The 57,671-nt window shown below is 35.6% G+C and carries 54 protein-coding genes (2 of these 54 cut by a window edge); 20 read left to right on the top strand and 34 right to left on the bottom strand.

Going from position 1 to position 57,671, the window contains the following annotated elements; genetic code table 11:
* From dnaX to tamL, 6 genes are all read right to left on the bottom strand, one after another.
* Positions 1-775 carry the 5' portion of a DNA polymerase III subunit gamma/tau gene (gene dnaX / locus QOL71_RS00725; protein WP_283415099.1) on the bottom strand. 308 nt of this gene lie to the left of the window's left edge, so the window shows 775 of its 1,083 coding nt (coding positions 1-775); it begins with the start codon at positions 773-775; the stop codon falls past the left edge of the window.
* Between the two features lie 140 nt (positions 776-915).
* Positions 916-1,242, bottom strand: a complete 327-nt coding sequence (locus QOL71_RS00720) for a hypothetical protein (protein ID WP_283415098.1) — start codon at positions 1,240-1,242, stop codon at positions 916-918.
* A 206-nt stretch (positions 1,243-1,448) separates the two neighbouring features.
* On the bottom strand, positions 1,449-2,690 hold the full coding sequence (gene odhB / locus QOL71_RS00715) for a 2-oxoglutarate dehydrogenase complex dihydrolipoyllysine-residue succinyltransferase (RefSeq protein WP_283415097.1): 1,242 nt from the start codon (positions 2,688-2,690) through the stop codon (positions 1,449-1,451).
* A 65-nt stretch (positions 2,691-2,755) separates the two neighbouring features.
* Entirely contained in the window at positions 2,756-5,566 is a 2,811-nt protein-coding gene (locus tag QOL71_RS00710; RefSeq protein ID WP_283415096.1) for a 2-oxoglutarate dehydrogenase E1 component, read from the bottom strand.
* Positions 5,567-5,692: 126 nt separating this feature from the next.
* Positions 5,693-6,727, bottom strand: coding sequence for an SRPBCC family protein (locus QOL71_RS00705; RefSeq protein ID WP_283415095.1), 1,035 nt, complete (start codon positions 6,725-6,727; stop codon positions 5,693-5,695).
* A gap of 17 nt (positions 6,728-6,744) precedes the next feature.
* Positions 6,745-9,339, bottom strand: a complete 2,595-nt coding sequence (gene tamL, locus QOL71_RS00700; protein WP_283415094.1) for a translocation and assembly module lipoprotein TamL — start codon at positions 9,337-9,339, stop codon at positions 6,745-6,747.
* On the opposite strand from tamL, the gene QOL71_RS00695 reads away from it, so the two are divergent.
* Positions 9,325-10,053, top strand: a complete 729-nt coding sequence (locus tag QOL71_RS00695; RefSeq protein WP_283415093.1) for a TrmH family RNA methyltransferase — start codon at positions 9,325-9,327, stop codon at positions 10,051-10,053. The genes tamL and QOL71_RS00695 overlap by 15 nt on opposite strands.
* A 37-nt stretch (positions 10,054-10,090) precedes the next feature.
* Here QOL71_RS00695 and QOL71_RS00690 read toward each other — a convergent pair whose 3' ends face one another.
* The 5 genes from QOL71_RS00690 to porQ form a co-directional block, all read right to left on the bottom strand.
* Complete coding sequence (locus QOL71_RS00690) at positions 10,091-10,585, bottom strand: phosphoribosyl-ATP pyrophosphatase (RefSeq protein WP_283415092.1); 495 nt, start codon at positions 10,583-10,585, stop codon at positions 10,091-10,093.
* Positions 10,586-10,589: 4 nt separating this feature from the next.
* Positions 10,590-10,898, bottom strand: a complete 309-nt coding sequence (locus QOL71_RS00685) for a hypothetical protein (RefSeq protein WP_283415091.1) — start codon at positions 10,896-10,898, stop codon at positions 10,590-10,592.
* Positions 10,899-10,988: 90 nt separating this feature from the next.
* Complete coding sequence (locus QOL71_RS00680) at positions 10,989-11,366, bottom strand: YtxH domain-containing protein (protein ID WP_283415090.1); 378 nt, start codon at positions 11,364-11,366, stop codon at positions 10,989-10,991.
* A gap of 94 nt (positions 11,367-11,460) precedes the next feature.
* Complete coding sequence (cmk, locus tag QOL71_RS00675) at positions 11,461-12,138, bottom strand: (d)CMP kinase (RefSeq protein WP_283415089.1); 678 nt, start codon at positions 12,136-12,138, stop codon at positions 11,461-11,463.
* Between the two features lie 103 nt (positions 12,139-12,241).
* Positions 12,242-13,240 carry a type IX secretion system protein PorQ gene (porQ, locus tag QOL71_RS00670; protein ID WP_283415088.1) on the bottom strand — a complete coding sequence of 333 codons (999 nt, stop codon included), beginning with the start codon at positions 13,238-13,240 and terminating at the stop codon, positions 12,242-12,244.
* A gap of 137 nt (positions 13,241-13,377) precedes the next feature.
* On the opposite strand from porQ, the gene pyrH reads away from it, so the two are divergent.
* From pyrH to QOL71_RS00650, 4 genes are all read left to right on the top strand, one after another.
* Positions 13,378-14,085, top strand: coding sequence for a UMP kinase (gene pyrH, locus QOL71_RS00665; RefSeq protein WP_283415087.1), 708 nt, complete (start codon positions 13,378-13,380; stop codon positions 14,083-14,085).
* A 97-nt stretch (positions 14,086-14,182) separates the two neighbouring features.
* A complete protein-coding gene (gene frr / locus QOL71_RS00660; RefSeq protein WP_283415086.1) occupies positions 14,183-14,737 on the top strand; it encodes a ribosome recycling factor in 555 nt (184 codons plus the stop codon).
* A gap of 121 nt (positions 14,738-14,858) precedes the next feature.
* Positions 14,859-15,626 carry an alpha/beta hydrolase family protein gene (locus QOL71_RS00655; protein WP_283415085.1) on the top strand — a complete coding sequence of 256 codons (768 nt, stop codon included), beginning with the start codon at positions 14,859-14,861 and terminating at the stop codon, positions 15,624-15,626.
* Positions 15,627-15,729: 103 nt separating this feature from the next.
* A complete protein-coding gene (locus QOL71_RS00650) occupies positions 15,730-16,254 on the top strand; it encodes a hypothetical protein (RefSeq protein ID WP_283415084.1) in 525 nt (174 codons plus the stop codon).
* A gap of 104 nt (positions 16,255-16,358) precedes the next feature.
* Here the strand turns inward: QOL71_RS00650 and QOL71_RS00645 are convergent, their stop codons facing one another.
* The 8 genes from QOL71_RS00645 to QOL71_RS00610 all read right to left on the bottom strand — a co-directional run bounded on the left by QOL71_RS00645 (position 16,359) and on the right by QOL71_RS00610 (position 26,132).
* The gene (locus tag QOL71_RS00645) at positions 16,359-17,774 is read right to left on the bottom strand and encodes an OmpA family protein (protein ID WP_283415083.1); all 1,416 of its coding nucleotides are present in this window, start codon (positions 17,772-17,774) and stop codon (positions 16,359-16,361) included.
* 289 nt (positions 17,775-18,063) lie between these two features.
* The gene (gene gcvP / locus QOL71_RS00640; RefSeq protein ID WP_283415082.1) at positions 18,064-20,922 is read right to left on the bottom strand and encodes an aminomethyl-transferring glycine dehydrogenase; all 2,859 of its coding nucleotides are present in this window, start codon (positions 20,920-20,922) and stop codon (positions 18,064-18,066) included.
* Positions 20,923-21,015: 93 nt separating this feature from the next.
* On the bottom strand, positions 21,016-22,014 hold the full coding sequence (locus QOL71_RS00635) for an NAD-dependent epimerase/dehydratase family protein (RefSeq protein WP_283415081.1): 999 nt from the start codon (positions 22,012-22,014) through the stop codon (positions 21,016-21,018).
* Entirely contained in the window at positions 22,011-22,244 is a 234-nt protein-coding gene (locus QOL71_RS00630) for a hypothetical protein (protein WP_283415080.1), read from the bottom strand. Before QOL71_RS00630 ends, QOL71_RS00635 begins: the two co-directional genes overlap by 4 nt.
* Before the next feature lie 64 nt (positions 22,245-22,308).
* Positions 22,309-23,259 carry an alpha/beta hydrolase gene (locus tag QOL71_RS00625; protein ID WP_283415079.1) on the bottom strand — a complete coding sequence of 317 codons (951 nt, stop codon included), beginning with the start codon at positions 23,257-23,259 and terminating at the stop codon, positions 22,309-22,311.
* Positions 23,260-23,334: 75 nt separating this feature from the next.
* Positions 23,335-24,108 carry an alpha/beta fold hydrolase gene (locus QOL71_RS00620; RefSeq protein ID WP_283415078.1) on the bottom strand — a complete coding sequence of 258 codons (774 nt, stop codon included), beginning with the start codon at positions 24,106-24,108 and terminating at the stop codon, positions 23,335-23,337.
* Between the two features lie 16 nt (positions 24,109-24,124).
* Positions 24,125-24,844, bottom strand: a complete 720-nt coding sequence (locus QOL71_RS00615; protein ID WP_283415077.1) for a pyridoxine 5'-phosphate synthase — start codon at positions 24,842-24,844, stop codon at positions 24,125-24,127.
* Between the two features lie 28 nt (positions 24,845-24,872).
* Positions 24,873-26,132 carry a mechanosensitive ion channel family protein gene (locus QOL71_RS00610; RefSeq protein WP_283415076.1) on the bottom strand — a complete coding sequence of 420 codons (1,260 nt, stop codon included), beginning with the start codon at positions 26,130-26,132 and terminating at the stop codon, positions 24,873-24,875.
* Positions 26,133-26,218: 86 nt separating this feature from the next.
* Here QOL71_RS00610 and QOL71_RS00605 point away from each other — a divergent pair, with 86 nt between their 5' ends.
* Both QOL71_RS00605 and QOL71_RS00600 read left to right on the top strand, forming a co-directional pair.
* The gene (locus QOL71_RS00605; RefSeq protein WP_283415075.1) at positions 26,219-26,707 is read left to right on the top strand and encodes a DUF456 domain-containing protein; all 489 of its coding nucleotides are present in this window, start codon (positions 26,219-26,221) and stop codon (positions 26,705-26,707) included.
* A gap of 9 nt (positions 26,708-26,716) precedes the next feature.
* Positions 26,717-27,136 (top strand): hypothetical protein, encoded by a 420-nt coding sequence (locus tag QOL71_RS00600; protein WP_283415074.1) that lies wholly within the window; start codon positions 26,717-26,719, stop codon positions 27,134-27,136.
* On the opposite strand, the gene QOL71_RS00595 is transcribed toward QOL71_RS00600, so the two are convergent.
* Complete coding sequence (locus tag QOL71_RS00595; RefSeq protein ID WP_283415073.1) at positions 27,137-27,781, bottom strand: uracil-DNA glycosylase; 645 nt, start codon at positions 27,779-27,781, stop codon at positions 27,137-27,139.
* 208 nt (positions 27,782-27,989) lie between these two features.
* Between QOL71_RS00595 and QOL71_RS00590 the strand changes: the two genes are divergently transcribed.
* From QOL71_RS00590 to QOL71_RS00565, 6 genes are all read left to right on the top strand, one after another.
* Positions 27,990-29,063, top strand: coding sequence for a lactonase family protein (locus QOL71_RS00590; RefSeq protein ID WP_283415072.1), 1,074 nt, complete (start codon positions 27,990-27,992; stop codon positions 29,061-29,063).
* Positions 29,064-29,120: 57 nt separating this feature from the next.
* Positions 29,121-31,442: a DUF5686 family protein gene (locus QOL71_RS00585; RefSeq protein WP_283415071.1), complete on the top strand. Its 2,322-nt coding sequence runs from the start codon at positions 29,121-29,123 to the stop codon at positions 31,440-31,442.
* Between the two features lie 62 nt (positions 31,443-31,504).
* Positions 31,505-32,632: a lactonase family protein gene (locus QOL71_RS00580; protein ID WP_283415070.1), complete on the top strand. Its 1,128-nt coding sequence runs from the start codon at positions 31,505-31,507 to the stop codon at positions 32,630-32,632.
* A gap of 163 nt (positions 32,633-32,795) precedes the next feature.
* Positions 32,796-33,566: a 16S rRNA (adenine(1518)-N(6)/adenine(1519)-N(6))-dimethyltransferase RsmA gene (rsmA, locus tag QOL71_RS00575; RefSeq protein WP_283415069.1), complete on the top strand. Its 771-nt coding sequence runs from the start codon at positions 32,796-32,798 to the stop codon at positions 33,564-33,566.
* Positions 33,567-33,732: 166 nt separating this feature from the next.
* Positions 33,733-34,242 carry an isopentenyl-diphosphate Delta-isomerase gene (gene idi, locus QOL71_RS00570; protein ID WP_283415068.1) on the top strand — a complete coding sequence of 170 codons (510 nt, stop codon included), beginning with the start codon at positions 33,733-33,735 and terminating at the stop codon, positions 34,240-34,242.
* A 128-nt stretch (positions 34,243-34,370) separates the two neighbouring features.
* Entirely contained in the window at positions 34,371-35,024 is a 654-nt protein-coding gene (locus tag QOL71_RS00565; RefSeq protein WP_283415067.1) for an NAD(P)H-binding protein, read from the top strand.
* 32 nt (positions 35,025-35,056) lie between these two features.
* On the opposite strand, the gene galE is transcribed toward QOL71_RS00565, so the two are convergent.
* Together galE and QOL71_RS00555 are read right to left on the bottom strand one after the other, a co-directional pair.
* Positions 35,057-36,076: a UDP-glucose 4-epimerase GalE gene (gene galE / locus QOL71_RS00560; protein WP_283415066.1), complete on the bottom strand. Its 1,020-nt coding sequence runs from the start codon at positions 36,074-36,076 to the stop codon at positions 35,057-35,059.
* 25 nt (positions 36,077-36,101) lie between these two features.
* The gene (locus QOL71_RS00555) at positions 36,102-37,232 is read right to left on the bottom strand and encodes a DegT/DnrJ/EryC1/StrS family aminotransferase (RefSeq protein WP_283415065.1); all 1,131 of its coding nucleotides are present in this window, start codon (positions 37,230-37,232) and stop codon (positions 36,102-36,104) included.
* A 151-nt stretch (positions 37,233-37,383) separates the two neighbouring features.
* Here QOL71_RS00555 and QOL71_RS00550 point away from each other — a divergent pair, with 151 nt between their 5' ends.
* The gene (locus QOL71_RS00550; RefSeq protein WP_283415064.1) at positions 37,384-38,994 is read left to right on the top strand and encodes a S8/S53 family peptidase; all 1,611 of its coding nucleotides are present in this window, start codon (positions 37,384-37,386) and stop codon (positions 38,992-38,994) included.
* Between the two features lie 46 nt (positions 38,995-39,040).
* Here the strand turns inward: QOL71_RS00550 and QOL71_RS00545 are convergent, their stop codons facing one another.
* From QOL71_RS00545 to QOL71_RS00535, 3 genes are all read right to left on the bottom strand, one after another.
* Complete coding sequence (locus QOL71_RS00545) at positions 39,041-41,587, bottom strand: phosphoenolpyruvate carboxylase (protein ID WP_283415063.1); 2,547 nt, start codon at positions 41,585-41,587, stop codon at positions 39,041-39,043.
* A 69-nt stretch (positions 41,588-41,656) separates the two neighbouring features.
* Complete coding sequence (locus tag QOL71_RS00540; protein WP_283415062.1) at positions 41,657-42,112, bottom strand: HRDC domain-containing protein; 456 nt, start codon at positions 42,110-42,112, stop codon at positions 41,657-41,659.
* 62 nt (positions 42,113-42,174) lie between these two features.
* Positions 42,175-42,507 (bottom strand): single-stranded DNA-binding protein, encoded by a 333-nt coding sequence (locus QOL71_RS00535; protein WP_283415061.1) that lies wholly within the window; start codon positions 42,505-42,507, stop codon positions 42,175-42,177.
* A gap of 288 nt (positions 42,508-42,795) precedes the next feature.
* On the opposite strand from QOL71_RS00535, the gene QOL71_RS00530 reads away from it, so the two are divergent.
* Positions 42,796-43,152, top strand: a complete 357-nt coding sequence (locus QOL71_RS00530) for a DUF2116 family Zn-ribbon domain-containing protein (RefSeq protein ID WP_283415060.1) — start codon at positions 42,796-42,798, stop codon at positions 43,150-43,152.
* 1 nt (position 43,153) lies between these two features.
* A complete protein-coding gene (locus QOL71_RS00525; protein WP_283415059.1) occupies positions 43,154-44,239 on the top strand; it encodes an MBL fold metallo-hydrolase in 1,086 nt (361 codons plus the stop codon).
* 55 nt (positions 44,240-44,294) lie between these two features.
* On the opposite strand, the gene QOL71_RS00520 is transcribed toward QOL71_RS00525, so the two are convergent.
* The 4 genes from QOL71_RS00520 to gldD all read right to left on the bottom strand — a co-directional run bounded on the left by QOL71_RS00520 (position 44,295) and on the right by gldD (position 49,194).
* The gene (locus QOL71_RS00520; protein ID WP_283415058.1) at positions 44,295-45,671 is read right to left on the bottom strand and encodes a peptidylprolyl isomerase; all 1,377 of its coding nucleotides are present in this window, start codon (positions 45,669-45,671) and stop codon (positions 44,295-44,297) included.
* 66 nt (positions 45,672-45,737) lie between these two features.
* The gene (locus tag QOL71_RS00515; protein ID WP_283415057.1) at positions 45,738-47,573 is read right to left on the bottom strand and encodes a hypothetical protein; all 1,836 of its coding nucleotides are present in this window, start codon (positions 47,571-47,573) and stop codon (positions 45,738-45,740) included.
* 56 nt (positions 47,574-47,629) lie between these two features.
* Positions 47,630-48,550 carry a PfkB family carbohydrate kinase gene (locus tag QOL71_RS00510; RefSeq protein ID WP_283415056.1) on the bottom strand — a complete coding sequence of 307 codons (921 nt, stop codon included), beginning with the start codon at positions 48,548-48,550 and terminating at the stop codon, positions 47,630-47,632.
* Between the two features lie 86 nt (positions 48,551-48,636).
* Positions 48,637-49,194, bottom strand: a complete 558-nt coding sequence (gldD, locus tag QOL71_RS00505) for a gliding motility lipoprotein GldD (RefSeq protein WP_283415055.1) — start codon at positions 49,192-49,194, stop codon at positions 48,637-48,639.
* 465 nt (positions 49,195-49,659) lie between these two features.
* Here gldD and QOL71_RS00500 point away from each other — a divergent pair, with 465 nt between their 5' ends.
* The 3 genes from QOL71_RS00500 to QOL71_RS00490 all read left to right on the top strand — a co-directional run bounded on the left by QOL71_RS00500 (position 49,660) and on the right by QOL71_RS00490 (position 52,295).
* On the top strand, positions 49,660-50,526 hold the full coding sequence (locus QOL71_RS00500; protein WP_072998255.1) for a sigma-70 family RNA polymerase sigma factor: 867 nt from the start codon (positions 49,660-49,662) through the stop codon (positions 50,524-50,526).
* 79 nt (positions 50,527-50,605) lie between these two features.
* Positions 50,606-51,178, top strand: a complete 573-nt coding sequence (locus QOL71_RS00495) for a hypothetical protein (RefSeq protein WP_283415054.1) — start codon at positions 50,606-50,608, stop codon at positions 51,176-51,178.
* Positions 51,179-51,182: 4 nt separating this feature from the next.
* Positions 51,183-52,295 (top strand): FAD-dependent monooxygenase, encoded by a 1,113-nt coding sequence (locus QOL71_RS00490; RefSeq protein WP_283415053.1) that lies wholly within the window; start codon positions 51,183-51,185, stop codon positions 52,293-52,295.
* Between the two features lie 58 nt (positions 52,296-52,353).
* Here QOL71_RS00490 and QOL71_RS00485 read toward each other — a convergent pair whose 3' ends face one another.
* From QOL71_RS00485 to QOL71_RS00470, 4 genes are all read right to left on the bottom strand, one after another.
* Positions 52,354-52,899 carry a DUF1003 domain-containing protein gene (locus QOL71_RS00485; RefSeq protein ID WP_283415052.1) on the bottom strand — a complete coding sequence of 182 codons (546 nt, stop codon included), beginning with the start codon at positions 52,897-52,899 and terminating at the stop codon, positions 52,354-52,356.
* A gap of 57 nt (positions 52,900-52,956) precedes the next feature.
* Entirely contained in the window at positions 52,957-53,856 is a 900-nt protein-coding gene (locus QOL71_RS00480) for a TIGR01777 family oxidoreductase (RefSeq protein ID WP_283415051.1), read from the bottom strand.
* 91 nt (positions 53,857-53,947) lie between these two features.
* Entirely contained in the window at positions 53,948-54,772 is an 825-nt protein-coding gene (locus QOL71_RS00475) for a CvfB family protein (protein ID WP_283415050.1), read from the bottom strand.
* 276 nt (positions 54,773-55,048) lie between these two features.
* Positions 55,049-55,264: a hypothetical protein gene (locus QOL71_RS00470; RefSeq protein WP_283415049.1), complete on the bottom strand. Its 216-nt coding sequence runs from the start codon at positions 55,262-55,264 to the stop codon at positions 55,049-55,051.
* A gap of 282 nt (positions 55,265-55,546) precedes the next feature.
* Here QOL71_RS00470 and QOL71_RS00465 point away from each other — a divergent pair, with 282 nt between their 5' ends.
* Positions 55,547-57,301 (top strand): helix-turn-helix domain-containing protein, encoded by a 1,755-nt coding sequence (locus tag QOL71_RS00465; protein ID WP_283415048.1) that lies wholly within the window; start codon positions 55,547-55,549, stop codon positions 57,299-57,301.
* A 6-nt stretch (positions 57,302-57,307) separates the two neighbouring features.
* Here QOL71_RS00465 and hisS read toward each other — a convergent pair whose 3' ends face one another.
* Positions 57,308-57,671: the end of a histidine--tRNA ligase gene (hisS, locus tag QOL71_RS00460; protein WP_283415047.1), read on the bottom strand. The gene runs 1,265 nt beyond the window's last position; the window shows 364 of its 1,629 coding nt (coding positions 1,266-1,629); the start codon falls outside the window, past its right edge; it ends in the stop codon at positions 57,308-57,310.

Raw genomic sequence — 57,671 nt, 5'->3', positions numbered from 1 at the left:
CATCAAAAGCTGTCAACACACTCGGGATATCATTCTCTTTTGCCAGGTCAACAATCCTAAGGTATTGATCATAATCCAGGATATTGAGAACTTCTGCAGCTTTCTCAAGCGTAATATTTTTCTGAGAAAATGTACTTAGTCTGTCAAAAATGGACAAAGCATCTCTCAAAGCACCATCCGCTTTCTGAGCGATAAGGTAAAGTGCATCATCTTCATAAGTGATATTTTCTTTTTCCGCAATTTTTCTAAGATGATCCTGGATATCTTCAATTGTGATTCTTTTGAAATCATAGATTTGACATCTTGAAAGAATCGTTGGAATAATCTTGTGTTTCTCAGTCGTTGCAAGAATAAAGATTGCATGTGCAGGCGGTTCTTCCAAAGTTTTCAGAAACGCATTGAAAGCAGCCTGAGACAACATGTGAACCTCATCGATGATATAAACTTTGTATTTTCCAACCTGAGGTGCAAATCTTACCTGGTCAATCAGTTCACGAATGTCGTCAACAGAGTTATTGGAAGCCGCATCTAACTCATAAATATTAAATGCAAATCCTTCATCATCTGCAGCGCCGGATTTTTCATTGATTTTTCTGGCTAAGATTCTGGCACAGGTTGTTTTACCGACGCCTCTTGGTCCACAAAAAAGCAATGCCTGAGCCAACTGACTTTCATCTATGGCGTGTTCTAAAGTATCGGTAACGTGAGATTGTCCAACAACAGTATCAAACTCTTGCGGACGGTACTTGCGTGCGGATACGATAAAATTTTCCATTGCTCAAAAGTAAGGATTAATTGTGAATTTTGGAAATGGTTTTTACTTAATTATTTCTTTTTTGAACGCAAAGATTTTATTAATTATAGAAAATATTTTAAAGTTTGCAAAGGCGTAAAACTTAGCAAAGAATGTAAAAATTATTCATCTTCATCTAAAAAATCAAGTTCGTCATCAGTCTGAATATAATCAGAAGAAATTCCCGGCGGATTGAACAAACCCCAGCTATCGACAATATAATGTTTTGGATTGAAACCAGAAATCCAATCGATGAATAAAAGTCTGAATTCTTCAACTAAGTTTCTCACTAAATTATAGTATTTAGAATCAGAAAAACCAAAATGCTCCAAAGTGTTTCCTCCAACAAAAATATCTCTCGCCACTTTTCTAATAATTGTAGCATTCTCCATTTTAATATCATAAAGCTTCACTGCTTCAGCACTACAAATTTTAGCTTGAATCGTCATTATATCGCCAATTAAATTACATTTGATACTTTGTAAATATTCAATCTGGAAATAAATCTGTTATAGTTTCAAGCACATCAAAAATTTCTTGAGATTTTTTGTAAAGTGGTAATTCAAAACATTCCATTAAAATAAAATTTCATCAATAAATATAACAAAAAAGAGAGCAAAACCTGCTCTCTTAATTTTATGCTGAATATAATTTCTTATAATTCCAATGCTTTTCTTTCGTCGCCATCCATCAGGAACTCAACCGGATTGTCAAGCGCTTCTTTCACGGCTACCAAAAATCCTACAGATTCTCTTCCGTCAATAATTCTATGGTCATAAGACATCGCTACATACATCATTGGTCTGATCACTACTTGTCCTTTTACAGCAACAGGTCTCTCGATAATGTTATGCATCCCAAGAATTGCAGATTGCGGTGGATTAATAATTGGTGTTGATAACATTGACCCAAAAACACCACCATTGGTAATTGTGAATGTTCCTCCTGTCATTTCATCAACGGTGATTTTTCCGTCTCTTACTTTTGTTGCCAGATCTTTGATGTTAGCTTCAACACCTCTCAAAGTCATATTTTCAGCATTTCTAAGAACAGGAACCATTAATCCTTTAGGACCTGAAACTGCGATAGAAATATCAGCAAAGTCATAATTGATTTTGAAATCGCCGTCGATAGATGCATTCACATCCGGGAATAATTTTAAGGCTCTTGTTACCGCTTTTGTAAAGAATGACATAAATCCAAGACCTACACCATGTTTTGCAGCGAATTCTTCTTTATACTGTTTTCTGATTCTGAAAATCTCCGACATATCCACCTCGTTGAAGGTCGTCAGCATTGCTGTTTCATTCTTAACGGAAACCAATCTTGCCGCCAATTTTCTTCTTAGAACTGAAAGTTTTGTAGTGGTCTGAGCTCTGTTTCCACCCGCAGGAGCACTTCCCATTGCAGGGACAGAAGCTGTTACCGCATCATCTTTGGTGATTCTGCCGTCTCTACCTGTACCAGTTACCTGAGATGCATTGATTCCTTTTTCATCAAGGATTTTTTTGGCTGCCGGTGAAGGTGATTGAGAAGCATAAGATTCAGTTTTAGCAGCTTCTACTTTTGCTGGAGCTGGTTCTTCTTTTTTAACTTCTGCTTTTGGTTCTTCTTTAGGTTGCTCAGCAGCAGGAACAGCAGCACCTTCCGGTTTTGCAGCATCCATATCGATAAGACAAACCACTTGCCCCACTTGCACCACTTCTCCTTCTTCAGCTTTCAAAGTGATGATTCCGCTTTGCTCAGCAGGAAGTTCCAAAGTTGCCTTGTCAGAATCAACTTCTGCAATCGGCTGGTCTTTTTCTACGTAATCACCGTCTTGTACTAGCCACATTGCAATTTCAACTTCTGTGATAGATTCTCCTGGTGAAGGAACTTTCATTTCTAATATTGACATACTAATAATTGTTTTTAATTTCAGAACAATCCGGAGATTGTTATTCTTATAGTTTATTAATTTTGTTAGGCTGTTACAGGTCTTTTTGCAGGTTCATCATTGGTTTGAAAAACATCATTGATAATTTTGGTCTGATTTTTCTCAAACATTTTATGACTTCCAGGCGCAGGCGTTCCACTTGGAACAGGAGAAATCACCTGTATTCCTGTATCTCTGAAGTTTCTTAAGATATAACTCCAAGCACCCATATTTTCGGGTTCTTCCTGAGCCCAGATCAATTCTTTCCTGTTCTTATATTTATCAAAGATCGCATTGATATTATCCATGTTCAAAGGATAGATTTGCTCCAATCTTACCAAAGCTACTTTGTCATCATTAAGCTCTTCTTTCTTAGCTAATAGATCATAATACAACTTGCCTGTACAAAGAACCAATCTCTCTACTTTTGCCGGATCTGCTGTTGGATCGTCCAAGATCGGTTGGAAGCTTCCATTGGCTAAATCTTCTAACGGAGAGACTACTTTTGGATGTCTTAACAGCGATTTAGGCGTCATAATTACTAATGGCTTTCTGAATCCGAATTTCATCTGTCTTCTCAACAAATGGAAATAATTAGCTGGTGAAGTAATATTGGCAACAATGATATTTTCATTCGCGCAAAGCGTCAGGAATCTCTCCAATCTTGCGGAAGAGTGTTCCGCACCCTGACCTTCGGAACCGTGAGGCAACATCATTACCAAACCGTTCTGAATTTTCCATTTTTCTTCGGCAGCTACCAAATATTGGTCAACAATGATCTGAGCACCGTTAGTAAAGTCTCCGAACTGAGCTTCCCAAATGGTTAAAGTTCTCGGCGCAGCCATAGCATAACCGTAATCAAATCCTAAAACACCATATTCTGACAAGTGTGAGTTGTAAACATCAAATCTCTGCTCGTTCACATGGCGAAGCGGAATGTATTCTTCTTCCGTATCTTCAGTTTTAACGACAGCGTGACGGTGAGAGAATGTTCCTCTTTCTACATCTTCCCCGGAGATTCTTACGTTATATTTTTCAGTAAGAAGCGTTGCATAAGCCAATAATTCTCCCATTGCCCAATCCAAAGAATTGGTTTCCACCATTTTTATTCTGTTCTCAAAAAGACGCGTAATCTTGTTGATGAATTTTTTATCCGCAGGTAATGTGGAAATCTTAATTGCCAGTTCTTTCAGTTTTTCCAAATCGTATGTTGTATCAACTTTTGAAGCCGTAACACAGTTTTTGCCTCCAATTGGATACTCCGTCCAGTCATCCTGCATAAAAACATCCATTGTATTTCTTTCGATTTCTTTGGACGCATCAAAGTTTTCATCAAGCAAAGCCTTGAAATCCTGCTCCATTTTCTTCAAAACCTCATCAGAAACAACATTTTCCTTAATTAAAAGTTCCTTGTAAATCTCTCTTGGATTCTGATGTTTTGAAATTAATTTATAAAGGTTTGGTTGCGTGAATCTTGGCTCATCACCTTCGTTGTGACCGTATTTTCTATAACCCAAAAGGTCAATGTAAACATCCTTACCAAACTTCGCACGGAAATCTGCAGCAAATCTGATTGCGTGAACTACTGCTTCTACATCATCAGCATTAATGTGCATCACCGGAGAATCTGTCACTTTTGCAATATCGGTACAGTAAACCGATGATCTTGCATCCAGATAATTGGTTGTAAAAGAAACCTGATTATTTACCACGATGTGAACTGTTCCACCTGTTCTGTAACCTTCCAGATTCATCATCTGAGCGATCTCGTACACAATTCCCTGTCCTGCAATTGCGCCATCTCCATGGATGACAATCGGTAAAACTTTAGAATAATCGTCTTTGTAAACGTTATCTACTTTTGCTCTGCAGATTCCTTCCACAAGTGCAGCTACAGTTTCAAGATGTGACGGATTCGGAGTAAGGTTGATTCTTACTTCTTCTCCATTTGCAGTCGTGATTTTTTTTGAAGAACCCAAGTGATATTTAACATCACCAGAGAATACATCTTCTTCAAATTCTTTTCCTTCAAATTCTGAGAAAATCTGCTTGTATGATTTTTGGAAAATATTGGTCAAAACATTCAGACGGCCTCTATGAGCCATTCCAAGAACTACCTCATCAACACCTAATTGCGAAGAACGCGTAATCAATTGGTCCAAAGCAGGGATCAAAGATTCTCCACCTTCCAATGAAAAACGTTTTTGGCCGACAAATTTAGTATGAAGGTAATTTTCAAATGCAACCGCTTGATTCAGTTTGAAAAGAATTTCTGTTTTTTCCTGAGCAGAAAGATTAGGGTGGTTTTCATTAACGTTAACCCATTCCATAATCCATTTCTTCTCCTCTACATTCTGGATGTGCATATATTCTACACCGATAGAATCACAATAGATGTTCTGAAGGTGCGTAATGATCTCTTGCAAAGTTGCTGGACCAGGCATTCCTGTTTGTGTCGCAGAATTAAATTTTTTGTTCAGATCTTCCTTAGACAAACCAAAATTTTCGATGTCAAGTGTTGGAAAATAATGTCTTCTTTCTCTTACAGGATTGGTTTTGGTAAAAAGGTGACCTCTTGATCTGTAAGCTTCTATAAGATTTACAACCTTAAATTCTTTTGCGATATCTTCTGAAACAGCATTGTTAGTAACTGCTTGTTGAGCATATTGAACCGGAGCGGAATTAGAAACTGGGGCTGACCCAAAATCATCATCGCTATAATTTTCCAATGCAAAATCGAATCCCTGGAAAAACGATTTCCAAGAAGGTTCTAGTGCATCCGGGTATTTTTTGTATTGCTCATACATATCATCAATCAGCTGAGCATGTACGGCATTTAGAAATGAAAATTTATCCATTATTACAGATTATCTGTTAAAATTTTAATTTTAAATAATTGCCAACAAATTTACTAAATTTTTGTGGACCTACGATGAATATAACCATTTATTCTGACAAATATAAGTGATATTTATCAGATCTTTTTAACGGTAAACAGGCAAAGACAATTTTAATTTTACATCCTGATTATCAGCAGGCTCTTCCAAAAATTCTTCCATTAGCTGACCATTTCTTAAAGTATCTTTTTTAGCTTTTTTAAGAAGTTCCTGAATATTTTTTATGCGGTTATTATAATTACCCTGATAATAAATATAATAAACCTTAGAAGCATTAAGTGTCTGAAAGCTGAAATTATTATCACTTACAGAAATTCTCTTGGATAATGGCACACCATAGAAATATGAGATCTCTTTATCTTTAAGATTTGCAGGATTGGTAATGAGAACCGGAATGCCAAATTCATCATCTTTTTTACCCAGATCAGACCGCACATAATTCACTACTTTTCCATGGTTCATCAATACATTTTTGAAAAGAATATCTTTGGTATTCCTCGTGCTGACATTAACACCTAGAAGTAATGCGCCTTCTCTGTTTTCGATCATAATGCTGTCATATTTTATAGAAGCCAGCTTTTGATCTCGATCCACTTTGTTCCCTAATATCTGATAGAGATTTTTCATACTTTTATCAATACTATTCACAAAAAAATCTTCCGCAATAAGATTTAAAGACCGCTCAAGGTAGCTTCTTTTGGGTGTATGGATATTCCAGAACATTTTTGTCCTGTTTCCGGAAGGCTTAAAGTTAATATCGATTAAATAAGGATTATCATTATCTCCTTCGAACAATTGATAATGCAAAGTGCGATTAACTCTGGAATAACGAATAAATAAATCTCCGGATTCATCATTTTTTTTATCTGAGAATTTCATAGCACTTCCTACTCCTTCATAAGGTGTAAAGAAGGAATACGTCATATCTTCTTTTCCGGTAAAATAATCGTTCCAGGCTGCAAAATTCTGAAGATTATTAAACTGAGGAAAAACTTTGTCTATGGGATAATCAATTTCTGACTGATGAGTGAAACTTTTGCTTTCATCTACGAAATTCATCATAGCAGAATAGATTCCGAATAAGCAAAGAGAAATAATAATTACGAATTTTAACCAACGCATTTTTTCAAATAAAATTTTTAGAAAGGATAACCAATTGCGAAGTTGATAGTTGGCTGCAAAGGCTTGATCTTGTTAATAACCCAACGGCTGTTCCCTTCAGGCTGATTCGGGTCATACATTTTATAAGCAAAATCAAGTCTCAGATTGACGTAAGCAATATTCATCCTGATTCCTAATCCACTTCCAACTCCCATTTGACTTATAAACTTTTTAAATTTAAACTGGTCCCCAAACCCATTATCCTTCAGTCCCCAGATATTTCCTGCGTCTGTAAAAATGGCTGCTTCAAACATATTGGTGAGAGGAACGCGGTATTCTACACTGGTAGTCAGCTTCACATTATCCATTGCATAAGAACGCACTCTTTCATCCAACTGGGAATCGGCAGGACCTAATCCACCAAATGCCAGCCAAGCTCTGATATCATAAGCTCCACCATTGAAATAAGATCTCACAAACGGCATCGATGACGAGTTGCCGTAAGGAATTCCAATTCCTACAAACTGACGAAACGCCAATGTATGCGGTTTGGCTCTGTCATTGAAAAAAGTAAAGTATTTCTTAAAATCAAAATCGAATTTTATAAACTGTGAAAACGGAATATTGAATATCGTTTTTGTATCACCATACAAAAGATAATTCTCCTCTTTTTTAGTAACAAGATTCAAAAAGTTACCAGCCAATTCTACTTTACCACTAAAAGAAAATGGATTCCTGTATTCTTTTTTTCCAATCTCGTTATATATAAAATTGTAAATAATGGATGAAATTATAACATCCTGAGTCTGCCGTTCCTTATTATAAAGAGACTGCATATAGTTATATAAAAGATTCCTGTCACTATTGAAAATCTGGGTGATAAAATTTTCGTCTGATAAAATAATTGCAGAAATCTGGTCATACGTATAACCGGATGTCAATATTTCCGGATGATTTACGGCATACTGATTAAAAATATTTTCACGATATTCATTATCGCCAGGGAAATATTCATAATATCTGTCTTTGTTTTGGGTTAAACTCAGCTGAGTGTTAAACAAAGTCAGCCTGTGCTGGACTTTCCCATCATCCACATTCGCAAAATAGGTAAGTCCAGCATTGAAGTTGATTCTTCCCAATCCAATATTATTCTGAACAGACGCTCCTAATGTGATGCTGGTTGTTGGAGAATATTTTTTTGGAATCAGCTTATAATATTTTCTAAACGGAACCACCAATCTGGGAAACTGAAGAGATGCCTGAGCAGACAATTCATAAGCATTGAAAATCGCGTCCGGATTTTTAGGATCTTTTGTTGTTCCAATGACTCCGGAAAAACTTGTAATCAAATTTTCTGCGCCTCCAAAAACGTTTCTCGTAGTAAGATCAACAGAAGGTGAAAAACCAAAGTTCAGAATTTGAGAATAATGAATATCTGTCGCAAAATTAAACTCATATTTTGGTAACGGTCTCAGGACATATTCTACATCTACGATACTGTCTCTCTCTGCTTCTGTTCCTTCTTTACGAAGATAATCCGCAGCTTTCAGTATCGTGAAGTTGTTCATAGAAATCAGGTTTCTCCTGGTAAGATCAAGATTGGATTGTTTATAAGGATCACCCGGTTTCAGAATAATGGGCAACCAAAGTGCATTGGCATTATAGGCACTATCTTTTCTAAAGATATTAATTCCTCTTATACTATCTTTCAGAGGAAGGTTAGTACTGTTTACACTATTGGCAACAGAAACTGTAATTTTTCCAATTGTGGCCTTTCTGTAAGGTGTACCGATAGAATCTTTGATAATGTTCATTGTAACAGGTACATTCTTTCTGCTTTGTAAAGAATCTGCGACAAAATAGATATCCTGATTATCATTATTGAATTTATAATAACCCTCTTCTTTCATCTGGTCATTAATCCTGGTAATTTCTTTTTCCAATACAGTTTCATCAAGGATCTGACCTTTTTTCACAAAACTTTTATTGATTTGAGATTCATAGATGCTTCTAACATTCTGATCAGGAATGTTATAAAAATATTCTTTGATATAGGTTGGATCTTTGTGGGTAATGACATAATCAACCTCCGCTTTTTTGGTAGCAGAATCTCTTTTCACACTTGTCTTAACTTCGGAATCCCAATAGCCGCGGTTAATCAATCTGTTATTGATACTTTTTGCACTCTGTTTTGTTTTTGCATCACTGTAGATTACCGGAGCCTGCCCAACTGTATGAAAAAAACGGTTCCAGAAAAGATTTCTGCCAACATATTCCGGATGATTATATTTTATGAAGAGTGAATCTCTGAGCTTTTGATTTCTCATCTCGTTAGGATAAGTCATATACTCTTTCAGAATAGTATCGTATTTTGGATTTGCCATATTATAAAAAGCTAATCCTATTGGCAATACAAAAAGTGTTTTCTTATTTGGCTTTTGGGCAACAAGATCAGGAATTTCATCTGAAAAAATTTTACCGTCTGTATATTCAAATTTATTCTTGGTCAACAGATACTCGCCGTCAGGAACTTTTTTTGTCACATTACAGGCATACAAAAACACACTGAAAATTGCGGAATAATAAAATATATGATATTTTTGAAAATATTTGTTGATATGCTTACGGCTCATACTATAAAGATAATACAATCTCTGGACAAAAAGAAATACAGGCAAAAATACAATTTGTTTTTAGTTGAAGGTAATAAAATCATAAAAGAACTTCCAAATTCTGATTATGAAATAACCGACATTTTTTCTATTGATCCGGATCAGTTAAATATTAAAATGGCAAAATCAGAAAAAATCTTGCCAAATGAGCTTAGAAAAATAAGTTTTCTTCAGAATCCTAAAGACTCTGTTGCTGTATGTAAAATCCCTGAAAATAATTACATCAAAGAAACTAACATTCAGATCGTTCTGGACGGGATTCAGGATCCAGGAAATCTTGGAACGATCATAAGATTAGCAGACTGGTTCGGAATCGAGCAGATTATTTGCAGTAATGACACTGTTGATCTTTATAATCCAAAAGTGATACAGGCAACCATGGGTTCTTTTTTGAGGGTGAATATCTGTTATGTTGATCTTGCCGAATATCTGTCCTCTTACCAATACCCGATTCTGGGAACTGACATGAACGGAGAAAATATTTATAAATCCGAATTCCCGGAAAAATTTTCTTTAGTTTTTGGAAACGAAGGCAATGGCCTGCGAGATTCGACAGAAAAATTAATTTCGACAATGATTACTATTCCCAGATTTGGACAAAATCAATCTACAGAAAGTTTGAATGTTTCCATGTCCGCCGGAATAATACTTGGAGAGATTTTTTCTAAAAAATAAAATGCCTCTCCTTTATTTTATACCGGAAAGGCAAAACCTATATAAGTTTCTCCATACTTTTGGTGGTTTTATTTTTCTGGTATTCATCCAGCTTTTCATGAATGAATCTCAAGGCATAAGGTGCAACATAGACCAATCCTAAACCAATTAATTTTCTTTTCCAGTTCTTGTTCATCACGCTTTTTTTAGCAAAATTCCCCACCAACGCTACAACTCCCATTTTAATAGTGTTTTCCAGCAATCCGGATTGAACACTGTCATTCGCTAAACCAAGAAGATTTTTTTTAGATGCAGATTCCTTGATTCCGGATGATATTTCTTTCATAATATTCTGGGTATCAAGAGAGATAGAAGTATCACCATCTTCATCTTTTGTTTCTTTTAGGAATTTATCTGTAAAACCATGCGTCAAAACACCAAGGCTTTCTTTCTTACTTTTGAAAGTCAAAATATCTTCCAACTCTTTAATTTCCTGTTTTAGAAGCTTTTTTTGACTTCTAAGCTCATTAATATTATTGTAGTTAGTCGCCATATTCCTAATGTTTTAAAAATTCAATTACTTGACTTGCGATAGAGTTTACAATTTTTTTCTTCAAAAAGATTACAATAATCATCAAAAGAAAATAAAACCCGGCAACAATTAAAAAACCGTAAGACATATTTCCTAAAGATTCTCCGATCAGAAAAGCAATCCCGAAGTTGAAAAGGATAATAAAAAATGAAAACGCTATGAGTACAATCGAAATAAACGCTATGATTCCCGCAGACAGAGAGGACTTCTCAGTAAACTGCAATTTGAGAAGATCCAGACGTTTTGTAGTATAATCTTTTATAATATCTATCATAAGCATCTTATTAAAAATAAAATTACACAATTATTTACAAAAAAAGGAACTTAGAAACTAAGTTCCTTTCTGTAAAACCAAATTTAGAGATTATTTCAAACCATCCAATTCAGTTTCCACATCTTTTACAACATCAGATGTCTTGGAAACAATCTGGTCTTTGTATTTATCATAGCTGTCTTTTACTGTAGAAGCAACATTCTGTGCCGTTTCTTTCAGATGAGAAGACAGAGATTGGTATTTATCTTTTACGTTGGAAGAAACTTCAGAATATGTATCTCTTACTTTTTCAGATGTTTTGCCGTATTCATCAACAGCTTTATCTTTAAGATCGTTTGCTTTATCTCTGATTTTTTTTCTGGTTTCTTTACCTTCTTCCGGAGCATAAAGTAATCCTAAAACTACACCCGTAGCAGCTCCCGCTAATAATGCAGCTAAGATTGCTGCTGAATTTGACTTCTTTGACATTGTTTATAATTTTTAAGTTATTTAAAAAGGGTCATTAACAATTTTAAATTTACAACTAAAATGCCAAAGAAAAAACAAACCTCTTAAAATTTTGTTAAAACTTTTTGATATAGGACAAAATCAACTCTATTGTTTCCTCTTTGTTAATGCTGGTGTTATCAATAAGAATAGCATCGTCAGCTTGTTTCAGGGGAGAAACCTCTCTTTCGCTGTCAATCTTGTCACGAGAGATAAGGTTTTGCTTTACCGTTTCGATATCAGTTTTTTCTCCTGCCAGTTCCAATTCCAGGAAACGTCGTCTGGCACGTTCATCCTGACTTGCTGTCATAAAAAATTTATAATCTGCATCAGGAAGCACCACTGTTCCGATATCTCTGCCATCCATTATAACGCCGCCTTTTTTAGCAATATCGCGCTGTGTTGTCAAAAGGTAATTGCGGACTTCGGCTTCTTTTGCCACCTGACTTACATTATCAGAAACCTGGGGAAAGCGGATTTCCTTATCTATGTTTTTCCCATTAAGAAAAAGTCTTAGTTCACCGTCAATATTCTGAAATTCCAGATTAATTTTAGGAAGATCGGAAATCAGCTTTTTAATATCAATCGTTTTGTCCGTATTAGCACAATTTTGAATGGCATAAAAAGTAATCCCCCTGTAAAGTGCACCCGTATCCATATGGATAAGACCCAATCTTTTTGCAATGATTTTAGAAATCGAACTTTTTCCTGTGGATGAAAATCCGTCTATAGCGATAACCGGTTTTTTTGTCATACTGCAAATGTAATGCGTAAACAAAAAAAATAAAAATTAAATATTCAAGAAATTAAAATAAATGAATTTTAGATTAACGGATTACTTGTCTTAAATCTCAAAATTATCTTCTGTTTCCACCCAATTCTATAAGATCCATCGTAAGACCAATCATGTTAACATTGGATGCATTATGATAACGCATATGAGAATAGTCGAAACGGAAAGATGAAATCTTGAGACTGAATCCTGCTGACAAACCGCTGAAACTCCTCTGATCCAGAACAGCCAGTTCTCCGCCTCTTTTCACATTGTAACCAAATCTGATATTGAATGGCTGGCCCGGGAATAATTCCGCTCCAAGAGACAGGTGATCCAGAACTTTCCTTCCGAATTTGGTTTCTTGTCCGTTGATATCTGTTGTTGCAGAGATATTGAATTGCTGAAGATCATGCGCCGTAATAGTAATCGCTGCGGGAAATTCGTCAAGAATTTTTGTATAGCCCAGATCAACACGGAAAGGCAGTTTTTCTCTCACACCGTTATAAGGCTTGATCTGATAACCAAAATTTCTGAAAACCAAAGCCAAAGTTTCATTCGACTTATCAAAATAATAGGTCACACCGGCAGTAGCTGTAATAGCAGATGATGTGTAAGTGTCGATTTTGGAAGTGACATAATTAACATTAGCCCCAATAGTCCAGTCATCTTCAAACTGGTAGGCGTAACCAATACCCGCAGAAGCATCTATAGCTGAAAAATCACCATTAATATTGGAGTTCTCATCGGTTCTGGGCATACTCCCGTAATCCATATATTTTGCGTTGAAAGAAACAAGATGGCCGTATTCCAAATCCCTCACGTAGCTGATGCTTCCAATTTTTGTCCCTGCAAGATAGGATGAATAATTTACGGACAGCATCTTATCCATTTCAAGGTTCATCAATGCAGGATTAGCGGCCGTAAAATTAACATCATAATCGCGTATAGATACGGCATCTCCTAAAACTGCCTGTCTGGGAGACATCGGAATATTGAGAAACTGATAAACCGTGGTTCCCGTTTGAGAAAAAACCACACTGTAAATCATCAGTGAAAATAGACTGTAAAACTTCTTCAACACTATCTTTTAGCTTTGCAAAAATAATCTATTTTGATGCTTATCAAAATTTTTGAACGACTATCTTTTTCATTAACGTAATTCTTTTCCTTTCATTATATTTGCACAGTCAAAAAATTGAAATAAAAATAATAAATTAGATGAAATATAAAAGAATCCTCCTGAAACTTAGTGGAGAAGCACTAATGGGAAACCGCCAATACGGTATTGATAACGACAGGCTAAAGGAATATGCCGTTGAGATCAAAAAAGCTGTGGACAAAGGTTGCGAGATCGCCATAGTAATTGGTGGGGGAAATATTTTCAGAGGATTGGCCGGCGCTGCAAAAGGCATGGACAGAGTCCAGGGCGATTATATGGGAATGCTGGCAACTGTTATCAACGGGATGGCTTTACAGGGTGCTCTTGAAGATGCCGGTATCATGACGAGACTACAATCTGCCATAGAAATGGACAAAGTAGCAGAGCCTTTTATCAAAAGAAAAGCAGTCCGTCACCTGGAGAAAGGACGTGTAGTGATCTTTGGCGCTGGAACAGGAAACCCTTATTTCACAACCGATACTGCTGCAACATTAAGAGCCATCGAAATTGATGCAGATGTCATCCTGAAAGGAACACGAGTGGACGGAATCTACGACAGCGATCCGGAGAAAAATGCAGATGCAGTGAAATTCAACAGCTTGTCTTTCGAAGAGGTTTTTGAAAAAAACCTTAAAGTAATGGATATGACAGCGTTCACATTAAGTCATGAAAACAAGCTGCCAATTATCGTTTTTGATATGAACAAAGAAGGTAATCTGGAAAGATTAATCGACGGGGAAAATATAGGAACACTAGTTAACGTTTAAATGAGGGATTGATTTTTGATATTGATTTAAAATCATTTATCAATTATAATTAATCATTCACAAAAATATGTGTCAATTATCAAATTTTAAATATACAATGGAAGAATTAGAACTCATTGTAGCATCGGTAAAGCAAGAGATGGATGCTGCAATCAAGCATTTGGATCATGCTTTTCAAAAAATCAGAGCCGGACGTGCTTCTACGTCTATGGTTCAGGATGTGATGGTAGAATATTATGGTGCGATGACGCCAATCAATCAGGTTGCGAACGTTTCTGTACCTGATGCCATGACCATTTCTATCCAGCCTTGGGACAGATCTGCAATCGGACCTATCGAAAAAGCAATTATCAATTCTAACCTTGGTTTCGCACCTTCTAATAACGGCGATGTAATTATCCTTAATGTTCCGCCTTTGACAGAAGAAAGAAGACGTGACTTAGCTAAGCAGGCTAAAGCCGAAACTGAACAGACAAAAGTGGTTATAAGAAATGCGAGACAGGAAGGGAACAAAGAACTGAAAAGACTGGAAGGTGTTGCAGAAGATCTAATTAAAGGTGTTGAAAAAGACATTCAGGATCTTACCGACGCTTATGTAAAAAAAGCAGACGATCATCTGAAAGTAAAAGAAGCAGAAATCTTGAAAGTTTAAGTTTTTGCCTTATATAAAATTAAGACCTTACTATAAATATGTAAGGTCTTTTTTTTATGTAAATTTTGAGTTTAATTTAACTTTACTCTATTAAGAAGAATCAAAGAATAAATTTTCACCTATGAAAAGAATTTTTCAATTGCTATTGTTAACATGGGCTGTTTCCTTTTTTTCTCAAATCACAAAAAACTATAGTATAGATCAGGTTTCCAGAAAGACTATTATCTATGAACCCACAATCAAATCAGTCCAAATTCCGGTCGTTTTTGTTTTCCACGGTCATGGCGGTAATGCTAATTTTGTGAGCAGAAGAATTGATGTTCAAAATTATTACAAGGACGCCCTAGTTATTTTTATGGAAGGGCTTCCCGGCAGAAAAGTTCCCGGAATAGATCCTAACGGCACAATGAATGGCTGGCAGATTTTCACAGATGATCTCGAAGGTCGTGATATCAAATTTTTCGATGCCGTATTTTCAGATATTCATAAACTTTATAACATTGATGACAAAAGAATTTATATTATTGGGCATTCTAACGGAGCAAGATTTGCCAACGTACTCTGGAAAATGAGAGGCAACAAGATAACAGCTATTTGTTCGGCTTCTGCTCAAGGTGGTAATTTGATTGATGGCGCTGCTCCTCTTTCGATATGGATGTATATCGGAAAAAATGACAGGATTGTTTCTCCGCAGAGTCAGGAACAATCAATTCCTATTGTTAAATCTAATCTCGGAATCACAGGCACAGGTAAAACAGAAGGAGACAAAACATTCTTCTCAGGTAAAAATAGCACAGAATTAGTTTTACAGCAGAGTGATGCAGGGCATGAGTTTCCAAAGCAATCTCTACCCGAAATTATAGCTTTTTTCAAAGGGCATTGTAAATAACAATTTTTCACTGATAATATGAATCATTTTTTATAAAAACTGAAGTTTAAGACAATAATTATTAAAAAAAAATTATATTTACAGGGTATAATTAATATATTCCATGAAAAAACTTAACTTTATTTTTATAACTTTATTTGCTTTATTTCTGATTAGTTGTGGCACCAGCAGCAATTTCTCACAAAACACATTAAATAAGAATTTTTATAATTCTAAAACAATTTATTTTAAACTGAATTCCGACAGCCAGCGCATCATCAATTACAAAGGAATGTATACTAATATATTAGGACCATCTGAGGCACCTGATGTTAATATGGTATTTAAAGAATCTATTGAAGAATTGGCAGCAGAGACAAAGTTTAATTTAAAATATGTTGAAAATTGGAATGGCCTTACCAGCAATGAATCTAATATATTAGTTGAGACAAAAATTACAGACATTTTGTGGTCTTTCGGTTTTTCCGTAGCAACGCTTAAAAGCAATGTTATTTATACAATTCCAAATAATAATCAAATTTATAATACTGAAGGAATAAGGAAAAGTGGTGGAGCAGATCCAAGCAATAACTTACGAAAATCTTTGAAAGTTGCAACCTATAATTTTCTTAAAGAGTTAGAAAAATAACACATTACTGCTTATTTAAAATTACCCCATCTTTTTTGAAAAATTTGTTTTTAAACAAAAAAGACTGCCGTTGCCAGCAGTCTTCTAAATAGAAAAATTAAAATTTATTTTGCTTTAAAATATACTCTTCTATTGGCTCTGTTTTTCCATTCAGGGCATTTTGAAGCAGGATTACACTCCGGGTATTTCAAGTCGAACTTACCATTACCCTGTGCTTCCAGTTTTGATGAATTAGCTCCATTGGAAATCAAATATTGTTTCACATTATCCGCTCTTCTTTGGGACAAAGCCTGGTTATAACTTTCAGTACCTCTTGTATCTGTGGCTCCTACAACCACATATGACCCATTGGTTGAATTGATATAGCTCACAGCACTATTAAGGATAGAGTTGTTGCTTGGCAGGATTCTGTCAGAATTAAGATCAAACTCAATTCCGTTCATCACGGTTTCATCAGCCGATACAGCACCATTATTTGTATTGTTAAGCGGACATCCGTTGTTCTCTACAGGACCCGGCACAGTCACACACTTATCATAAAGATCAATTACACCGTCCATATCAACATCAAGAGCAACACCTGAACCATCAACTCTTGCTCCAGCCGGTGTATCAAGCTGTCTGTCCCAGTCATCGCAAACGCCATCATTATCGGCATCACCGGATTTGCACAATTGGATATTGTCCACTTTGGTTTCTAACTCATCTATTTTATTATAGATATCTTTCAAAGGATCAACCCACATGATATGGTTAGCATTTTTACCCAGGTTAACAGTAAGCCCCAATGTAGCATTGAAAAAGTTGTCCGTTGTATGAGAGCTGATTCTGTTAACAGCACTATATTGGTCACCACCACCATCAAATTCATCATCACCTGTTATAACGTACATCAATCTTCCTTCGATGTCTACTCTGTTGCTGATCTTATACTTCAAGCCTGCACCAGCCTGTCCAAACAATGAATTGAATTTGAAAGGCTTTTTCTCTGTCATTAATCTCTGTCCGAATTCGTCTTTCTGATAAGCGCGGTAAGCCAAAACTCCCGCACCGGCATATCCGTGGATTGCCCATCTGAAGTCTGATTTTCTATCAACTCTTCTTAATAAATTAGACAGGTTAATATCTCCTATAAGGGAAATTCCATCATATTGTGTTCTACCTGCAACCTGGAGATTAGCAGCAGCATTAGCAGGCGCCGCATCTTTTGTATTAAAATAACCTTGTCTTGTTTCCCCACGGTCGTATTGCAACTTCAGCCCAAATGTATGAGAAAGCGCTTTGTCAATACTGAAGTAAGCAGAATAGCCTACCAATGTATTTCCGTTTTGGATAGATCTCAGATCGGCATTTTGCATCAATGGTATACCACCACCAAAAGAGATGGACCAGCTGTTATAGCTTGGAGTTGTATCCATCGTTGTTGTTTCAGCTGACGATGTAGTAGTTTGAGTAACCTGTGAGAACATCACGGCCGGGCACACCAAAGCCAGTGACAAAATAGTTAATTTTGATTTCATAAAAAATAAATTTTAATTGTTTTACTTATTAAAAGTATAATTGGAATATTATACTTGTTTTCTAAATATTGCTATATTTAGAGAGATATGCGTTCACATATCCAATTACCATACCAACAATAAAATTTGTTTATTTTTTTGAATCATATAAAAAAAATCATTCCTATTTACATTGCTATTTTTGCAGACCAACCTTTTATGAAACAAAGGAATATGATGATCTAAATACAACAAAAAAACCTCTCCAAATGGAGAGGCTTTTTATATAACCTGAACTCAAAATCATTTATTACATATATGCTTCGATCGGTTCACAGGTACAAACCAGGTTTCTGTCACCATATGCTTCATCCACTCTTGCAACTGTAGCAAAGAACTTATGTGTTCTCACCCATTCTAATGGATAAGCCGCTTTTTCTCTACCGTAAGGTTTATCCCAATTGTCGGAAATTACTAACTGCTCGGTATGAGGTGCATTTTTGAGAACGTTGTTTGTTGCATCAGCATCACCATTAGCAATCTCTTCAATCTCTCTCTTGATATTGATCAACGCTTCAGCAAAACGCTCGATCTCTTCTTTGCTTTCCGATTCTGTTGGTTCTATCATCAATGTTCCTGCTACTGGAAAACTTACTGTCGGTGCATGGAAACCATAATCCATTAATCTTTTTGCAACATCAGCCACTTCAATTCCCAAAGATTTGAACTGACGGAAGTCTACGATACACTCGTGCGCTACTCTGCCGTTGGCATTCGCATAAAGAATCGGGAAATGTTCTGCCAATAATTCTTTCAGGTAATTAGCATTTAAAATTGCATATTCAGTCGCTTTTTTCAAACCGGAAGTTCCTAATAATTTGATATAAGCATAAGAGATATTCAGAATCAATCCAGAACCATAAGGCGCAGCAGAAATCCCTTCAATCGCATCTTTTGTTCCTACAGGGATATTGGCATTGGTTGGAAGGAACGGAACCAGATGCTCCGCCACACAGATCGGGCCAACACCAGGACCACCACCACCGTGAGGAATGGCAAAAGTCTTATGAAGGTTAAGGTGGCAAACGTCAGCTCCGATATTTCCAGGGCTTGTAAATCCAACCTGAGCATTCATATTTGCACCGTCCATATAAACCTGTCCACCGTGCTGATGAATCAGTTTTGTAATTTCTTTGATATTAGCGTCGAAGAATCCATAAGTAGACGGATATGTGATCATCACACAAGACAAGTTCTCAGAATGCTGTTCTGTCTTCGCTTTCAAATCCTCAAAATCGATTTCTCCATTTTCAAGGTTCTTCACAACAACAATCTTCATCCCTGCCATTGCAGCGGAAGCCGGATTGGTTCCGTGTGCCGACTGAGGAATCAATACGATATTTCTGTGCCCTTCGCCTCTGTTTTTGTGATATTCTCGGATAACCATTAGTCCCGCATATTCACCTTGCGCACCGGAATTTGGTTGCAGTGATGTTCCTGCAAAACCTGTAATTTCTGCCAGATCTTTCTCAAGCTGTTTGATCATTTCCTGATAACCACCGGCTTGTTCTGTCGGGATAAATGGATGTATACTTCCCCATTCTGCCCAGGACAAAGGAATCATTTGCGTTGCCGCATTTAGTTTCATTGTACAAGAACCCAAAGATATCATGGAATGTGTCAAAGACAAATCTTTCCTTTCCAGACGTTTGATGTAACGCATCAATTCTGTCTCGGTATGATATTTATTGAAAACTTCTTCTTTCAGGATTTCATCTGTTCTCAACAATTCTGCCGGAATCGAATATTCTTCTTTAAGAGATAATTTATAAGCCTGTTTGCCTTTGAACTGTGCAAAAGCATCAACCAACCTGTTAAGTTTCTCAACGGTTGTAGTTTCGTTAATGGAAATACTTACAATACCTTGAGAAAAATAATTCAGATTGATTTTTCTGTCTCTCATTAATAATCTCAAAGACGTTTTTTCTTCTTCGTGCAATCTGAATTTCACAGTGTCAAATACAGGCTCATCGACAATATCATAACCTAGCACTTTTAAAGCATCTGCCAAAGCATTGGTCTTGTAATGGATTTGGTCAGCGATAAAGTTGAGTCCTTTTGGGCCGTGATAAACGGCATACATCCCGGCCATTACAGCTAAAAGTACCTGTGCTGTACAGATATTGGATGTTGCTCTTTCTCTTTTGATATGCTGCTCTCTGGTTTGAAGTGCCATTCTCAATGCACGTTTTCCGTACATATCCTGAGAAACGCCAATGATTCTTCCGGGAATATCTCTTTTATAATCTTCTTTACAAGCAAAGAATGCGGCATGAGGACCACCGTAACCAATCGGAATACCAAATCTCTGGGTGGTTCCAACTGCGCAATCCGCACCCATTGTTGCAGGAGATTTCAGTTTAACCAAAGACATCGGGTCACAAGTGACAACAACCTGCAAATCGAATCCTTTTGCTGAAGTGATAAAATCTGTATAATCCAGAACTATTCCATTTTTGCCAGGATATTGCAACAATACTCCATAGTAAGAATCATTAAACTGATGATTATCGTGGTTTCCTACAATAATATCGATTCCAAGACCTTCTGCTTTAGTTTTCAATACAGAAATGGTTTGTGGCAATACTAAATCGGAAACGAAGAATTTAATCGCATTGTTTTTTTTCTGATCCTTCGTTCTGTTGTTGAAGAACATATGCATTGCTTCGGCAGCAGCTGTGGATTCGTCCAATAGAGAAGCATTAGCCATTGGAAATCCTGTTAAGTCGCAAACCACTGTCTGGAAATTAAGAAGCGCTTCCAGCCTACCTTGTGCGATCTCTGCCTGATAAGGCGTGTAAGCTGTGTACCAGCTCGGGTTTTCAAGAATATTCCTTTGGATTGGAGAAGGCAGAATCGTGTTATTGTAACCGAATCCGATGTAAGTATCGAAATCAACATTCTTAGATGCCAGATCTTTGGAATGGAGTAACATTTCGTACTCAGAAAGTGGCTCAGAAAGCTCCAAATCTTTTTCTAATCTTATACTGTCCGGAATGGTTTGAGAAATGAGTTCATCGATACTGTTAACCCCAATTTTGTTAAGCATTTCCGCTTTATCAGCTTCATTAAGGCTGATGTGGCGGTTTACAAATTGCTGTGTGTTCATTTATAAACTTTGAATTAGATTTTACTAAAAAGGTTCGTAAAAATACTAATTTTCAAAGAACTGCGCAATCTATAATATCGAAAATCGAAACTTCTATTTCCTATCAGAAAGGTAGTTTTTCAAATGGAAATCAACACTGTCAGCGGTTGAAATAAATTGATAATTAAGCTGATTCCTGACCTTTTCATTAGAAATTTTAGAATCCAGCTTCAAAGATTCCAAAGATGTTTTACTTAATAGTCTCAACACCGGGAATAACCATCCAAAAAAGGATAAAATGGGTAAAACATTGAAAACAAAATCAGGAACCGGTTTTGCAGGTGTTTTCCCCAGAGCTGCTCTCACTTTATCAGATATCAAACTGAATTTAGAATTTTCTGAAATGACGATGAAACGTTCACCAAAAGCATTGGTGTCCATCAGCTTGATAGCAACATTAGCCACATCGCGGACATCTACGAAAGCTGTTCCGCCAGTATAAGTAAACGGATAAGCAGACTTTGAAAATAAATCACCACTGCTGACACCCCAATTTCCTGAGCCGATAATCAAACCCGGATTAATGATAATCGTATTCAGTCCTTCAGCGGAAGCTCTCCAGACTTCCATCTCGGAAAGATGTTTGGAAATTGCATAGCCTGAATGATCAAGCTTTGGATTGAAATCAGAATTCTCGTCCATCATTCCGTTTTCGTTATAACCATCCAGAACGGCGATTGAACTTACGAAAAGGAATTTCTTAACTTCGGAATTTTCCACAGCGTACAAAAGGTTCTTTGTTCCGCCAATATTGGTTTTGTAAAGCTCTTTATCCTTATTAGGATTGAAGCTAACTTTGGCGGCGCAATGATACACTTCATGCACATTTTGCAATGCCATCTGAATCGAATCCAAATTATTGAAATCAATATCAATCCATTGGATCTTATCAAAATAAAAATCCGGCTTGTCTGTATAAAAACGATAAGATTCTTTAACCTCTTTCAGATTACTTGATGGTCGTTTGGTTGCACGAACTTCCTTTCCCTGCTTCAAAAGTTCAAGAACGATAACTCTTCCTAAAATCCCTGTTGCTCCGGTTACTAGAATCATTCCTGTGTGGATTTAATTTTTAAAAACCTTATGATAAATATAGAGTTCATTAAAGAATAAACGAGTATGATTCCTATGAAGAACCAAAAACCTCTGCCTTCTATAGACCAGTCTTCTTCTCCCGCAAAAGAATCCCGGAGAACAAAAAATAAAAGACCTATCAAAAATATATTGATAAGAACAGAAAAAAGTAAAATGATTTTATAAATCGTTTCCTGATATTTCTTCATTAGAGATTTTTACAAAGATAATTTAATTCTCCGTAAAAACCTTTCTCAAAGCTATTGAAATCTATCAGAAATTAGCATGTGTGTTTTCTCTAACAAAATTAAAAGTCTTTTCAAACATCAATTCGTGGTCAGCATCTTTATTAAGTCCGTGATCACCTTTTTTAATAGAAATCAGTTCATTTTTAACATTATTCTTATCCAGGCTTTCCTTTAAAATTTCAGACTGTGAATAGGGAACAATTTTATCCTTCGTCCCGTGAATCATTAGTGTCGGAACAGAAGAATTGCTGACATAAGTGATTGGTGAATAAACATTCAGCAGGTTAATAGCGTCGTCTTTTTCTTCTTTGACATCATAACCTGTGAATCCAAAAACCAGTTTGTTCCTGATGTCATAAATCTTTGGAAAAATCAGTTTAAAAATAAAAATAACAAATCCCGGTGCTTCTGTACGGAACAATTTGTTCATATCAGACGGTCCAAAATAATCGATGAAATAATTGACTTTTGCTGAATAGTTAGGAAATTTTGTATTTTCTGAAAACTGGGAATCATCCGTATATGCAGCAATCATTCCAATCTGTGAGCCAGCCGAAGCTCCCCAAATTCCAATATTATCAGAATCAAAATTATATATTTCGGCATTTGCACGAATCCAACGAATAGCTTCTTTTGTATCTTCAATCGGTGTCGGGAAATGTGTCTTTTCATTAAGCAAAGTATAGTTGATACTCACCATAGCGTAACCTTGTTTCACAAATCTAAGAACAAAATCACTAAGGTAATAATCGTCTCTCAACTCTTTATCACCTTGTGCCCAACCACCTCCGTGAACAAAAACCAGAACCGGAGATTTTTTATTTGTTTTTTGAGGAAGATAGATGTCGAGCTTCTGCTGAGCCGTGTCTTTTATTTTGTACGTAACATCTTTATAATTCAAAGTTTCGGAGAGCTTTTCCTGAGCATTGGTAAACGACAAAATAAAAATCAGGATAACAGACGTTGGCCATTTCATAGAAGAAAATTAAATATGGATCCGATAATACAAGGCTTATACCATTATCAAATCCATATTAATTTTTGAAATCAGCTAAAGAAGAAAATCTTTCACAGCTGCATTGAAATCGACAGGATTATTGGCCTGAACCCAATGTTCCGCATTTTTGATTTTAATAATTTTAGAGTGCGGAAATTGTTGCTTAATCAGGAATTCGTCCTGTGGTAAAATATAATTGGAATTAGCACCTGCGATGAACAAAGTCGGACCATTGAAAACACCAAACTTAATGGCATTTGAGACAAACTCTGTATATTTTTCAGCTAAAGTTTTCAGGTTAAATCGCCAGGCCAGTTTCTTGTCGTCTGTCCAATAGAGATTCTTCATTAGAAACTGAATCACAAACTTTTCGTGAATATATTCTTCTAAGACTTTTTCCACATCCTGCCTGGATTCTACAGTAGAAAAATCAACAGATTGCAGCGCTTTGATAATTCCCTGATGATGCGGCGGATAAGCTTTTGGAGCAATATCAGCAACAATCAGTTTTTCCAATCGATCAGGAAAGTTGATGGCGAACTGCATTACCGCCTTTCCTCCTAATGAGTGGCCGAGGAGATTTGCTTTTGGAATATTATGAGCGTCCATATAATTAACAATGTCCTGAGCCAAATCATCGTGCGTCATAGAATCTGAATGAAAACTGCGGCCGTGATTCCTCAAATCCAGTAAATGTGTAGGCATCAATTCACCAAATTCTTTCCCAAAACTCCCCCAATTATCCAGCATCCCAAACAATCCGTGGAATACTAATAATGGTGTTTCGGTTCTTTGCTCTCCGTATATTTTTGAATGTAAAATTTCCATCAATAATTAAATATAATTACCACTTCGCCAATCTCTTAAGATAAGCCTGAACTGTATTTTCTAAACCTAGATATAAAGCTTCCGAAATCAAGGCGTGACCGATAGAAACTTCCAAAAGATTAGGGATGTTATCTGAGAAATATTTTAAGTTATCTAAAGACAAATCGTGTCCGGCATTGATTCCCAAACCATATTCGGTTGCAACTACCGCCGTTTTAAAATAAGATTCTATTGCTAATTCTTTATTGTCAAAATAATGCTTGGCGTAAGCTTCTGTGTAAAGTTCGATCCTGTCGGTTCCGGTTTCCGCAGCAAATTTCACCATTTCCGGATTGGGGTCAAGGAAAATCGACGTTCTGATTCCGGCATTTTTGAATTCAGCGATAACAGATTTCAAAAAATCCAGATTCTTTTCACAATCCCAGCCGGCGTTAGATGTAATCGCATCATCAGCATCCGGAACCAAAGTCACTTGCTCCGGTTTCACTTCCAAGACCATATCGATAAACGGTCGATGCGGATTACCTTCAATATTGAATTCCGTCGTAACTAATGGTTTCAGATCATAGACATCTTTTCTGGTAATGTGTCTCTCATCCGGTCTTGGATGAATGGTAATTCCCTGTGCTCCGAATCTTTCCAGATCAACAGCGACTTGCGTTACACTTGGAACATCGCCGCCTCTTGCGTTTCTTAGCGTAGCGATTTTATTGATATTGACACTTAGTTTTGTCATAATTGATTATTGATAAATGATAATTGATTTAAATTTTATTAACCTGCATTATTTCGAGGTCAAATTCCTTAGAAGCTACCAAAAGGTGATCAAAAATATCTGCCTGAATCTGCTCAAAATTCACCCAGTTAGAATCATTGGCAAAACAATAGATCTCCAAAGGCATTCCTTGTGGCGTGATCTCCATTTGTCTCACCATTATCGTTCCTTCCTGATCGATGTTCGGGTTATTTTTAAGATAATTTAAAGCATAGATTCTGAAAGTTCCGATATTGGTCAATTGTTGACCGTTGATAATTTCTTCAGAATTTTCAAGTGCTCCTTTCTGAGAATCAATCTCTTTTTTCTTATCAACAAGGTAATCGTGAATCAGATTGATTTTCAACAACTTCCCAAAAGCTTCATCATCCAAAAATTTGAAGGATTTGATGTTAAAGACAATGGATTTTTTGATTCTTCTCGTATTGGTTTCGGACATCACCTGCATATTTTTGATTTCTGTCGTAAGCAAGTCATAAGTCGGAATCGTGGAAAGGGTCTTATCAAAGTTTCTGATTTTGGTCGTCAGCAAGTCGATGTCTTCGATATTACCTTCTATAGAATATTTTGGAATAGCAACCCAGTCTCCCACTTTCAGATTCTTGGATGTCGCTACGTGAATACCCGTTACAAAGCCCAAAATCGTATCTCGGAATATCAAGACAATAACAGCTGTAATCGCTCCCAGACTTCCTAAAACCGTGGTGCCGCTGATATTGAAAATAACACAAATGGCAATAACGCTGAAAATAAACATTCCGAAAATCCTCACGGTCTGCGAAATGGAATTGATAGCAATGATTTTATAATAATCTCTCTGGATCAGGTAATAATTCTGCAACACTTTGATAAACCGGAACGCCATATTGGCTATAGCAAGAACTATCACAAAATTGATCATCCTTTCAAGAAGGTCAAAGCTTTTCGGATGCCTGTAAAAAATCGAATATAAAGCAAACTTCCCGATTATCAGTGCCAAAATATTAGCCACAGAATTGGTAACTTTTGCCTGATAGATAGATTTCATTACAGGATATTTCTCTTTATCAAAAAAGAATCTGAAAACAAGATTAATCCCATTTTTCAAGATAAAGGAAACCACAAAAACCAGTAAGGTCAGTAGTGCAAACTTGAGCGTAATCTGACAAGCCAAAACAAAATCATCAGGAAAGAAATCTTTGCAGAAGAAATGAATTTCATCACTGATTCGCTGAAGAAAATCTTTATAATCTTTGATTTCGTTTTTCATTGTTGGAAATATTTTTCAAATTTAAGGATAAAAAAAAACTTTTGGCATTACTTTGAATGTTGTATTTTTAAATTAATTTAAAAACTATGGATTCTGTTTTTATCGACATAATAGCTCTAGTGCTGCTTTTTGTGGGAATGTTGGGAACCTTCCTACCCGTTTTGCCCGGATTATTGTTGAGTATCTGCGGATTACTCATTTTCAAATTTGGGACAGAAAATAATATGCCAATGCTATATGTCTGGATTTTTGTTTTTCTGACACTTGTTTCCACAGTTCTGAATTATGTTATTCCCGCAAAAACCAACAAAAAATATGGTGGAACACGTTATGGAAGCATTGGTTCATTTGTTGGGACACTTTTAGGATTATTTTTCATACCGATCCCATTAGGATTTTTAATCGGCATGTTATTAGGTGTTTTTGTCGGAGAATTATTACACGATATCAATGACCGGAAAAAGGCTTTCAATTCTATGAAAGGTGCTTTTATTGGATTTGTTTACGGAACAGGATTTAATCTAATGGTCGGGCTGGCAATGTTTTTGGTTGTTGGCTATTATATTTTCTTTTAAAATTTAAAGATGATGAATTTCAAAACACTTTTGTTTGCGCCACTCTTATTATTGATGAGTAACTGCAAAACACAATCTCAAACCCAGAATCCAGCTTCTGACAACAAAACTTTTACATTGGGAATCAATAAAAAAGCTTCAATTCCTAATTCTAAAGTCACTATTGAATTTGAAAACATCTCGGAAGACAGCCGTTGTCCGGCAAATGTGACCTGCGTATGGGAAGGCATCGCCATTGTTAATCTGAAAGCTGTTTCCGGAAGCGAAACAAAAGACATCCAGGTTGCAACACGAGATTTTTTACCAAAACAGGTGACTAAATCTTTCAGCTATTCCGGATTCAGATTTACTTTACAGGACGTAAGGCCTTATCCTGGCGGAAAAGAAGAAGCACCTACTGTGACTCTTAAATATGAAAGGGAAAATTAATCATCCCCAAAGAATCGGATCTTTTCCTTTTTCTAAAAGGTAATTATTGATTTTTGAAAAAGGCTTGCTTCCGAAAAAACCTCTATGAACAGAAAATGGTGAAGGATGCGCCGATTGAATGATAAAATGTTTAGTCTCGTCAATTAGCGAGGCTTTTTTTTGTGCAAAAGCGCCCCAAAGAACAAAAACCACATTTTGCTTTTTATCAGAGATTTGTTTGATAATATAATCCGTAAACGTTTCCCATCCAAGGTCTTTGTGGGAATTTGGTTCGTGCGCTTTTACTGTTAAAGTTGCATTGAGAAGGAGAACACCTTGCTTTGCCCAATCCTGCAAATCTTTATTTTTTCTCTCGATTCCCATATCTTCTTTCAGTTCAATAAAGATATTTTTGAGAGAAGGCGGTGCAGTAACATTTTCTGAAACAGAAAAGCAAAGTCCATTCGCTTGACCGTCATTGTGATAAGGGTCCTGACCTAAAATCACCACTTCCACATCATCAAATTCCGTGAGTTCCAAAGCGCGGAAAATCTCATTTTTCGGAGGAAAACATTTGGTCGAATTGTATTGAATTTTTACTTTTTCCCAAAGATTTTTGAAATAATCACTTTCTTTAATTGGCTTCAGAACTTCTTTCCAGGTCATTATTCAGATTTTTTACAAAATTAAATTTACAATTCGACTAAAGCAAATTTGTTGACTTTTTCTGTGAAAAATAAAGTTAATTTCTCTTAAAAGCTATTTGGCTTAATTTTTATTGTAATAAATTCGGGCGATTTTTGAGTTATTATCTATAAAAACAGCCCTTCGTAGAATGAAAATCTGGAACAGTTTTATTTTTTCAATATTTTTTATGGTCAATTTATCAGCACAAAATACCATTATTGTAGGAACTTACACCAATAGTGAGAAGTGCAATAGCGGCGGGATTTATGTTTTTGATTTTGATGAAAACACTTATAAGTATAACCTCAAATATCACACAGAAAATATCATCAATCCTAGTTTTGTGAATTTGAGTCCGGATAAAAAATTCCTTTTTTCTGTGAATGAAAACGGCGACAAAAGCACAGTCACTTCTTTCACGATTGACGAAGCTAACGGAACGCTTATCAAAAAAGATGAAAGAAAAACACAAGGTGAAGATCCGTGTTTCTTGATTTCTGATGACCAAAATCTTATCGTTGCGAATTATTCCGGTGGAAGCATTAATGTTTTTAAACGTTATGCTGACGGAAAATTATCCGATGTTTTCCAGAATATCAAATTCGAAGGTGTTGGTGTAAATCCGAAAAGACAGGAAAAATCACATATTCATCAGGTTCAGTTTTCTCCGGACGGCCGATATGTTTTAGCTAACGATCTGGGACTGGACAAGATATATGTGTTCAAGTACAATAAAAGCGGCGATAAAGTTCTTGAAAAAGTTAATGAATATGATGCGAAGAAAGGTTCCGGTCCAAGACATATTGCGTTCAATAAATCAGGAAATTTATTCTATCTTGTTCAGGAACTGAGTGGCGACTTGTCTGTTTTAAGTTTTGATGACGGGAAAATCAAATTAATCCAGGAAGAGACATTGTTGTCCAGAAAAGTTAGATTCAATTTCAGAGCTGCGGACATTCATTTATCAGACAATGAAAAATTCCTATATGTGACAAACCGTGATGATGCAGATGATATTACTACTTTCAAAATCCTCGAAGACGGCAAAGTGAAAAGAATCCAGCAAATCAAAACTACCGGTAGAAATCCCAGAAATTTCGCCATTAGTCCTAATAATAAATTGGTTTTGATTGCCAACCAGGATACGAACAGGATTAATATTTTCAGCAGAGACATGGAATCCGGCGAGCTGGCTCCAACCAACAAATCCATTCCCGTTTGCACACCGGTGAATATTATTTTTTATGAAAAAGGCAAATAAATTTTTCATCGATACAATATTTAAAATAAAAAATAGTTATTAAAAGGTTAATGCTAGATGAAATCGATGCTTGATTATAAATTTATTCTTTCTTTTTTTCTGATTTGTTGTTCCGGATTGCTGTTTTCGCAAACCGAGAAAGAGAATGAAATCGAAAACGTCGTTATTAAAGGCGTCAAAAAATATAAGAACAAAAAAGAAAACCCGGCTTATGCTATTATGCAGGAAGTCTGGAAAAAGAAAAAATCCAACGGACTTCTGCTCCACAAAGATTATCAATACAAAACTTACGAGAAAATCGATTTCCGACTTGATAATATTGATAGTGCGTTTACTAAAAAACGTGCCTTCAAAGGCATGGATTCTATCATTTTCAAATACAATGATTCCTCCGAGATTGCAGGAAAAGCTGTTCTTCCGATTTTTATTACGGAAAGTATCTTTAAAGTTTATGGAAAAAACGATCCGAAGAAAGAACGCAAAGATTTGGTTGCGACAAGACTTTCGGGATTGAAAAATAATCAGATTGTGTCCAAAACGATACAGAATATGTATCAGGACATCAATATCTATAACAATACTATCAATTATCTCAATATCGGTTTTGTAAGTCCTGTTTCTACAGATGGTTTTGGGGTTTTCGATTATAATATTACGGACACGATTGAAGTTAATACCGTTAAATCTTACGAAATCAGGTTTACACCTAAAAATCCAGATGCATTAGCTCTCAAAGGGCGACTTTATATTTCTATGGATAAATATAATGTGATGAAGGTGGAAATGGAAACCAATAAAAAGATCAACATCAATTTTGTTAAAAGCATTTCTACAGATTTGGAATTCGATAATCCGGATGATTCTACTTTTATCCCGATCAGAAACGAAACCACCTTGCAATTGGTTCTTAGTGATAAGGAAAAAGCAAAATCCGTGATTGCAAAACGGGTCGCCAATTATTCCGATTATCAATTCGACACAGGAAATATAACGGACGAATTTCTCAATAAAATAGTTGTTCCCGAAGATGAAGCAGTGAGCAAAGACGAAGAGTACTGGCAAGCCAACAGAACCGAAGCTTTAACCAACAGCGAGCAAAACATCTATAAAATGTATGATGAGCTGGAAGATAATCCGAAGTATAAAAAAGTCGTCAAAGTTATAGAGATTCTTAATTCCGGATATATCCCTGCCGGTCACAGCGGAATAGAAATCGGAAATATTTTTCAGACATTTGGGTATAATGATATTGAAGGATTCAGACTAAGGACAGGCTTCCGAACTTACCGCGGCAAAAATGATATGTGGAGAATCCAGGCTTATACCGCTTACGGATTCCGTGATCAAAAGTGGAAATATGGAGCGGAAGCCAAATATATGTTCAACAAAACGAACCGTTTTACCGTTGGAGCAGGAACAAGAAACGATGTTTTACAATTGGGCGTTCAGTTGACAACAGACGAAGGCATCATGACAAGATCCTTTGCATCTTCTTCGGTTGTTAATTCCGGTGACAATACTTCCCTGAGTTTTGTCAATCAAACCAATGTGTTTACCAGCATAGAACCCTGGAAAAACTTCCAGATAAGACTGGATGCAACACAGCAAAGCATAAAAGCCGCAGATCCTAATCTTTTTGACATCCGTTATTACAGAGGCGGAATTCTGAGATCTGACCTTAATGATACGAGATTTACCGCAACTCTGATTGCCAGACCCGGAATCAAATTTTCCACTTATGGTGTTGACAGGTACGAAATGACAGCACTCGCAAACAACCCGACTATTATTCTGAAATATACAAAAGGTGTTGGCGGCGTTTTTAATTCGGATTTTAATTATAATAAGTTACAGTTTTATTACTACCAGCCAGTAATTTTAGGAAACTGGGGAAGATTATTTGCCAATGTAGAAGTTGGTAAAAACTTTGATGCGCTCCCACTTCCTTTACAGAATGTTTTGCCAGCCAACCAATCTTATGGATTGCAAAGAGGCGTTTTTTCCCTGATGAACTATTACGAGTTTGTAGCCGATTCTTATGCCGTTCTTTTTCTGGAACATCATTTCAATGGGAAAATACTATCCCAGATTCCATTGATTAAAAAACTAAAATTAAGAGAAGTTGCGTTTTTCCGTTCAGGAGTCGGAAGTCTGAAACAGGAAACGATTAACTTGAATGCCGGCAATATGGCATTGAGCACGCCCAACAAACCTTATTACGAATATGGTTTCGGGATAGAAAATATTGGTTGGGGCAATTTCCGATTGCTGAGAATCGATTTTAACTGGAGAGGAAATTATCTGAATCATACCACTTCAAATTCTAAGTCTGATATTAGAAAATTTGGAATTCAGTTTGGTTTCCAGATGAATTTTTAGGAAATTTGTGACTAGCAGAACTTCTTTTGTCATCGAGTCTACTTCCAAATAATTTATCATCAATGAAAATCCAAAAAATTACGCTACTCTTAAGTTTCTTAATTTTTACTCAATTATATTCTCAAAGAGAATTTGTATTTTTTGGTTCCTACAATTGGGATAAAGGTTCCGAAGCTGTTTATGTTTATGAGCTTAACACGGAAACCGGAAAACTGACTAAAGCTGCCTCCTCTTCTGATGTCATCAATCCAGGTTATATCACAATTTCGCCTGACGGAAAATACGTTTATGCCTCTTCTGATGCCAAAACACCGAATTACGGAACTGTAAGTTCTTTTGCTTTTGATCCTGATCAGAAATCATTAACTTTCCTTAATCAACAAAAAACCGGCGGTGAAAATCCGGTTTATGTGAATGTCGATAAAAGCGGAAAATGGCTCATTAATGTAACATACAATCAAGCTACGATTTCTGTCTTTCCACTTCTTGAAAATGGTAAAATAGATTCTATAGCACAGCATTTCAAATTCACGGAAGGAAGTGACATTGATGCGAAAAGACAGGAGAAAGCTCACACGCATTCTGTCGTGTTTTCGCCGGATTATAAAAATGTTTTATTTGCAGATTTAGGTGCTGATAAAATTTTGCAATATCCTTTTGATGCTAATCAGAAGCAACCTTTGATTAATATCAAAAGTACGTTCATCAATACAAAACCAGGCAGCGGACCGAGACATATCACTTTTAGCAAGGACGGAAAACGAGCATATTCTATTGAGGAATTGGCTGGGATGATTTCGGTTTATGATTTTTCTGATAACAACCTGAAAGAAATCCAAAGAATAGCTACTCATCCTGACAAAATAAAGGAAAGTTTTGAAAGCTCTGATGTTCATATCTCGCCAGACGGAAAGTTTCTATATGCTACCAACAGAGGAAAGGAAAACAATATTGCGATTTTCAAAGTTGTGAATGACGGAAAATTAGAATCTATAGGTTACCAAAAAACCGGCGGAAAACATCCCAGAACTTTTGCGATTGATGAAACTGGAAAATTTATTATTGTGACTAATGTTATTTCTCAAGATGTAACTGTTTTCAGAAGAAACTTAGAAACCGGAATGTTGAAGAAAGTTGGAAAACCTGTGAAAATCAAAAATGTGACTTGTGTGAAAACAAAGATGTATTGATATTTTCTAACCACCAAAGTCACAAAGTTTTTATTTTCTCAAACTATTCAAAAAAAGAAATCTTAATAGATAAACTTTTTGTTCTTTTAGAAATCCATTTTACACTTTCTTTTGTGACTTTTGTGGTTTATAATTTCTACTATAATTACGCTATCTTTGCAGAATGGACGTTAGAGCAAAAAAACATCTTGGTCAGCACTTTCTTACAGACCAAAATATCGCACGCAATATTGTAGAATCATTGTCTTTTGAAGGCTACAGAAAAGTTTTGGAAGTTGGTCCGGGAATGGGCGTTCTTACAAAATTCCTTCTCGAAAAAGAGTCAGAAATCTATGTTGCAGAAATCGACCAGGAATCTATTGTCTATCTCAAAAAACATTACCCTAAACTTGAAGAACAACATTTTGTAGGCGACTTTCTGAAAATCAACATTCCGGAAGTTTTTGATGAAGAATTGGCTGTGATTGGGAATTTTCCTTATAATATTTCGTCTCAGATTTTGTTTAAAATCATTGATAATTACACTTTGATTCCGGAAATGAGCGGAATGTTCCAGAAAGAAGTTGCCGAAAGAACCGCCGCAAAACCAAGAACAAAAGATTATGGCATTTTGTCCGTTTTGGTTCAGGCTTATTATGATGTGGAATATCTTTTCACGGTTCACGAAAATGTCTTCAATCCGCCACCAAAAGTGAAATCCGGTGTCATCCGAATGACCCGAAATTTGAAAGAAGGATTAGCTGGAAATGAGGTTCTATTCAAACAAATCGTAAAAGCCGGATTTGGGCAAAGACGTAAAAAGATGAGCAACGCTTTGAAAGTTCTTAGTATCCCTGAAAATATGAAATCTCATCCTTTTCTTGACATCCGAGCAGAAGAATTGTCTGTTTCAGATTTTATTTCTTTTGCGAATGAGTGGAAAAGTAATTTATAGAATTCTATTTCTCGCAGACTGAGAAGATTTTTTGAGCAAAAGCTCTGGTAAAAGAAAAAACCCACAGCCCCGATTGCAGTGGAAATCCTTTTTCTTTTCTTTCACATAAGGAAAAGAAAAAGATTGTAGCTCCAAATAATTACATTAAAATCCTTATTTTTGTAGTATGGAAAAAGTGGTATTGGTCAATCCTCAGGATGAAGTTTTGGGACAGATGGAAAAAATGCAGGCGCACGAAAATGGTCTTTTGCATCGTGCATTTTCGGTTTTCTTGTTCAATGAAAAGGGAGAAATGCTTTTACAAAAGCGTGCCGGAGAAAAATACCATTCGCCAAACCAATGGACCAACGCTTGTTGCTCACATCCAAGATTGGACGAGTCTTATCTGGATGCAGCGAAAAGACGTATCAAAGAGGAATTGGGAATCGATTGTGAATTGACCGAAAAATTCCATTTTATCTACAAAGCGGATGTTGGAGAAGGACTTTGGGAACATGAGTTGGATTATGTTTTTTCGGGCAACTTTGACGGAGAATTTGATTTGAATCCTGAGGAAGTTTCGGAAATTCGATATGTTTCTATATCTGATTTGCAACAGGAAATTTCTGAAAATCCAGACAATTTTACAGAATGGTTTAAAATCATTTGGGATGAATATCGAAATCAACTTAATTAATTTAATCTCACAAATCAAGCTGGTTTTGCAGATTAAAAGATTTGCTGAATTAGCTAAAATCTGCGAGAAAATTATAACATTTTTCAACCCGGAAATATTCCTTAACTTTATTATCAAATCTCAAGTTTATGAAGGCTTTGGTAATTGGTGCAACCGGCGCTACAGGAATTGATCTCGTTAATCAGCTTTGTCAGGATTCTGACTTCGAACAAATTGATATTTTTGTGAGACGCCGTTCTGATTTTCATAACGAAAAAGTCAAAGCGCACATCGTGGATTTTGACCATCCTGAAGAATGGAAACACCTTGTGAAAGGCGATGTCGCTTTTTCTTGTCTCGGAACAACTCTGAAATCTGCAGGAAGTAAAGAAAATCAAAAAGTAATTGATTATGATTATCAATTCAATTTTGCAAAAGCAGCAAAAGATAATGGTGTTGAAGATTATATTTTAGTTTCTGCTTATGGTGCCAATCCTGATTCCAAAATTTTCTATTCCCGAATGAAAGGAGAACTGGAAGAGGCAATTAAGAATCTTAAATTCGATAAAACTACTATCTTCAAACCCGGAATGTTGGAAAGAAAAAATACTGACAGAAGTGGTGAAGTTTTTGGTTTGAAAATTATTAAATTCCTGAATAAGTTCGGTTTTTTTAAAAGTCAGCAACCCCTTCCGACTTCCATTCTCGCAAAAGCAATGATTGTCGCTTCGAAAATAAAATCCAATAATTTCTCAGAAGTCAAGTTGCACAATATTTTCAGTTTTGCTGAGAAAAAGACATAAAAAAACCAATCTAAAATGATTGGTTTTAATTTTTAATTATTTCTGTCTTTCAGATACTTTTGCCATTCCCAAGTTGTTTTGAGCGCTTCTTCCAAAGTGGTTTCCGATTTCCAATTGAGTTCTTTCTCAGCTTTGTCAGCATTAGCATAAGCAATCGTGATATCACCTTCTCTTCTTGGGCAAATCTGGTAAGGAACTGCAACATTATTTGCCAATTCAAAAGCCTTAACCACTTCTAAAACTGACGAACCTTTTCCTGTTCCCAAATTATAAATATCCAAAACTGTTTCTTCTTCAGAATGCATCAGTTTTTGTAAAGCAGCAACGTGAGCTTTTGCCAAATCTACAACATAAATATAATCCCGGATTGCTGTTCCGTCTTCTGTTGGATAATCATCTCCCCAAATGCTTAATTTTTCTCTGATTCCTGCAGCAGTTTGCGTGACATAAGGAACCAAATTATTAGGAATTCCTGCTGGAAGTTCTCCTAACAAAGCAGTTGGGTGCGCACCAATAGGATTGAAATATCTCAGCAAAGTAACTCTTTTGTTATAGGCTCTGGAAAAATCTTTCAAGATATCTTCACCCATTTGCTTGGTTTTTCCGTAAGAAGATTCAGCTTCTTTCAAAGGCGTATTTTCATCAATCGGCATTTGGTCTGCCTGGCCGTAAACCGTACAGGATGAGCTGAAAATAAAGTTGGAAATATTTCTTTCTTTAAATTCCTGAAGGACATTAATCAAAGAAAATAAATTGTTTTCATAATATTTTAAAGGCTCAGTCATACTCTCTCCTACCGCTTTTGAAGCTGCAAAATTGATACAACCTTCGATATCGTGTGCTTCGAAAACCTGTTTCAATAATTCTTTTCTTTTGAGATCAAAAGGATAAAATATCGGACGTTTTCCTGTGATCTCTTCAATGTTATCAAGGATAAATTTTTCCGAATTCGATAAGTCATCAACAATAATGACATCGAAATTATGATTAATGAGTTCTACAACTGTGTGTGAACCGATATAGCCTAGACCGCCTGTTACAAGTATGGACATTTAATTAATTATAAGTTATGAATTATTAGTTTTTCTCAAAAAACTCCAAAACAGAATCTGTAATATATTTCAATTGCTCTTCGTCCAGTTCAGTATGCATTGGTAGAGAAATGACCTGATCTAATAATTTATCTGTGTTGATAAAATCTGCAGGATTGCTTTCCTGATAATACGCTTTTTGTTTTCTAAGCGCAACCGGATAATAGATCATTGCCGGAATTTCTTTTTCCGTTAAGAACTGCTGTAACTCGTTACGTTTTCCGTTTGTGATTCTTAGTGTATATTGATGAAAAACGTGCGTTGAATTTTTCGCTCTTTTTGGAGTCAGGATATTTTCATGGCCGGCAAAAGCTTCATCATAGTAATCCGCCGCTTTTCTTCTCGCTTCATTATATGAGTCAAGATTTGGTAATTTTTTTCTCAAAATTGCTGCCTGGATACTGTCTAGTCTGGAGTTAACGCCTACTTCATCATGATAATAACGCTCGTACATCCCGTGATTCACAATTCCTCTTAATCTGTGTGCTAATTTGTCATCGTTGGTAAAAATAGCACCTCCGTCTCCATAGCACCCTAAATTTTTTGAAGGGAAGAATGACGTTGTTCCAATAGTTCCCATTGTACCTGATTTTTTGGAAGCCCCGTCAGAGAAAATAAAATCTGCGCCAATTGCCTGGGCATTATCTTCAACTACATATAGATTATGTTCTTTTGCTATTTTTAGAATCTCTTCCATATCAGCACATTGTCCGAAAAGATGAACCGGAATGATTGCTTTTGTTTTAGGCGTAATGGCTTTCTTTATGGCTTCCGTATCAATAGTGAAAGTATCATAATCTACATCTACCAAAACGGATTTCAATTTCAATAAATGAATGACTTCAACTGTTGCAGCAAATGTAAAATCTGCTGTAATTACTTCATCACCTTCTTTCAGGTCAAGAGCCATTAAAGCAATCTGAAGTGCGTCTGTCCCGTTTGCACAAGGAATAACATGTTTTACATCCAAATAATTTTCAAGATCTGATTGAAAGGACTTGACCTCCGGACCATTTATAAAAGCGGCAGAATCCATCACATTCAGAACTGCATTATCAACTTCACTTTTAATTTTATAATACTGGTTTTGTAAATCAACCATTTGGATTTTTTTCATACTCAAATATTTAATTTCTTTTATATCTTATATCATTGCTAGTTTGTAAATGTTTGTCTTATAAAAGATTTTTACAGCAATTTCATAAGCAAAAACTTTATTTTGTAAATTTACATTTATTTATTTGTTTAAAAAATCTAAATACGGAAACGTGAGAAAAATTTTTACAATTGTTTCGGTGGGTATTTCCTTATATGCTACCGCTCAAACAGAACTGGTTTTTGTTTTTTTCAAAGACAAGCCAAACAAAGCGGCTTTCTATAGCAATCCGTTATCAGAATTGACCCAAAAATCACTTAATAGGCGGACAAATCTCGGAATTACTCTTACAGATCAGGATGCGCCAATCGAGCCAACTTATATCCAGAATATTAAAAATCTCGGATTTACAGTTACTGACTACTCCAAATGGCTGAATGGCGTTGCTGTAAACGCGACATCTACACAAATCGCGCAATTATCTCAGCAAAGTTATGTGGATCACGTAGAAACTTTTGTCAGAAACCCAAGTGGAGGGATCCGAAAAGAAAAAATTAACAAATTCAAACAATTTAATCAGCAAAGCACCAGTCGCGATATATTAACTACCTTTAATTACGGGAATAGTCTCGCACAAACCAACCAGATTAATCTTCGCCAGTTGCATGTTGCAGGTTATACCGGAACAGGAATGTCCATAGCTGTTATTGACACGGGCTTTCCTTATGTTAATACGGGCAGCGCATTTAAAAGAATGCGTGACACTGGACATATCAAAGCGACTTACAATTTTGTAACAAAAAGTTCAAGTGTTTATACGACGTCACTTAATCCTCATGGCGCTATGTGTTTGGGAATCATTGGCGGATATATTGACGGTACTTTTGTTGGTTCGGCACCTGACGCTGATTTTTATCTGTATGCTTCGGAGAATGCTGATATTGAAATTCCAGAAGAACAATTATATTGGATAGAAGCCGCAGAAGAAGCGGATAGACAAGGGGTGGATGTGATTTCTACTTCATTAGGTTATTCGGAATTTGATGATAGCCGTTATGATTATACCTATGCGGATATGAACGGAACCACTACATTTATTTCCAGAGGTGCTCAAATTGCTTCCGAAAAAGGCATTTTTGTTCTGATTGCTGCTGGAAACGAAGGACAAAATCCTTGGCATTATATATCTGCACCAGCAGATAACGCAAAAGTTTTTTCAATTGGCGCGGTTAATTCAACAGGAACATCATCAGGATTTTCATCCTATGGACCCAATTCAGCAGGTGTAATTAAACCTGATGCAAGTGCGAGAGGAAGTAATACTTATTACGCATATAACAACACATCGGATTTCGGAAGCGGTACATCATTCGCAACACCATTAGCGGCAGGAGGTATCACTTGTCTCTTGCAGTTTCTTCCCAATTCAACATCAAGAGATAATGTAAAACAGCGCCTGAGACAAGATGCATCGCTTTATCCTTCCAATTCTGACCAAATGGGTTACGGAATTTTGAATCTGTATAAATCTTACCAGACTTATCTAGGCATTAATGATATCGAAAAATCTAAAATTAAAATTTATCCCAATCCGGCAAAAGATTTCATCAATATTACTTCGGAAAAACCTGTAAGGTCGATTGAAATCTATGATACTTTAGGAAGATTAATTAAAACTGAATCTTCTGGTAAAATCAATGTTACTCAATTATCGAAAGGAAATTATCTCCTTAAAATGAAAACCGATTCCGGAGAAACCATTGAAAAATTTATTAAAGAATAGATATAATTAAAAATCCGCATTCAAAATTTGATTGCGGATTTTTATTTTAAGCTGAATTCCTGCTCGCATTAATGTTTCCGAAGAGAGAACGCATCACCAGTTTTTCGTAAGTATCCCGGTCGCCTTCATTCTTTTGAAGTTTAATTAATGCATATTGCTGTATACTAAGTAGCGGAAGCACAATCTTCTCACGGATTTTTATAGACTTTCTGTTGATCGGTTCTTCCTGCATCAGGATTTTATAGCCTGTCAGTTCCAGCATCATTTCTTTAGACAATTCGAATTCGGAGAATAGAACATTCCAGAACTCACCAAACTTCTCATTATTTCGCATATAGTAAGTCAATGGAAAATAAGTTTTGTTCATACTCATCATAGAATTCAGCACCAAGGTTTTGAAAAAGTCAGAACCTTTGTACAACTCCTTGATTTCATCAAACCTACCCTGTTCTTTCAAAGCCTTTAAAGCAAAACCAAATCCGAAAAAGCCCGGAACATTCTGCTTCAGCTGCGCCCATGATCCTACGAATGGAATCGCTCTGAGATCCTCAAATTTCAGTTCAGAACCTGCGCCACGTTTGCTCGGCCGACTTCCTATATTAGTTCTACCATAATATTCCAGTGTACTCATCTCCTGCAGATAAGGCACAAACATCGGATGCGCTTTCAGGTCAGAATATTTTTTATAACTGATATCCGCTAATTCAGAAATCAGTTGTCTTTCTTTATCGTTCAGATCTTTTTTAATGCTCTTGAAGACATCATTTTCAATGCCTGCCGTCAACAATTGTTCAAAATTGAATTTTGCCTGGTCCTTGTTTCCAAAAACACTCGTGATCGTTTGTCCTTGTATTGTTAATTCAATTTGATTATTAGCGATTGTTTTACCTTGTGATGCATAAAAATCGTGAGTTTTACCTCCTCCTCTGGCTGGTGGTCCACCTCTGCCATCAAAGAAAACAACCTTCACTCCGTTCTTTTCCGATATTGTTGTCAGTTTTTCTTTGGAGGTATAGATTTGCCAATTTGCTTTCAGATAACCGCCATCTTTGGTGCCGTCGGAAAAGCCAAGCATAATAATCTGTTTGTTGTTTCTTTTAGCCAAATGCTTTTTATAAACCTCATCGCTATACAAAGTTCTCATCACTTCTTCAGATCTATCTAGACCTTCCATCGTTTCAAAAAGTGGAACAATATCCATATTGATTTCATCTTCGGAATAGCCACAAAGCTTCATCATCACATAGACATTCATGACATCCTTTACTTCATCAGAATTTGAAATAATGTAACGATGCATTCCCCGTTCTCCATTATTCTCCTGAATCAACTTGATATTATAAATACTTTTCAGAGTTTCACAAGTCATCTCATCTTCGAAATCATCAGGATTTAAAATCACATCAGATTCTAATAGATATTTAATCTTTTCATCATTAGATTTTGAATCAACATCCAATCCGGAAACTTTTACAAAGATATCATTCATCACCTTCTGATGAATTCTGCTATCCTGACGGATATCTAAAGTGGCAAAATGTGTCCCGAATATTTTCACACGATCTCTGTAATCATCAAGCACCTCTCGGAATAATCCATTATGTTGTTCAACAAGAATCTTTTCTGCTTCATCCAGTTGAGCAATGATTTCCTGTGCAGATATTTTGACGTCTTTCTGGAAAATGGACGCATATAATTTCTTACTTAATTTTTCCAAAACATCAGAAACACCACGGAAACTCAATCTTCTTCTTACATTTTTTAAATGTCCGTAATAATCTTTCAGTATAGAAATCCTCAATTCTTCAGCCACTTTCAAAGTAATAGCTGCTGTTACAAAAGGATTACCATCTCTGTCGCCACCTGGCCAGAATCCTAATTGAATAATATCCGGACTTGGTGTAAAATTCGAAGTTCCGTAAACTTGTTTAATCTTTCTGTAAAGCTCGCCAATACTTTGATAATAAACATATCTCAGGTAATAAATAATGCTCATCGCTTCGTCCAAAGGTGTCGGCCTTTCTTTGTTAACGAAAGGCGTTTTTCCCAATTGCTGAAGCAAAGTATCAATCTGCGTCACCGAATCGTGAATAATAGCATCTCTCAAATCATGTATAATTCTCTGAACTGCATTCGGATAGAACTGAGTCGGGTGAGCCGTGAAAACAATCTTAATCGCAAAATCATCCATCTTTTTCCGAATCGCTGTAAGGTGATGTTCCTGAGAAGCTCTCTCATAAAGGTTAAGAACCGTTCCGGAATCGCTCTCAGAATGCAACTGCTGAAATGCAGCATCTTCTATACTGTCAAACAAAACAACTTGTCTTTCTATATATTGTATAATCTTGAAGAGCAATTCAGTTTTCTGATCTTCGCTTTTGAGTTCTGTATGTTTCTGGAAAAATTCTTCGACAATCTCTTCGGGTGATTTTCCGACTTGATAGCCTTCTTTGCTTTCCTCGTAAAGAAACGGAAGCAACATCCCGATATTAGTCATTTTATCATATGGCAAACTCATAAAAAGAGAATTGTAGATTTGGAATTTGTTTTCTACAATCTGCCGAAATTTTTCAATTTTCTGATCGTTTAGCATATAACAAATGTAAGAGTTAAACTTAGAATCTCAATATCGCTAAATGTTATTTTATCTTAAATTTTAGCCCTAAGCGTTTTCCAAAACTTCCAAGATCTCTACACCAAATCTTCTTATTTTCAACTCACCCAGTCCTGTAATTTGTTCAAGATCTGCCAAGTTAAATGGTTTATATCGGGCAATAGACATCAGATGTGAATTATGAAAAACCATATAAGGCGGCAGTTGAAGTTCTCTCGCTTTCTCCGACCGCCATTCTTTAAGCTTATTATAAATAACCAATTCTTCTTCAGACGGCTGTTCTATAGTGTTCAGATTACTTTTACTTTTATCCTGATCATCATGAGTAGTCTTAACTGTTTTTTCGTTATAAAAAATTAAAACAGACCAATAGTTGATTTCTTCCTTGATTAACTGAGTGTTTATTTTTATAATCTCACGACCTGTAATAAATCTGCTGATGACAGACTCGTCCGACTTCTGGAACTCCTCAGAGATCCTGACTTTGAAAACCTTAACTTTCATGTCATTGTGGTTTTTGAAACAATAGTATCCTGACAATATTTAAAATCAAAGATCGATCAACACTATTTTGAACCTAAAAGGATTATTTCCTCCACTCTGATTTCGGTCACTGTTCGCTTTATACCTTCTTTATCATCATAAGACCTATATGTCAGTTTCCCTTCAACAGCAATCTCTTTACCTTTGGGCACGTATTTTTCCATAATCTCCGCTGTTTTACCATAAGCTGTCAGATTGTGCCATTGGGTTTCTTCTATTTTCTCACCATTTGCATTGGTAAAAAAATCTGATGTAGCAAGACTGACTGTTGCCTTTTTGGAACCACTCTCAAAATTAAAAATTTCTACTTCTCTTCCTGTGTGACCAATCAATGTCACTTTGTTTCTTAACGACATAATTATAATATTTTAATTAAACTTCTAAACCAGAACGTTTTGTCGTAATTCTGATTTCTTGATGCAAATTTTGAAAAAGTTTAAAACGGGATTCGGTTAAAAAGTATTTATATCCGTTTGTAATCGTTTGTAAATGGAAAATGTAATTTTATTTCAGTTTGTAACGAATTTATATCTAATTTAGAAACAATGAATTGCTCGCAGCCCGACCTGAGTGGAGCTCACCCGCCAGAGGCGAGGTAGCGGGAACGGAGGGCGGAATAGCTGCCCAAATAAAATATCACACAAATGGAAAATCTAACCTGCCCGGAATGTGGCGAGAAAATAATAGGAAGATCTGATAAGAAATTCTGTTCCGATGCCTGTCGTAACTCTTTTAATAACAAGCAAAATAAAACGTCTACCAACTATATGCGGAATATTAATAATAAGCTCCGCAAAAATTACAGAATACTTTCTGAGCACAATTTTGAAGGAAAAACAAAAGTTAATCGTCATAAATTACTAAGTGCCGGTTTTGATTTCGATTTCATCACACAAATCGTGACTTATAAAAACGGTGCTCAATACTTTTTCGTTTATGAACAAGGTTATAAAATCCTTGATAGCGATTGGGTTTTATTGGTAAAAAAAACGACTGAATAATATGACGATTACTTTTTTGATTCTATTGGTGCTGCTTTTATTTTATATCTATAACCTGCCAGTTTTTGGAGGGAAAGCTGAAGGCAAAAGACTGGTCAGAATGAAACAATCTCCGAATTACAAGGATGGAACTTTCCAGAATTTGAGCTTTACACCAGCCTTGGCAGAAGGTTATACCATGCAACAGGTATTATGGGAATTCTTAACTGACAAAACCGAAAATAAAATCCCAAAAAATCCCTTACCAACAATAAAAATTAATTTGAGAGAACAACCTATTTCAGAGAATTTTTTAGTCTGGATGGGACATTCTTCGTATTACTTTCAGTTGAGTGGAAAGCGATTCCTGGTAGATCCTGTCTTTAGCGGAAATGCTTCTCCAATCCCTGGAACGACTAAAGCTTTTACAGGAACAGACATCTATTCTGCGGAAGATTTTCCTAAAATCGATTTTCTGATTATTTCGCACGACCATTATGATCATCTGGATTATAAGACCATTAAAAGTCTGCAATCAAAAATTGATAAGGTTATTTGTGGTTTAGGCGTTGGCTCGCATTTCGAAAAATGGACATTCGAGGAGGATCAAATTATAGAATTAGATTGGTACGAAGAGTCGGAATTAACCCCAGATTTCAAAATCACATCTACGCCTGCAAGACATTTTTCGGGACGACGATTCAAAAGAAATAATACACTTTGGTCTTCTTATGTTTTAGAAACTCCGACAAAAAAAATCTTCATTGGTGGTGACAGCGGTTATGATTTTCATTTTAAAGAAATCGCAGAAAAATTCGGTCCGTTTGACTGGGCAATCCTTGAGAACGGACAGTATAATGCAAAATGGCGTTACATCCATACTTTGCCCGAAGAGTTTGTGAAAGTTGCAGAAGAATTGAATGCAAAAAATATATTACCTGTTCATTCTGGAAAATTCGCTTTAGCACAACATCCTTGGAATGAACCTTTGCAAAAAGTATTTGAAAATAGTCAAGGGAAAAATTTCAAAATTTTCACACCATTAATTGGTGAAAAATTGAATCTGGACGATGATTCTCACATTTTTCCTGAATGGTGGAAATCTTAGTCCAACAAAAAAAGGATGAACAAATGTTCATCCTTTTTTATTATAACTTAATTGATTACTTAGTCGTTACAACCTTATTTTTTTGCCAGTTGCTATGGAATTTGCAATCCTTATATTTGTTATCTATCGAGATAAAAATAGAAGGAATTTTAGCATTAACCCACTTTTCTACTATTTCGTTTTTCTTTTTATTAAGAGCCATTTCCTTGACTCTTTCATAATCTGTAGACAACTCCAGCTGATGCGCATCAATAATATCGTTAACCTGAACAATGCTGATCATTTTTCTTTTCTGTTGATCTTCCTGTTGGAAAGGCTCAGTAATATCATTCTTTTTAAGCCCTGCAATCTGATAAGAAATCGTAGGATCCAGACTTAATTTTTCAAGCTTGTCAGAACCGTCCTGATTATTGGTCATGATTCCTGCACTATACTTGTTACTCTTATCGTCAGAAAATTTATAAGCAGCATCTTTGAAGGTTATTTTCTTTTCCAGAATCAAAGTTCTGATGCTATCCAGTTCTTTTTTAGCAGCAGTAATCTCATCTGCATTAGGCGTACTCTTAATCAAAATATGTCTTGCATCATACTTCTTACCATTTCTCTTGACTAATTGAATCAAATGATAACCAAATTCAGATTCAACAGGATCGGAAAGATCGCCTTCCTGCAGGTTAAGCGCTGCCGCTTCAAACGGTTTCACCATCTGTCCCATATTGATATTCTTGTAAAGTCCGCCAACAGCAGCAGAACCTTCGTCCTCAGAATAGATTCTGGCTTGGTTTTCAAAACTTTCACCTGATTTTATATCCTGTTTGATCTTATTAAGTTTATCAATAATTTCTTTTTTATGAGCAGCAGAAATTTTTGGATAGATACTGATTTTAGAAAGTGTCACTTCATCTTTTACGTTAGGCAGCTGATATTTGAATTGATTATAAAAATCGGTTACCTCATTGGGCGTTACATCTGCTTTTTCAGTAATTCTTGCATACTTTTGCTGTCCGTAATAATTATCAGAATCAATTTTCTCAATCGCAGTTTTCATCTCGTAAGATGTTCTGAATTTATACGCCGCCAGCATCGTTTTCTCATCCGGAAACTGACCAAGAATCTGGTTGTATTTGTTACCAGCCATTTCTTTGATTGCCGCCGCTCTATTTTCGATCAATGTATCCTTTTTTGCTTCGTAGATCAGCAATTTGTTATTAAGGATACTCTCCATAAAATCACATTTATCGCCTACATTAGCGCCCTGTTGCTTAGCATAGTTCGCTTGATCCTCTATGTCAGACTCTAGTACAATCTCGTCACCGATTACGGCTGCAATCCCATCTATAAGCTGACCTTTTTGTAATTGTGCAGATAACTTCCCGGTAAAGAGGAAAGCAAAAACCGACAATAAAAAAAGACATTTTGTGTATTTTAACATTATATTTTGATTATTAAGGTGCAAAATTAGGATTATCAACCAATTCTGCTGTATTTTAAATTATAATTATTTCTTAAAATTTTTATTCAGTTCCGCCATAAAAGATGGCTGGATCTCAACTTTTGTTTTTGCTCTTTGGTTGGCAATTGTTTTTTGCAACAATTTTTCGGTGACAGCATCTGTCATTTCTTCTTTGGCCTCTTCTTGCGTCATCTGCTGTTCAGGCAATAGTTCGTCAATCGCTACAATCACATCTCTGTCAGATATTTTTGTTAAAAAAACACCTTTTTTGAAAGGTACATTGTGCTTTTTAAAAATATCTGCACTCTCCTGGATTTTACCTTCCTCAAAATGGACCAAAACTTGATTTTTCCCGTTCACCTGATTCTTATATTGCTCCTTCAGCGCAGTCCATTTTTTAGGATCTTTGATTTCCTTCTCAATTTCTTTTACCAATTTCGGATCAGAAATAACGGCAGCTCTGGATTCCGCTCTTTTTTCCCAAACAAATCTGGATTTATTTTCGTTATAATACTCTGTATAAAGCTGAGGATTATTTTTGACCTCGTCTTTGAGATATTCTGAAAAAATATATTCTGAATAGAGATTTTTCTTAAGCTCATTAATTTCAGGCTTTACATCTGGAAGGTTCTCAAAATTCTTGGCATAAACACCAATGATATATTGGTCAGCCTGGTAATTGACAAGATCTGCCCATTGAGAAGTTGGAATTAATTCCAGGCTTTTATATTGAGCATCAATAGCTTTTTTCAGATCTTCACAAGTTACGCTGTTTTTACCGTAAGTGAAAAGTACAGCCTTTGGATTTTTGGGATTAAGATAACTCTGATAGGATTTTTTGATCTCAGCAAAATCTTTAGTTTCAACAAATTTATCCTGAGTTTTCAACCAGCTTACTAACTTAGCTGTTGCTTCTTCGCCATAAGCAGAAGCCAGCATCTCTTTCTGAAAAAACTTTCTGTTGGCATCGGTAAGCTCATAAGGTTCAAGATTATAAATATTAAAAATAAAATATTTGTCTCCGAACAAAATTGGCTCTTTGGTGTAAAAATCTTTTTTCTGACCTTTCAAAGCATTATAAACTTCGTCTGGTAATATTGGTGACCCCATTACAGCTCCTCCGGAATTTTTTTCCTCTTCTGTTGCGCCAAAATCTTTCACTACAGCCTGGAATTTTTTCCCGGATTCCAGCTCTTTGTAAATTTTAGATTTTGTTGCTTCATAATTGGCATCTTTTGGCACAGATAAAACACCAAAAACCATGTAACCAAGACTCGGCCTGGTACCAACCACTTTTGCAAAAGCCACAACATTAGGCTTATCTACGAATGATGTGTAAGAATTGACCGGTGCATTTTTGATCTGTTGATACAATTCGTAATCCAACATTCCTGGTTTTACATAAAATGCTTTACCAGCTTCTGGATTTGCATTTTTTGCAAGGAAATCCTCCATTGTCATTTTTCCTGCTTTTACCTGTTCATACAGAGCTTTGTAATCAGTTTTATCATCTGATTTTTTCTCTTTGATAAAAAGTAAAACCTGAGTTTCTGTTTTGTTAGAATTTACAAAATCCTTCAGAAGCGGATCAATGATAGTTTTCGGATAAAACTTTTCCTCTCTTAGCTCTCCTATTTTTTGATTAACAGTATTTACAAAGAAACTAAGCGTATCTGCTTTTTTCTCTTTTGCCAGTTGCTGTAGCAGCAAGAACTCAACGGTAGCATTCACAGCTTTATCCGGGCCTGTATGTTCCAGTCCGTATTTGTTATCTCTTATATAATCTTTTGCAGATATACTGTCTTTCCCAACTATGAGATACTGAGAGTAAGCTAACTGACAACTGAAAGCCAATAAAACAGGAAAAAAAATCTTCTTCATTTTGTATATTTAATTTATAACACTTTTTTGAGTGATAAATTGGAATAAGGTTAAAATTATATTGCAGATTCAAAAGAAGTCAGTTCACGGAACTGCATAATTCTCTCGCTCAGCTCTTGTTTAGTAACTTCCTGGATTCTTTCTGTCCCGAATTTCTCCACTGTGAAAGATGCCATTGCACTACCAACGATAATGGCAGTTTTCATACTTTCAAAACTGAAATCGCCTTTCTTAGTCAAATAAGATGCGAATCCACCAGCAAAAGTATCTCCGGCTCCTGTTGGATCAAACACTTCTTCCAAAGGTAATGCTGGAATTGCAAATACTTTTCCTTCGTGGAAAAGCAATGCGCCGTGTTCTCCTTTTTTGATGATCACATATTTTGGTCCCATCGTATGGATTTTCTTCGCTGCTTTTACCAAAGAATATTCTCCTGAAAGTTGTCTTGCTTCTTCGTCGTTAATGGTAATCACGTCTGTTTTAGCAATCACCTTCATCAGGTTATCCCAAGCGATATCCATCCAGAAATTCATAGTATCAAGGATGACCAATTTTGGCTGGGTTTTCATTCTTTCCAAAACAGAAAGCTGAACCACAGGATCTAGATTTCCTAATAGCAGAACTTCAGCATCAGCAGAATGTTCCGGAACTTTTGGGTCAAAATCAGCTAAAACATTAAGTTCTGTAATCAAAGTATCTCTGGAATTAAGATCATTGTGGTATTTTCCGCTCCAGAAAAATGTTTTACCATCTTTTACTATTTCTACACCATCAACATTGATATTTTTAGAAGTCAACATATCAAGATATTCCTGTGGAAAATCACCTCCGATTACAGAAACCAAACTTACTTCTGTATCCAAAGCCGAAGCTGCTAAACCAATAAAAGTCGCTGCTCCTCCAAGAATTTTATCTGTTTTTCCAAATGGTGTTTCGATGGCATCAAATGCTACAGTTCCTACTGCTAATAATTTCATATTTATTTGTTTTTTTGTCCGAAATCAGATCGGATATTACATTTATAATTTTATTTAACTGAGTTTAACTCTTTATATATTTGTATTTATTTTTTCCATTCAAAAGAATCGATCAGATGTAATAGATCTCTCTTGATATAATCTACAGCCGGCGCTAATGAATCTGGTTTTGGGCGGGAATTGAAATACAAATTCCCTGTTACAAAATGTCTTGTGCTATCCGTTACAAAAAATTGAATGTTAGACGCTGTTTGTCCTTTCAGTTCATAAAAATTGCCGTAAATTTTCCTTTCCGGATAAGAAAATGTTTTGGTGTCGATAGAACTTGCTTTGATCGTATGCTCGTAAACCATTTTCTCCACTTCTCTCACATGCAATTGAAAATCATTCTTAATGGGGAAATAGGTAATGAAAACATTGGCCTTCATCTTCTGATAAGATAAATTGTACCAGCATGGCTGCTTTGCATCTTTGATTTTGGCGAAATCCGAATAATCAAAAGAATAATTGCAGGGTGAAGAAAAATTCAGATATTTTGGATTGGGATATTCCAGACGCAGGTCTCCTTTTGGCTTTGGAACGGGTTCTTTGCCACAGGAAAATAATGATAGACCAACAAAAATTCTGATCAGATTTTTAAACATTCGGCAAAAATAACAATTAGAATTGATACAGAGAATTTTGAAAACGTAATTTTTGTTAAGAATAATTGATTTCCAGAGAAATGTGCGGTTGAAGTCCTTATTGATTATAAATTTATCGCTGATTATGGGAGTTTTGCTGATTTATTATTAAATATAATATTGTCATTCTGTAGGAATCTCTGCAGTCTAGATTCCTACGGAATGACAATATTGGATTTTATTACTGAATGCTGTTTTTATGTGGAATCCCGCAGCCCGACTTGAACGGAGCTCATTTTTTGTGGCTGGAAAAGCAAAGACAAAAAATAGCGGGAGTGGAAGGCGGAAAAGCTGCCCAAAATTTTACTAATTAATTTTAAAATGCGTTAAAATTGAACCTTAATCCGATAAAATTAAAATATTTGTAACCTTTTTGATGTTCTCATCGTATAATATAATGCAACCTAACAGAATGAGGTTTTTATAATGAGACAATTAAAAATTACAAAACAGGTTACCAACAGGGAAACCGCATCACTAGACAAGTATCTGCAAGAGATCGGAAAAGTTGAATTGATCACCGCTGACGAAGAGGTGGATTTGGCTCAGAGAATCCGTGCCGGAGACAGAGCTGCTCTTGAAAAACTAATCAAAGCTAACTTGCGTTTCGTGGTTTCGGTTTCTAAGCAGTATCAGAATCAGGGACTTTCTCTTCCGGATCTAATCAACGAAGGAAATCTTGGACTGATGAAAGCGGCGAAAAGATATGATGAAACGAGAGGTTTCAAATTCATCTCTTATGCTGTTTGGTGGATTCGTCAATCGATTTTGCAGGCTTTGGCTGAGCAGTCGAGAATTGTAAGATTACCTTTGAACAAGATTGGTTCTATCAACAAAATCAACAAAGCGTACGCTCACCTTGAGCAAGAGAACGAAAGACCGCCTTCTCCGGAAGAGTTGGCAGAAGTTCTGGATATGAGCGAGGAAGACATCAAAGAATCGATGAAAAATAGTGGTCGCCACCTGTCAATGGATGCGCCCCTTGTGGAAGGTGAAGATTCTAACCTTTATGACGTTTTACGTTCTGGTGAATCGCCAAGTCCTGATAAGGATCTGATGTTGGAATCTCTTCAAATCGAGATTGAAAGGGCATTGAATACTTTAACTCCAAGAGAAGCGGATCTTGTAAGATTGTATTTCGGTCTTAACGGGAAACATCCGATGACATTGGAAGAAATTGGTGAAACTTTTGACTTGACAAGAGAAAGAGTTCGCCAGATCAAAGAAAAAGCGATCAAAAGACTGAAACATAACTCCAGAAGTAAGATTTTGAAATCTTACCTTGGTAAATAAGATTTTCATTCTTTGAATGATATTAAAGCAAGACTTTTTGGTCTTGCTTTTTTTGTATTTTTGAAATAAATCTAATAATATGAAATTAGATATTAAATATATCGAATTAAAAACGGGATTTAGTGATAATGGTCCGGCTTGGATTGGTGTAGTTTCATTTTCTAAAAGTAGAAGAACTTTGTATTTTGATGGAAAAGCATTTCAAAGTTTGAACGGAAATGGAATTAATGGAAACTATTTTGAAATTGAATCTGGGGACGAATATTGGATTTCTGGAGTTAAAAAGAATCAAAGTGACAGACATATCTATGGAAGTGGAAAAATATTTGTCGAAAAAAGAATTCTAAATGACTATTTGAAAATAATAAATCAACAAAATTTAAAAGAAAAAGATTATCAAATTATTGAAGTTTCAGAAGAAATTCCTAAAGCTAGAATCAATGAGTTTGAAAATCAAAAATATATTTCGGAATCCCAAATTGATGAGAACAAAAGATTTTTAAACCCTACCGAAATGAGTATTGATGAGCTTGATTATTTTATTGAATATTATAGGAAATGTTCAATTGATGGACAGCATTTAAAAAGTCGTAAATATTCAAGAAATCTAATGAACAAATTAATTTTGGAAAAAGATTTACGTATCAAATAATCAAATGAGCATCTCAATCATTGGTGGCGGAATTGGCGGATTAACTTTAGGGAATTTTCTAAAGCAGCAAGACATCGATTTCAAAATCTATGAAAGTGCACCGGAAATCAAACCAATTGGCGCTGGAATTGCAATGGCAGGCAATGCAATGCAGATTTTTGACAAACTCGGGCTGAGAGAAAAAATTGAGAATGCGGGAACCAAAATGCATGCTCTGATCATTACGGACAAAAATCTGAAGACCATTTCGAAAACCGATGTTCTGAAACTTGAAAGTAAATATAATGTTTGCAACATTGCCATTCACAGAGCGGATTTACAGAGAATCTTGAGCGAAAATATCTCAGAACGCATTATTCTGAATAAACGGCTTTCGAAAATTGAGAAAAGAGAAAATTATCATTTAACTTTTGAAGATAGGACAGAAATTGAAAGCGAAATTGTTTTTGGAGCTGACGGTGTAAAATCTTTGGTTCGAAATCAAATTTTAAAATCAGGCGAAATCCGAAATGCCGGACAGAAATGCTGGCGCGGAATTCTACAAACCGAAATCCCTGAAAAATACAATCACAACGCTTACGAAATGTGGGGAACAGGTAAACGCTTTGGTTTTGTGAGGGTCAGAGAAAATACCCTGTATTGGTACGCTTTGGTGAATGAGAAATTTTATTCTAAAGATATTGATCTGTTGGAGGAGTTCAGAGATTTTCATCCTGATATCCTGGAAATGATTGCTAAAACTTCCAAAGCAAATATTATTTTCAATGACATTATTGACATCAAGCCAATGAATCACTGGTCAGCAGAAAATCTCTGCCTGATTGGTGATGCTGCACACGCCACGACGCCGAATATGGGACAAGGCGGCTGTCAGGCTGTTGAAGACGCTTATATTTTATCAAAACTTTTAGAAATTGAAAAAGACTGGAACAAAGTTTTTCATCAATTTGAAAAAATCAGGAAAAATAAAGTTTATCACATTGTGAACACAAGCTGGACAATCGGAAAGATTGCGCAATGGGAAAATTTTACGGGAGTCAGGAATTTTATTTTCAGAATGATCCCGGAATCAGTGAACCAGAAACAGATGGAGAAGATTATGAAATTGGAAATTTAGTGTTTAGGTCTTCGAGAGCTTCAGACTGACAAAATTATTTAGTATTATAAAACAGTATCTACTCTTCTTCTTTTTTAAGACTTTCTATTAAGCCTTCCAACTCTTTTATTTTATCTTTTAGGTTTTTGATGTCATTCTTGTTATTCGTGACTTTGCTTTTCAGCATTACAGTTCTTGCGCGTTCACTGTGGTCATCTTCGTCTTCGTCTTCACTGATTTCCTCAACATCTTCCTGAATTTCTTCTACGTCTTCCTGGATCTCTTCAATATCTTCCTGGATTTCATCGATATCTTCCTGGATCTCATCAATATCTTCCTGGATTTCATTGACATCTTCTTTCAAATCTTCAATATGTTCAGAACTTTTATTCACTGACATCTGAATGAAAATCGCCAAATAAATCGCCTCCAAAGAAACAACGGTTGTCAAAACCAATAACATATGCTCAAATTCAACAATATTGAAAATCGGCAACGCAAAACAAACAATGAAAAATATCGTATGAAAAATCAACGACTGGATAGAACCGACCCACCAAATGATCCCATTGGCTATTTTTTCTAAAACAGAAAGTTTTTCTTGATTTTCTTCGGTAAGTCTCATTGAAAAATTTTGATAAAAATAAGGCTTTTATATCGATTTGCAAAAGCAATTAATACATCAAAGGATATCTGAAAGTGCAGAATCCAGGTTATTATATTTGAAATTAAATCCAGAATTCTCAATTTTTTCTGAAGAAATGCGACTTCCTTCCAACGCCAAAACCGACATTTCACCCAGAACAGTTTTTATAACGAATTTTGGAACGTTAGGGAGGAACAATTTTTTATTAAGATGTGAAGCCAGTTTTTTGGTGAGAATTTCGTTAGTTACAAAATCCGGAGCAGATGCATTGTAAGCCCCATTCATAGACACATCCTCTACCGCTTTGAAATAAATATTCACCAAATCATCAATATGAATCCAGGGAAAATATTGCTGACCAGTCCCTAAAGGTGCTCCCAGGTTGAAATCTACAGGTTTTCTAAAAGTATCCAAAGCACCTCCTTTTTCAGAAAGTACCGTTGCTGTTCTGATTCTCACTACCCTGCTTCCAAGATTCTGAAACTGTAAGGCTTTCAATTCCCAATCCGCACAAACATTACCAAGGAAATCTTGTGCCGGTAAATCTTCTTCTGAAAAAATATATTCAGACGTCACTTGTCCATAATAGCCAACCGCAGACGCAGAAATTACAGCCTCCGGATGGATATCTTTTTCAAACATTCTCTCATAAATAAACTGAGCGGAATCCACTCTGCTTCTATAAATTTCTTTTTTGTAAGGATTTGTCCAGCGTTTGCTAATGGGAGCACCTGCCAAATGAATGAAAATATAAGTATTATCCAGCGCACATTCTTCCAAAAACTGATTCTCATAATCCCAAACATAGGATTTGAAATTTGTTTTTTCTTTTTTTGAACGAACCAAAATCTCCACCTTATATCCACGTTCGTATAATTTCTTGGAGAGTTTTTTACCAACCAGTCCGGTTGCGCCACTAATAAGAATTTTTTTCATTAGTTATTATTTTGTCTGCTAAAACAAAAACGATTCCAATGAAAAACTAATAGGTATTAAATTTGGGAAAACTGATAATTTGCATAGGAAATCATAACAATCTGATCCTGTCATCCAGAATTTCGATCGCTTTATCCTTATAAAGACTTCCGATTGCTTTTTTAAAGTTTTTCTTACTCATCTGCAATTCATCTTTGATTTCTTCCGGAGACGATTTGTCAGAAAGATAAAGCAAACCATAGCTATCTTGCAGTTTGTCCAGAACTTTCTGTTTGAATTCGTCTACATTTTCAAAGCCTTGAGGCTGAAGTGTCACATCAATTTTGCCATCTTCACGAATGGTTTTGATATATCCCGTTTCTTCCGACAAAGGATATAACTTTTTGAAAACATCAGAAGCATAAATTAATCCGATATATTTTTTGTTAATAACAACATTCCAACCTAATTCTGATTCGTTCATCATGATCAGATCCACTTTATCTCCATTCTTGAAAGGAAGCTCATCATATTGCGGATTGCGTTTGAATTTGGTTGTGCCGGTAATCAATCCTGTTGCCTCGTCGATATAAACATAAACCAGATATCGCTTGCCTTCCACAATCTTGGACTTCTGCTGTTTATAAGGAATAAAAAGGTCTTTGATAATCCCCCAATCCATAAAAGCCCCGCTTGGAAGACTTTGTACACAAGTCATCACCGCAAATTCTCCTATTTCAGCATTGGCTTTTTCTGTCGTTGCTTTAAGGGTTCCTTCTTCCTGGTAAATAAAAACATCTACTTCTGTTCCAATTTCCCAGCTATCTTCTGCAAAAACTTTCTGAATAAAAGCTTTTTCCTGATTTTCGTCTCTTAGAATAAAACCAGAAGATATTTTTTCAGAAATAATAAGAGAATTAGTTTGTCCGGGCTTCATAGGATTTAATTTCCTGCAAAAGTAGATAAACTTTTTTAATTCGGTCTTTTACGAAAGATTTCGTCACCGAAACACATTTTCAAAAATATTAGAGCAACTTCGGTTAACTTGATGACTATAAGGTTATTTATTTTAGACATAGTTTTTTATTGAATTTTGACTGAATAGCATTTTTGATATTTCCGAATTAAGTACTGCCTCTATCAAAAAAAAGAAAGAGGCAGTGTATAAGTGCTGAGAATGAATGTTTAATAAAATTAATTATGAAGATCAGTCTTACCAGCTAGTACCATCTTTTACCGGTGGGTCCGGATCAACTGGTCTTTGAGCTTTTGCAGCCACAGTATCAGCTGTAACACCACCTTTATTAAAAGTCAACTTTTCCTGGGAAGTTGGGTTAACATCTAAATCAGAAGTTACATCATCTTGTCTACAAGAAACAAAGTTTAGAGATACAAGAGCAATTGCTAAGATTGAAATGAATTTTTTCATATAGAGTAATAATTTTTTATAAATTTTTGAAAAACTTTCTGTTCGTTTTCTGTGACGAAATTATATTCTAATTTTGACCCATGAAAGCATTTATGGTCTTGATTTTGAAATCAAGACGTCCTAATTCAGAAATTGAGACAAATATAAAAATTTGAAAATCAATGTATTAAAGTTAAAAATATCATTTTCTAACTCATAATCTTTTTTTATAAAATATTTCTCAATAATATTTAGGATTTCCGTATTTTTGTGGACACAAATGATGAAGTTTAAAAATTTGAAATGAAAAATTTTTTCTTTATCATATTGATCCTTTCCTGCGGATTTGTTTTTTCAAAAGACAAAGGCCCAATGAGCTATGAAAATTACAGGAAAGGATATGAAAACTATTCCGAGAATGACACCCGTGCATTTTCTTACATAAATCCTTACATAAAAAAAGCAAAAACCGAAAAAAAATACCCTGAGCTATTCCAGGCATATCGCGACGCGGTTTTTTATTCAAAGTCATGGGATAAAAAATTAATTTATGCTGACAGCTGTCTGGATGCTGCTTATAAATCATCCAGCGATGACAGAATTTCTACTGCTTATGTCCTGAAAGGCAGTATCTATTATGCAAAAATGAAAAAATACAAGCCTGCTTTGGATGAATATCTAATGGCTTATAAATATTCTAAAAATACAGGTGATAACTATCTTAAAAATAAGGTTTCCTATCACTTAGGCGTTGTAAAAAATTATTTGGGATATAATGAAGAGGCTTTGGAGCTATTCAAAGAATGTGTTGCCTATTTTGAGACGGAATCCAATAATACAAAATCTCATAAGTTCCAGATTTTCAACAATACAAAAGGTTATCTTAACAGTCTTCATCAGATGATTATCTGCTACAGAAACCTGAAAAATTATGCAAAAGTAGACTCTCTTACCAATATCGGATTACTCAAGACCTTTAATGAGCCGGATTTTTCCCAGGAAAGAGGTTATTTTTTGAAAGCTAAAGGATTATCAGAATATTCTAATAATAAATATGATTCTGCTATTGATTACCTAACACAATCTTTGGATCTTATAAAAGAAGATTTCGCCTGGAAATCAGTGGATTATTTTTATATTGGAAAAAGTTACCTGGCTCTCAAGAATGAAAACTTAGCCATATCTAATTTCAAAAAAATTGATTCCATTTTTTCTAAGCAAGATTTTATTCTTCCGGAGCTTAGGGAAAATTACGAGATTCTCATCAATCATTACAAAGGAAAGAATGATGCTAAGCAGCAATTATTTTACACAACGCAATTATTAAAAGCTGACAGCATTATTTCCCGGGATTTTGCTTATCTATCGCCTAAAGTCCACAGAGAATATGATACAAATGCTTTATTGGAAGAAAAAGGAAAATTAGAAAAGGCTAATATATGGAGCAGTGTTTTTATAACTTTTCTGGCTTTTTTAGCCGCATTCCTGATTTTTACTTTATATAAAAAATTCAAAAAAGAAAAGGATATTCTCCAAAAATATTTTTTGCTGCAGGAAAAATTACAAAATCATAATTATACCCGTCCTGAAAATATTGTTCCAACAGTCAGTTCCGTAAATCACGATGACAAAAAAACTCATATTGCGGAAACAATAAAAGAAGAATTATTATATAAACTCAAAATATTTGAGGAGAAAAAACAGTTCACACAGAAAGGTCTTACCATTCAGAAGCTTGCCATTCAACTGGATACCAATTCAAACTATCTTTCTCATGTCATCAATGAGCACAAAGGAATGAATTTCAACAAATACCTGGGCGACTTGAGAATCAGACACATAACCAAATTATTGTTCGAAAAGAATGTTTATCTCAATTATACGATTGATACGTTGGCAAAAGAATGTGGTATAGCTTCCAGACAGAACTTCTCTGATCTTTTCTTTGAAATCAATGGAATCAGACCTACAGATTTTATCAGAAACAGAAAAAAGGAGCTTGATAATTCTAATTATCAAGCTATGGGAAATATACCTGGTCTGATATCGGAGAATTAATAGTATCTAATTTAAAAATTCTTCGATTTTTAATGTTTGCTGTTCTCCGGTTTGCAAATTCTTTACGGTAACTGATTGACTTTTGATTTCTTCTCCTCCAAGAAAAACAAGATTTTCTATGCCTTTTTTCTCTGCGTAAGTAAATTGTTTTTTCAGTTTGGAAGCTTCGGGATATAGTTCTGCGGAAATATTTTTTGCTCTTAATTCCGAAATCAGTTTCAAAGCTTCGATGGATTCGGCTTCTCCGTAGTTGGCGAAAAGGTATTTGACATTGTTCTCAGAATCCTCAGGAAAAACGCCTAATTCTTCCATTACGAGATAAATCCTGTCCAAACCAAAAGAAATACCAATTCCCGGAATATCTTTTACG

The sequence above is a fragment of the Epilithonimonas pallida genome (assembly GCF_900182975.1).
GTDB classification, from domain to species: Bacteria; Bacteroidota; Bacteroidia; order Flavobacteriales; family Weeksellaceae; genus Epilithonimonas; species Epilithonimonas pallida.
This window is presented reverse-complemented; position numbering and strand designations above follow the sequence as displayed.

Bases quoted from the DNA above. Each gene is read 5' to 3' on its own strand.
- QOL71_RS00605 (WP_283415075.1), top strand. From the start codon at position 26,219: ATGGATTCTGTTTTTATCGACATAATAGCTCTAGTGCTGCTTTTTGTG.
- QOL71_RS00580 (WP_283415070.1), top strand. From the start codon at position 31,505: ATGAAAATCCAAAAAATTACGCTACTCTTAAGTTTCTTAATTTTTACT.
- QOL71_RS00625 (WP_283415079.1), bottom strand. From the start codon at position 23,259: ATGAAATGGCCAACGTCTGTTATCCTGATTTTTATTTTGTCGTTTACC.
- QOL71_RS00565 (WP_283415067.1), top strand. From the start codon at position 34,371: ATGAAGGCTTTGGTAATTGGTGCAACCGGCGCTACAGGAATTGATCTC.
- QOL71_RS00710 (WP_283415096.1), bottom strand. From the start codon at position 5,566: ATGGATAAATTTTCATTTCTAAATGCCGTACATGCTCAGCTGATTGAT.
- QOL71_RS00475 (WP_283415050.1), bottom strand. From the start codon at position 54,772: ATGAAGCCCGGACAAACTAATTCTCTTATTATTTCTGAAAAAATATCT.
- pyrH (WP_283415087.1), top strand. From the start codon at position 13,378: ATGAAATATAAAAGAATCCTCCTGAAACTTAGTGGAGAAGCACTAATG.
- QOL71_RS00485 (WP_283415052.1), bottom strand. From the start codon at position 52,899: ATGAGACTTACCGAAGAAAATCAAGAAAAACTTTCTGTTTTAGAAAAA.
- QOL71_RS00680 (WP_283415090.1), bottom strand. From the start codon at position 11,366: ATGTCAAAGAAGTCAAATTCAGCAGCAATCTTAGCTGCATTATTAGCG.
- odhB (WP_283415097.1), bottom strand. From the start codon at position 2,690: ATGTCAATATTAGAAATGAAAGTTCCTTCACCAGGAGAATCTATCACA.
- frr (WP_283415086.1), top strand. From the start codon at position 14,183: ATGGAAGAATTAGAACTCATTGTAGCATCGGTAAAGCAAGAGATGGAT.
- QOL71_RS00610 (WP_283415076.1), bottom strand. From the start codon at position 26,132: ATGAAAAACGAAATCAAAGATTATAAAGATTTTCTTCAGCGAATCAGT.
- QOL71_RS00520 (WP_283415058.1), bottom strand. From the start codon at position 45,671: ATGTTAAAATACACAAAATGTCTTTTTTTATTGTCGGTTTTTGCTTTC.
- QOL71_RS00590 (WP_283415072.1), top strand. From the start codon at position 27,990: ATGGTCAATTTATCAGCACAAAATACCATTATTGTAGGAACTTACACC.
- QOL71_RS00720 (WP_283415098.1), bottom strand. From the start codon at position 1,242: ATGACGATTCAAGCTAAAATTTGTAGTGCTGAAGCAGTGAAGCTTTAT.
- QOL71_RS00685 (WP_283415091.1), bottom strand. From the start codon at position 10,898: ATGATAGATATTATAAAAGATTATACTACAAAACGTCTGGATCTTCTC.
- QOL71_RS00620 (WP_283415078.1), bottom strand. From the start codon at position 24,108: ATGGAAATTTTACATTCAAAAATATACGGAGAGCAAAGAACCGAAACA.
- tamL (WP_283415094.1), bottom strand. From the start codon at position 9,339: ATGAGCCGTAAGCATATCAACAAATATTTTCAAAAATATCATATATTT.
- QOL71_RS00705 (WP_283415095.1), bottom strand. From the start codon at position 6,727: ATGCGTTGGTTAAAATTCGTAATTATTATTTCTCTTTGCTTATTCGGA.
- QOL71_RS00690 (WP_283415092.1), bottom strand. From the start codon at position 10,585: ATGGCGACTAACTACAATAATATTAATGAGCTTAGAAGTCAAAAAAAG.
- QOL71_RS00545 (WP_283415063.1), bottom strand. From the start codon at position 41,587: ATGCTAAACGATCAGAAAATTGAAAAATTTCGGCAGATTGTAGAAAAC.
- QOL71_RS00530 (WP_283415060.1), top strand. From the start codon at position 42,796: ATGGAAAATCTAACCTGCCCGGAATGTGGCGAGAAAATAATAGGAAGA.
- QOL71_RS00535 (WP_283415061.1), bottom strand. From the start codon at position 42,507: ATGTCGTTAAGAAACAAAGTGACATTGATTGGTCACACAGGAAGAGAA.
- QOL71_RS00515 (WP_283415057.1), bottom strand. From the start codon at position 47,573: ATGAAGAAGATTTTTTTTCCTGTTTTATTGGCTTTCAGTTGTCAGTTA.
- QOL71_RS00465 (WP_283415048.1), top strand. From the start codon at position 55,547: ATGAAAAATTTTTTCTTTATCATATTGATCCTTTCCTGCGGATTTGTT.
- QOL71_RS00600 (WP_283415074.1), top strand. From the start codon at position 26,717: ATGATGAATTTCAAAACACTTTTGTTTGCGCCACTCTTATTATTGATG.
- galE (WP_283415066.1), bottom strand. From the start codon at position 36,076: ATGTCCATACTTGTAACAGGCGGTCTAGGCTATATCGGTTCACACACA.
- QOL71_RS00470 (WP_283415049.1), bottom strand. From the start codon at position 55,264: ATGAAAAAATTCATTTCAATCTTAGCAATTGCTCTTGTATCTCTAAAC.
- QOL71_RS00655 (WP_283415085.1), top strand. From the start codon at position 14,859: ATGAAAAGAATTTTTCAATTGCTATTGTTAACATGGGCTGTTTCCTTT.
- QOL71_RS00525 (WP_283415059.1), top strand. From the start codon at position 43,154: ATGACGATTACTTTTTTGATTCTATTGGTGCTGCTTTTATTTTATATC.
- QOL71_RS00480 (WP_283415051.1), bottom strand. From the start codon at position 53,856: ATGAAAAAAATTCTTATTAGTGGCGCAACCGGACTGGTTGGTAAAAAA.
- QOL71_RS00500 (WP_072998255.1), top strand. From the start codon at position 49,660: ATGAGACAATTAAAAATTACAAAACAGGTTACCAACAGGGAAACCGCA.
- QOL71_RS00695 (WP_283415093.1), top strand. From the start codon at position 9,325: ATGCTTACGGCTCATACTATAAAGATAATACAATCTCTGGACAAAAAG.
- QOL71_RS00615 (WP_283415077.1), bottom strand. From the start codon at position 24,844: ATGACAAAACTAAGTGTCAATATCAATAAAATCGCTACGCTAAGAAAC.
- QOL71_RS00540 (WP_283415062.1), bottom strand. From the start codon at position 42,112: ATGAAAGTTAAGGTTTTCAAAGTCAGGATCTCTGAGGAGTTCCAGAAG.
- QOL71_RS00645 (WP_283415083.1), bottom strand. From the start codon at position 17,774: ATGAAATCAAAATTAACTATTTTGTCACTGGCTTTGGTGTGCCCGGCC.
- idi (WP_283415068.1), top strand. From the start codon at position 33,733: ATGGAAAAAGTGGTATTGGTCAATCCTCAGGATGAAGTTTTGGGACAG.
- QOL71_RS00495 (WP_283415054.1), top strand. From the start codon at position 50,606: ATGAAATTAGATATTAAATATATCGAATTAAAAACGGGATTTAGTGAT.
- QOL71_RS00630 (WP_283415080.1), bottom strand. From the start codon at position 22,244: ATGAAGAAATATCAGGAAACGATTTATAAAATCATTTTACTTTTTTCT.
- QOL71_RS00555 (WP_283415065.1), bottom strand. From the start codon at position 37,232: ATGAAAAAAATCCAAATGGTTGATTTACAAAACCAGTATTATAAAATT.
- rsmA (WP_283415069.1), top strand. From the start codon at position 32,796: ATGGACGTTAGAGCAAAAAAACATCTTGGTCAGCACTTTCTTACAGAC.
- gcvP (WP_283415082.1), bottom strand. From the start codon at position 20,922: ATGAACACACAGCAATTTGTAAACCGCCACATCAGCCTTAATGAAGCT.
- QOL71_RS00595 (WP_283415073.1), bottom strand. From the start codon at position 27,781: ATGACCTGGAAAGAAGTTCTGAAGCCAATTAAAGAAAGTGATTATTTC.
- QOL71_RS00510 (WP_283415056.1), bottom strand. From the start codon at position 48,550: ATGAAATTATTAGCAGTAGGAACTGTAGCATTTGATGCCATCGAAACA.
- gldD (WP_283415055.1), bottom strand. From the start codon at position 49,194: ATGTTTAAAAATCTGATCAGAATTTTTGTTGGTCTATCATTATTTTCC.
- QOL71_RS00490 (WP_283415053.1), top strand. From the start codon at position 51,183: ATGAGCATCTCAATCATTGGTGGCGGAATTGGCGGATTAACTTTAGGG.
- cmk (WP_283415089.1), bottom strand. From the start codon at position 12,138: ATGACAAAAAAACCGGTTATCGCTATAGACGGATTTTCATCCACAGGA.
- QOL71_RS00635 (WP_283415081.1), bottom strand. From the start codon at position 22,014: ATGATTCTAGTAACCGGAGCAACAGGGATTTTAGGAAGAGTTATCGTT.
- QOL71_RS00650 (WP_283415084.1), top strand. From the start codon at position 15,730: ATGAAAAAACTTAACTTTATTTTTATAACTTTATTTGCTTTATTTCTG.
- QOL71_RS00585 (WP_283415071.1), top strand. From the start codon at position 29,121: ATGAAATCGATGCTTGATTATAAATTTATTCTTTCTTTTTTTCTGATT.